Annotated in this window: 54 protein-coding genes and 1 pseudogene (2 of these 55 running past the window's edge); 25 read left to right on the top strand and 30 right to left on the bottom strand. The window is 59.0% G+C overall.

Features of this window, described 5'->3' with window-relative positions:
* The 4 genes in view from gnd to V476_RS26170 are tightly spaced (at most 48 nt apart) and all read left to right on the top strand, a layout consistent with a single transcriptional unit that may run on beyond the window.
* On the top strand, positions 1–144 hold the final stretch of the coding sequence (gene gnd, locus V476_RS26185) for a phosphogluconate dehydrogenase (NAD(+)-dependent, decarboxylating) (RefSeq protein ID WP_146050736.1). It extends 882 nt beyond the left edge of the window; 144 of the gene's 1026 nt are visible here — the last part of the coding sequence; its start codon lies beyond the left edge, outside the window; it ends in the stop codon at positions 142–144.
* Positions 144–1676, top strand: coding sequence for a glucose-6-phosphate dehydrogenase (gene zwf / locus V476_RS26180; protein WP_024959919.1), 1533 nt, complete (start codon positions 144–146; stop codon positions 1674–1676). Before gnd ends, zwf begins: the two co-directional genes overlap by 1 nt.
* Positions 1669–2478 carry a Cof-type HAD-IIB family hydrolase gene (locus V476_RS26175; RefSeq protein ID WP_024959920.1) on the top strand — a complete coding sequence of 270 codons (810 nt, stop codon included), beginning with the start codon at positions 1669–1671 and terminating at the stop codon, positions 2476–2478. Before zwf ends, V476_RS26175 begins: the two co-directional genes overlap by 8 nt.
* 48 nt (positions 2479–2526) lie before the next feature.
* Positions 2527–4344 (top strand): glycoside hydrolase family 15 protein, encoded by a 1818-nt coding sequence (locus V476_RS26170; RefSeq protein WP_024959921.1) that lies wholly within the window; start codon positions 2527–2529, stop codon positions 4342–4344.
* Here the strand turns inward: V476_RS26170 and alkB are convergent, their stop codons facing one another.
* Genes alkB through V476_RS26155 form a run of 3 tightly spaced genes read right to left on the bottom strand, consistent with a single transcriptional unit; the run spans position 4345 to position 5558 of the window.
* Complete coding sequence (gene alkB / locus V476_RS26165) at positions 4345–5031, bottom strand: DNA oxidative demethylase AlkB (protein WP_024959922.1); 687 nt, start codon at positions 5029–5031, stop codon at positions 4345–4347.
* A gap of 24 nt (positions 5032–5055) precedes the next feature.
* Positions 5056–5238 carry a hypothetical protein gene (locus V476_RS26160; protein ID WP_024959923.1) on the bottom strand — a complete coding sequence of 61 codons (183 nt, stop codon included), beginning with the start codon at positions 5236–5238 and terminating at the stop codon, positions 5056–5058.
* A gap of 14 nt (positions 5239–5252) precedes the next feature.
* Positions 5253–5558 carry a DUF1883 domain-containing protein gene (locus V476_RS26155; protein WP_003315318.1) on the bottom strand — a complete coding sequence of 102 codons (306 nt, stop codon included), beginning with the start codon at positions 5556–5558 and terminating at the stop codon, positions 5253–5255.
* 167 nt (positions 5559–5725) lie between these two features.
* On the opposite strand from V476_RS26155, the gene V476_RS26150 reads away from it, so the two are divergent.
* On the top strand, positions 5726–6079 hold the full coding sequence (locus tag V476_RS26150) for a hypothetical protein (protein WP_003315317.1): 354 nt from the start codon (positions 5726–5728) through the stop codon (positions 6077–6079).
* A gap of 55 nt (positions 6080–6134) precedes the next feature.
* On the opposite strand, the gene V476_RS26145 is transcribed toward V476_RS26150, so the two are convergent.
* A complete protein-coding gene (locus V476_RS26145) occupies positions 6135–6416 on the bottom strand; it encodes a hypothetical protein (RefSeq protein ID WP_003400694.1) in 282 nt (93 codons plus the stop codon).
* A gap of 373 nt (positions 6417–6789) precedes the next feature.
* Between V476_RS26145 and galU the strand changes: the two genes are divergently transcribed.
* From galU to V476_RS26130, 3 genes are all read left to right on the top strand, one after another.
* Positions 6790–7629 carry a UTP--glucose-1-phosphate uridylyltransferase GalU gene (gene galU, locus V476_RS26140; protein ID WP_024959924.1) on the top strand — a complete coding sequence of 280 codons (840 nt, stop codon included), beginning with the start codon at positions 6790–6792 and terminating at the stop codon, positions 7627–7629.
* A 102-nt stretch (positions 7630–7731) separates the two neighbouring features.
* The gene (gene gorA, locus V476_RS26135) at positions 7732–9090 is read left to right on the top strand and encodes a glutathione-disulfide reductase (protein WP_024959925.1); all 1359 of its coding nucleotides are present in this window, start codon (positions 7732–7734) and stop codon (positions 9088–9090) included.
* 92 nt (positions 9091–9182) lie between these two features.
* The gene (locus tag V476_RS26130; protein ID WP_050428324.1) at positions 9183–10457 is read left to right on the top strand and encodes a hybrid sensor histidine kinase/response regulator; all 1275 of its coding nucleotides are present in this window, start codon (positions 9183–9185) and stop codon (positions 10455–10457) included.
* Between the two features lie 9 nt (positions 10458–10466).
* Here the strand turns inward: V476_RS26130 and V476_RS26125 are convergent, their stop codons facing one another.
* On the bottom strand, positions 10467–11477 hold the full coding sequence (locus V476_RS26125) for a DNA-binding protein (protein WP_024959927.1): 1011 nt from the start codon (positions 11475–11477) through the stop codon (positions 10467–10469).
* A gap of 176 nt (positions 11478–11653) precedes the next feature.
* Between V476_RS26125 and V476_RS26120 the strand changes: the two genes are divergently transcribed.
* The 3 genes from V476_RS26120 to ahpF all read left to right on the top strand — a co-directional run bounded on the left by V476_RS26120 (position 11654) and on the right by ahpF (position 14974).
* On the top strand, positions 11654–12613 hold the full coding sequence (locus tag V476_RS26120; RefSeq protein WP_003394810.1) for a site-specific integrase: 960 nt from the start codon (positions 11654–11656) through the stop codon (positions 12611–12613).
* A 110-nt stretch (positions 12614–12723) separates the two neighbouring features.
* On the top strand, positions 12724–13287 hold the full coding sequence (gene ahpC / locus V476_RS26115; protein ID WP_002553298.1) for an alkyl hydroperoxide reductase subunit C: 564 nt from the start codon (positions 12724–12726) through the stop codon (positions 13285–13287).
* A gap of 124 nt (positions 13288–13411) precedes the next feature.
* Positions 13412–14974, top strand: a complete 1563-nt coding sequence (gene ahpF, locus V476_RS26110) for an alkyl hydroperoxide reductase subunit F (protein WP_003315309.1) — start codon at positions 13412–13414, stop codon at positions 14972–14974.
* Between the two features lie 92 nt (positions 14975–15066).
* Here the strand turns inward: ahpF and gloA are convergent, their stop codons facing one another.
* Positions 15067–15588: a lactoylglutathione lyase gene (gloA, locus tag V476_RS26105; protein WP_003315308.1), complete on the bottom strand. Its 522-nt coding sequence runs from the start codon at positions 15586–15588 to the stop codon at positions 15067–15069.
* 100 nt (positions 15589–15688) lie between these two features.
* Here gloA and V476_RS26100 point away from each other — a divergent pair, with 100 nt between their 5' ends.
* A complete protein-coding gene (locus V476_RS26100; protein ID WP_024959928.1) occupies positions 15689–16297 on the top strand; it encodes a DUF4946 domain-containing protein in 609 nt (202 codons plus the stop codon).
* A gap of 473 nt (positions 16298–16770) precedes the next feature.
* Here V476_RS26100 and V476_RS26095 read toward each other — a convergent pair whose 3' ends face one another.
* The 5 genes from V476_RS26095 to mexE form a co-directional block, all read right to left on the bottom strand.
* Positions 16771–17133 carry a histone-like nucleoid-structuring protein, MvaT/MvaU family gene (locus tag V476_RS26095; protein WP_002553302.1) on the bottom strand — a complete coding sequence of 121 codons (363 nt, stop codon included), beginning with the start codon at positions 17131–17133 and terminating at the stop codon, positions 16771–16773.
* A 486-nt stretch (positions 17134–17619) separates the two neighbouring features.
* On the bottom strand, positions 17620–18714 hold the full coding sequence (locus V476_RS26090) for a tetratricopeptide repeat protein (RefSeq protein ID WP_003411233.1): 1095 nt from the start codon (positions 18712–18714) through the stop codon (positions 17620–17622).
* A gap of 142 nt (positions 18715–18856) precedes the next feature.
* Positions 18857–20254, bottom strand: coding sequence for an efflux transporter outer membrane subunit (locus V476_RS26085; protein WP_003315303.1), 1398 nt, complete (start codon positions 20252–20254; stop codon positions 18857–18859).
* Complete coding sequence (locus V476_RS26080) at positions 20254–23445, bottom strand: efflux RND transporter permease subunit (RefSeq protein WP_024959929.1); 3192 nt, start codon at positions 23443–23445, stop codon at positions 20254–20256. Before V476_RS26080 ends, V476_RS26085 begins: the two co-directional genes overlap by 1 nt.
* A 12-nt stretch (positions 23446–23457) precedes the next feature.
* A complete protein-coding gene (gene mexE, locus V476_RS26075; RefSeq protein ID WP_003411228.1) occupies positions 23458–24699 on the bottom strand; it encodes a multidrug efflux RND transporter periplasmic adaptor subunit MexE in 1242 nt (413 codons plus the stop codon).
* A 317-nt stretch (positions 24700–25016) separates the two neighbouring features.
* On the opposite strand from mexE, the pseudogene V476_RS29540 reads away from it, so the two are divergent.
* Positions 25017–26039 (top strand): annotated as a pseudogene (locus V476_RS29540) (methyl-accepting chemotaxis protein); the annotation flags it as partial.
* Positions 26040–26072: 33 nt separating this feature from the next.
* A complete protein-coding gene (locus V476_RS29535) occupies positions 26073–26945 on the top strand; it encodes a methyl-accepting chemotaxis protein (protein WP_370683546.1) in 873 nt (290 codons plus the stop codon).
* A gap of 67 nt (positions 26946–27012) precedes the next feature.
* Here the strand turns inward: V476_RS29535 and V476_RS26065 are convergent, their stop codons facing one another.
* From V476_RS26065 to V476_RS26030, 8 genes are all read right to left on the bottom strand, one after another.
* Entirely contained in the window at positions 27013–27810 is a 798-nt protein-coding gene (locus tag V476_RS26065; RefSeq protein ID WP_024959931.1) for an amino acid ABC transporter ATP-binding protein, read from the bottom strand.
* Positions 27803–28453 carry an ectoine/hydroxyectoine ABC transporter permease subunit EhuD gene (ehuD, locus tag V476_RS26060; protein ID WP_024959932.1) on the bottom strand — a complete coding sequence of 217 codons (651 nt, stop codon included), beginning with the start codon at positions 28451–28453 and terminating at the stop codon, positions 27803–27805. The genes V476_RS26065 and ehuD overlap by 8 nt, the downstream gene beginning before the upstream one ends.
* 3 nt (positions 28454–28456) lie before the next feature.
* Complete coding sequence (gene ehuC / locus V476_RS26055) at positions 28457–29134, bottom strand: ectoine/hydroxyectoine ABC transporter permease subunit EhuC (RefSeq protein WP_024959933.1); 678 nt, start codon at positions 29132–29134, stop codon at positions 28457–28459.
* 57 nt (positions 29135–29191) lie between these two features.
* Positions 29192–30064, bottom strand: a complete 873-nt coding sequence (gene ehuB / locus V476_RS26050; RefSeq protein WP_024959934.1) for an ectoine/hydroxyectoine ABC transporter substrate-binding protein EhuB — start codon at positions 30062–30064, stop codon at positions 29192–29194.
* Between the two features lie 242 nt (positions 30065–30306).
* A complete protein-coding gene (locus V476_RS26045) occupies positions 30307–31950 on the bottom strand; it encodes a dipeptide ABC transporter ATP-binding protein (protein WP_024959935.1) in 1644 nt (547 codons plus the stop codon).
* Positions 31947–32879: an ABC transporter permease gene (locus V476_RS26040; RefSeq protein ID WP_024959936.1), complete on the bottom strand. Its 933-nt coding sequence runs from the start codon at positions 32877–32879 to the stop codon at positions 31947–31949. Before V476_RS26040 ends, V476_RS26045 begins: the two co-directional genes overlap by 4 nt.
* A gap of 4 nt (positions 32880–32883) precedes the next feature.
* Positions 32884–33834, bottom strand: a complete 951-nt coding sequence (locus V476_RS26035) for an ABC transporter permease (RefSeq protein WP_003396943.1) — start codon at positions 33832–33834, stop codon at positions 32884–32886.
* Positions 33831–35462: an ABC transporter substrate-binding protein gene (locus tag V476_RS26030; protein WP_024959937.1), complete on the bottom strand. Its 1632-nt coding sequence runs from the start codon at positions 35460–35462 to the stop codon at positions 33831–33833. Before V476_RS26030 ends, V476_RS26035 begins: the two co-directional genes overlap by 4 nt.
* Positions 35463–36003: 541 nt before the next feature.
* Between V476_RS26030 and V476_RS26025 the strand changes: the two genes are divergently transcribed.
* From V476_RS26025 to V476_RS26010, 4 genes are read left to right on the top strand one after another with little or no spacing between them, the layout of a single operon-like run.
* Positions 36004–36669 carry an amino acid ABC transporter permease gene (locus tag V476_RS26025; RefSeq protein WP_024959938.1) on the top strand — a complete coding sequence of 222 codons (666 nt, stop codon included), beginning with the start codon at positions 36004–36006 and terminating at the stop codon, positions 36667–36669.
* Positions 36650–37309 carry an amino acid ABC transporter permease gene (locus V476_RS26020; protein WP_003318929.1) on the top strand — a complete coding sequence of 220 codons (660 nt, stop codon included), beginning with the start codon at positions 36650–36652 and terminating at the stop codon, positions 37307–37309. The genes V476_RS26025 and V476_RS26020 overlap by 20 nt, the downstream gene beginning before the upstream one ends.
* Positions 37306–38067: an amino acid ABC transporter ATP-binding protein gene (locus V476_RS26015; RefSeq protein WP_024959939.1), complete on the top strand. Its 762-nt coding sequence runs from the start codon at positions 37306–37308 to the stop codon at positions 38065–38067. Before V476_RS26020 ends, V476_RS26015 begins: the two co-directional genes overlap by 4 nt.
* A 44-nt stretch (positions 38068–38111) precedes the next feature.
* Complete coding sequence (locus V476_RS26010) at positions 38112–38936, top strand: transporter substrate-binding domain-containing protein (protein ID WP_050428327.1); 825 nt, start codon at positions 38112–38114, stop codon at positions 38934–38936.
* A 59-nt stretch (positions 38937–38995) separates the two neighbouring features.
* Here the strand turns inward: V476_RS26010 and V476_RS26005 are convergent, their stop codons facing one another.
* Positions 38996–39898, bottom strand: coding sequence for a LysR family transcriptional regulator (locus V476_RS26005; RefSeq protein ID WP_024959941.1), 903 nt, complete (start codon positions 39896–39898; stop codon positions 38996–38998).
* Positions 39899–40037: 139 nt separating this feature from the next.
* Between V476_RS26005 and V476_RS26000 the strand changes: the two genes are divergently transcribed.
* Entirely contained in the window at positions 40038–41135 is a 1098-nt protein-coding gene (locus V476_RS26000) for an NADH:flavin oxidoreductase (protein WP_024959942.1), read from the top strand.
* Positions 41136–41151: 16 nt separating this feature from the next.
* Here V476_RS26000 and V476_RS25995 read toward each other — a convergent pair whose 3' ends face one another.
* From V476_RS25995 to V476_RS25980, 4 genes are all read right to left on the bottom strand, one after another.
* Positions 41152–41808, bottom strand: coding sequence for an NAD(P)H-binding protein (locus tag V476_RS25995; protein ID WP_024959943.1), 657 nt, complete (start codon positions 41806–41808; stop codon positions 41152–41154).
* 60 nt (positions 41809–41868) lie between these two features.
* The gene (locus V476_RS25990; protein WP_004404979.1) at positions 41869–42255 is read right to left on the bottom strand and encodes a nuclear transport factor 2 family protein; all 387 of its coding nucleotides are present in this window, start codon (positions 42253–42255) and stop codon (positions 41869–41871) included.
* 200 nt (positions 42256–42455) lie between these two features.
* Positions 42456–43559, bottom strand: a complete 1104-nt coding sequence (locus V476_RS25985) for an alkene reductase (RefSeq protein WP_024959944.1) — start codon at positions 43557–43559, stop codon at positions 42456–42458.
* A gap of 56 nt (positions 43560–43615) precedes the next feature.
* On the bottom strand, positions 43616–44197 hold the full coding sequence (locus V476_RS25980) for a TetR/AcrR family transcriptional regulator (protein ID WP_004404984.1): 582 nt from the start codon (positions 44195–44197) through the stop codon (positions 43616–43618).
* Between the two features lie 166 nt (positions 44198–44363).
* On the opposite strand from V476_RS25980, the gene V476_RS25975 reads away from it, so the two are divergent.
* The 3 genes from V476_RS25975 (at position 44364) to V476_RS25965 (ending at position 46180) form a co-directional block, all read left to right on the top strand.
* A complete protein-coding gene (locus tag V476_RS25975; protein WP_003318923.1) occupies positions 44364–44657 on the top strand; it encodes a metal-sensing transcriptional repressor in 294 nt (97 codons plus the stop codon).
* A 7-nt stretch (positions 44658–44664) separates the two neighbouring features.
* Positions 44665–45576: a nickel/cobalt efflux protein RcnA gene (locus V476_RS25970; RefSeq protein ID WP_024959945.1), complete on the top strand. Its 912-nt coding sequence runs from the start codon at positions 44665–44667 to the stop codon at positions 45574–45576.
* 178 nt (positions 45577–45754) lie between these two features.
* Entirely contained in the window at positions 45755–46180 is a 426-nt protein-coding gene (locus V476_RS25965; RefSeq protein ID WP_003347668.1) for a VOC family protein, read from the top strand.
* 54 nt (positions 46181–46234) lie between these two features.
* Here V476_RS25965 and V476_RS25960 read toward each other — a convergent pair whose 3' ends face one another.
* From V476_RS25960 to V476_RS25950, 3 genes are all read right to left on the bottom strand, one after another.
* Positions 46235–47107 (bottom strand): LysR family transcriptional regulator, encoded by an 873-nt coding sequence (locus V476_RS25960; RefSeq protein ID WP_003347671.1) that lies wholly within the window; start codon positions 47105–47107, stop codon positions 46235–46237.
* Between the two features lie 58 nt (positions 47108–47165).
* A complete protein-coding gene (locus tag V476_RS25955) occupies positions 47166–49019 on the bottom strand; it encodes an ABC transporter ATP-binding protein (RefSeq protein WP_003417230.1) in 1854 nt (617 codons plus the stop codon).
* A 79-nt stretch (positions 49020–49098) separates the two neighbouring features.
* On the bottom strand, positions 49099–49725 hold the full coding sequence (locus tag V476_RS25950) for a TetR/AcrR family transcriptional regulator (RefSeq protein WP_024959946.1): 627 nt from the start codon (positions 49723–49725) through the stop codon (positions 49099–49101).
* A gap of 170 nt (positions 49726–49895) precedes the next feature.
* Here V476_RS25950 and V476_RS25945 point away from each other — a divergent pair, with 170 nt between their 5' ends.
* The 3 genes from V476_RS25945 (at position 49896) to V476_RS25935 (ending at position 52750) form a co-directional block, all read left to right on the top strand.
* Positions 49896–51041, top strand: coding sequence for an MFS transporter (locus tag V476_RS25945; protein ID WP_080278492.1), 1146 nt, complete (start codon positions 49896–49898; stop codon positions 51039–51041).
* A 103-nt stretch (positions 51042–51144) separates the two neighbouring features.
* Positions 51145–51462, top strand: a complete 318-nt coding sequence (locus V476_RS25940) for a helix-turn-helix domain-containing protein (protein ID WP_024959948.1) — start codon at positions 51145–51147, stop codon at positions 51460–51462.
* Positions 51455–52750 (top strand): type II toxin-antitoxin system HipA family toxin, encoded by a 1296-nt coding sequence (locus V476_RS25935; protein ID WP_024959949.1) that lies wholly within the window; start codon positions 51455–51457, stop codon positions 52748–52750. Before V476_RS25940 ends, V476_RS25935 begins: the two co-directional genes overlap by 8 nt.
* A 98-nt stretch (positions 52751–52848) precedes the next feature.
* Here V476_RS25935 and V476_RS25930 read toward each other — a convergent pair whose 3' ends face one another.
* From V476_RS25930 to V476_RS25920, 3 genes are all read right to left on the bottom strand, one after another.
* Positions 52849–53775 carry a PfkB family carbohydrate kinase gene (locus tag V476_RS25930; RefSeq protein WP_024959950.1) on the bottom strand — a complete coding sequence of 309 codons (927 nt, stop codon included), beginning with the start codon at positions 53773–53775 and terminating at the stop codon, positions 52849–52851.
* Positions 53765–55234 carry a purine-cytosine permease family protein gene (locus V476_RS25925; RefSeq protein WP_024959951.1) on the bottom strand — a complete coding sequence of 490 codons (1470 nt, stop codon included), beginning with the start codon at positions 55232–55234 and terminating at the stop codon, positions 53765–53767. The genes V476_RS25930 and V476_RS25925 overlap by 11 nt, the downstream gene beginning before the upstream one ends.
* A gap of 160 nt (positions 55235–55394) precedes the next feature.
* Positions 55395–56159: the 3' portion of an ADP-ribosylglycohydrolase family protein gene (locus V476_RS25920; protein WP_024959952.1), read on the bottom strand. Its footprint extends 249 nt past the window's final position; 765 of the gene's 1014 nt are visible here — the last part of the coding sequence; its start codon lies beyond the right edge, outside the window; its stop codon occupies positions 55395–55397.

The raw sequence follows: 56159 nt of genomic DNA, 5'->3' as shown, positions 1-56159 counted from the left end.
GCGGCCATTGAGCAGGCGGTTCCGGTTCCTGTGCTGTCCAGTGCTCTGTTTGCGCGATTCCGTTCCCGCCAGACAAGCTCGTACGCAGACAAGATGCTGTCCGCCATGCGCTTTGGATTTGGTGGCCACAAGGAACCCAAGTAATGGGCCTGTCGCGTGGCAGTGCCGAGCAAAAAACCGAGGTAGCCCCACCCACGACCCTGTTTCTGTTCGGTGCCCATGGAGACCTGGTCAAGCGCCTGTTGATGCCGGCGCTTTACAACCTGTCACGCGACGGTCTGGTGGATGAAGGGTTGCATATCGTCGGCGTCGATCACAATGCGATCAGCGATGCCGACTTTGCGAAAAAGCTCGAGAACTTCATTCGTGATGAGGCCGCCGGCAAGGTTGCTGGCGGCGGCAAGGATCCGCTCGATCCTGCGCTGTGGGGCAAGCTGGCCGAGCGCATCAGCTATGTGCAGGGCGACTTCCTCGACGATTCCACCTATCAGGACATCGCCAGCAAGATCGAGAGCACTGGTACCGCGAACGCGGTGTTCTATCTGGCCACCGCACCGCGATTTTTCAGTGAGGTTGCCCAGCGGCTGGGCTCGTCAGGTTTGCTGCAGGAAACCGAAAAAGGCTTCCGTCGCGTCGTGATCGAAAAGCCGTTCGGCTCCGATCTGGCCAGTGCGGTTGAGCTCAATGGGTGCCTTCTCAAGGTCATGAGCGAGAAGCAGATTTACCGGATCGACCATTACCTGGGCAAGGAGACGGTGCAGAACATTCTGGTCAGCCGTTTCTCCAATGGCCTGTTCGAGTCGTTCTGGAACAATCACTACATCGATCACGTACAGATCACGGCTGCGGAAACCGTAGGCGTGGAAACCCGTGGAAGCTTTTACGAGCATACCGGTGCCTTGCGCGACATGGTCCCCAACCACCTGTTCCAGCTGCTGGCAATGGTGGCGATGGAGCCGCCTGCCGCTTTCGGTGCCGATGCCGTTCGCGGTGAAAAGGCCAAGGTGGTCGGCGCGATCCGGCCGTGGAGCCAGGAGGAAGCCCTGGCCAATTCGGTGCGTGGTCAGTACGCCAAGGGCGTGATGGGCGACAAGGAGGTCGTCGGTTATCGCCAGGAAGATCGCGTGGAGCCGGACAGCAGCACCGAAACTTACGTTGCGCTCAAGGTCATGGTCGACAACTGGCGCTGGGTGGGTGTGCCTTTCTATCTGCGTACCGGCAAGCGCATGAGCGCTCGCAGCACGGAAATCGCCATCTGCTTCAAGCCTGCTCCTTATGCGCAGTTCCGCGATACCGAGGTCGACCGGCTCAAGCCCAACTACCTGCGGATCCAGATCCAGCCCAACGAAGGCATGTGGTTCGACCTGTTTGCCAAGCGTCCGGGCCCGGAATTGAAAATGGAGGATATTGCGCTGGGCTTCGCCTACAAGGACTTCTTCGAGATGCAGCCCTCCACAGGGTACGAAACCCTCATTTATGACTGCCTGACCGGTGATCAGACGCTCTTTCAGCGTGCCGACAACATCGAGAACGGCTGGCGTGCAGTGCAGCCGTTCCTCGATGCCTGGGCCGCACAGCCGCAAGTGCAGCTTTACGAAGCTGGCAAGGATGGCCCGCAAGCGGGTGAAGAGTTGCTGAGTCGTGATGGTCGGGAATGGAGAGAATTGAATGTCTGAACTGCCTGTACAGTTCCTGTTGTCTGACATCGACGGCACGTTACTGCGCCGTGATCACAGCCTTAGCCAAGCCAATATCGACGCCATCAAGCGCCTGCGTATTGCCGGCGTTCACTTTACGCTGGCCAGCAGTCGGCCGCCGAGGGCCATGCGTCAGGTGATCGAGGCGCTGGATGTCGACCTGCCCACCGTGGCATTCAATGGCGGCACCATCACCCATCCCGATGGCAGCCTGCTGGTGGCTCATCGCATTGACCCGCGCGCCGTTCGCATCTGTCTGGATCTGTTTGCCGGGCAGAACGTTGCCATCTGGGTCTTCGCCGATGATCAGTGGCTGCTGATCGATCCCGACGCCGCTTACGTCGATCATGAGCTTGATGCACTGGGCTATGACTATGTTCAGGTCGAGAGTTTCGAGCCGTATCTGGATCGCGTCGACAAGATCGTCGCGGCCAGCGGTGATTTCGAGTTGCTCAAGACCCTTGAGGCGCGCCTCAACCCGCAGATCAAAGGGCTTGCGCTGGCGGCCCGTTCGCAAAAATACTATCTGGATGTGACTGCGCTGGAGGCCAACAAGGGTTCCGCTCTGGTCGCGCTGGCGGACTATCTGGGCGTCGACCTGTCGCGTACGGCGGCCATAGGCGACGGCGGTAACGACGTGGCAATGTTCCACAAGGCCGGCTTGTCGATCGCCATGGGGCAGGGCGAGCAGACAGTCAAGGGACAGGCTGATCATGTTACTGATAGCAATGAGCAGGACGGAGTGGCCAACGCCATCGAGCGTTACATCCTGAACGTCTGATCGAGCTGCATACCCACGTTAACGAATCATCATGACGGGCATTTCTGAATGGCTGCACTGATCGAAGACTACGCATTGCTGGGCAACTGCGAGACGGCGGCGCTGGTCGCCCGTGATGGTTCGCTGGACTGGTTGTGTTTCCCCCGCTTCGACTCGACGGCCTGTTTCGCCGCACTGCTGGGCGGTGATGAGCATGGCCGCTGGAAGATCGCGCCAACCGCCGAGGTTACCGCTGTCGAGCGCCGTTATCGCGACGGCACCCTGATTCTCGAAACGGTTTTCGAAACCCGTGACGGCCGCGCGATGCTGATCGATTTCATGCCCATGAAGACCTCCGGCCACGTGGTGCGCATGGTGGTCGGGCTATCCGGTCGGGTCGAGTTCGCTGTGGACCTCGCCATCCGTTTCGATTACGGCAGCAGCGTCCCTTGGGTCGAGCGAAAGGATGCTCATACACTGACGGCAGTCGCCGGGCCGGAAATGCTGGTTTTGCGCAGCCCTGTGGCCCTGCACCCACAGGATCATCACACCGCCAGCCTTTTTCACGTGGATGAAGGCGAGCGCAAGGTCTTCACACTGGCCTATCAGGCATCCTTTGCACCCTTGCTCGATCAGATCGATGCCGATCGGGCCTTGGAGATCACCGCAGCCTATTGGCGCGAGTTTTCTGATCGCTGCCCTGACGTCGGGCCGTGGACGGCGCAGGTAAAGCGCTCGCTGATTACGCTCAAAGCCATGACTTATGCGCCCACCGGTGGCATCGTTGCCGCCGTGACCACCTCATTGCCCGAGCAGTTGGGCGGCGAGCGCAATTGGGATTATCGCTATTGCTGGTTGCGTGACGCCACCATGACCCTTCTGGCATTCATGAATCTGGGTTACTTCGAGGAAGCCCAGGCCTGGCGGGACTGGCTGTTGCGCTCGGTTGCCGGTAATCCGGAGCAGATCCAGATCATGTACGGCGTAGGCGGCGAGCGACGTTTGCAGGAGTACGAGCTGCCCTGGCTGAGTGGCTATGAGAACTCGCTGCCGGTGCGTGTAGGCAACGGTGCGGCAACGCAGGTTCAGCTGGACGTCTACGGCGAAGTGGCCGATGCGATGATTCAGGCACTGCGCGGCGGTATGACGCAGCATCCGCGCAGTCTGGCGATTTCCAAGGTGGTCATGCCTTATCTGGAGAAGATCTGGCACCTGCCGGATGCGGGCATCTGGGAGATACGCTCCGAGCCGCGCCACTTTACGCATTCGAAAGTCATGGCCTGGGTGGCCTTTGACCGTAACGCCACGCAGATTGCCCAGGCTGCCGAGAGCGATGAGGATCGTGCGCTGGCAGTGCATTATCGGAAGGTGGCGGACGAGATCCATGTCGATGTCTGTCGCCACGGTTTCGATGCCGAGCTTGGCAGCTTCGTGCAGACTTATGGCTCGACAGAGGTGGACGCCAGCCTGCTGCAGATTGTGCTGACCGGTTTTCTTGCGCCGGAAGATCCGCGTGTTATCGGTACTGTCGCGCAGATCGAGCGCACGCTGATGCAGGATGGTCTGCTGCTGCGCTACGACAACGAGCGCAGTGTCGATGGCGTCGCCGGCCGTGAAGGTACGTTTCTGGTCTGTTCGTTCTGGCTGGCCGATGCCTATGTCTTGCTGGGCCGGGCTGATGATGCCGCGCGCCTGTTCGAACGGTTGGTGGGTCTGTGCAACGACGTTGGCCTGCTGGCCGAGCAGTACGATCCGAAGGGCGGGCGCATGCTGGGCAATTTCCCTCAGGCGTTCAGCCACATCGGCATCATCAATACGGCACTCAACCTGCACCGGGCGGTATGTCCGGCGCTGGCCAGGACTTCCGGCGCGCTTGAAGAGGCCTGATCAGCTGTCGCGGCCAGCCTTGCGAAAGGTCAGGTTGATTCGTTGCTCACCCAGTTGCGGATGCTCGGCCTGCTTGATTGGCAAAATGCCGTGGAAGCGCAACCTGTCCTCGTCACCCCAAACCACAACGTCCCCATGAAACAGGGAGATGCGTTGGGTCTTGTCGCTGCGCAGCAGGCCTCCGAACTGGAAGATGGCCGGTATGCCCAGTGACACCGACACCACTGGCCAGCGATGGTCGTGTTCGTTTCGGTCCTGATGCAGGGACATCCTGGCGCCCGGAATATAGCGATTGATCAGGCAGGCGTCAGGGACGAACCCGGCATAGCCTGCTACCAGTGCGGCATCCTGCGCCAGCTGCATGAAGACGTCCGGCATCGCCGGCCAGGCCTGTCCTGTTTGTGGGTCGGTTGCGCTGTATCGGTAACCGTGACGGTCGGTTATCCAGCCCAGTTGTCCGCAACTGCTCAGCGCTGCCGACATGCTCAGACCGCTGGGGGTCTGCATGTGCCGGAACGGGGAGAGTCCCAGTGTTTCCTCAAGGGCGGACAGCAGCTGCGGCATGGCGCTCAGCGCAAAGCCTCTGAACAGCCATGACCCAGGCCCGATCCGCTCATCGCTTCGAGGCTGGGCCGTCTGGTCCGCGAACAGGTCCAGAGTGGCGGGAGTGTCACCTTTGCGTTGCATGATCGGATCGAGCTCCGGTGAGTATCAGAGAGCCTTGCTGACCTTGACGTCGGTAATAAGGTCGTCGCTCTGGCCGTGCATTTTTTTCAAGGCGGCCTCGGCTTCCTCGGTGGATGCCGATTGCAATTGGGCGAATTCAAAGCGGCGTTCGCCATTGAGCTTGTAGCTGACAGCGAATTTGGTCGTGCGCGGGACTGGATTGTTCACGGTGACTCCTTGCATCATCCCAGGCGAGTGGTCGAGCGCCGGACGATCTTGATCTTGTGAGTGAAGGGCAGTTTGCGTCCGGCGTTGGTATCTGCCTTGCGGCCTGCGGTATCGATGGTGATGTTCCAGAAACCGGTACTTGGTGCGGCGATCTTGGCCGGAAATCTGTCAAACGCGCCGCCATGATAGGTGTGCCGACCACCATTTTTGAAGCTGCGAAAATTCGCATCGTTCATCAGGCGAATATTGCAGGTCTGAGAGCACTCGATGACGACAAGGTCGTCCTCGTTGAGATGCTCACGCTGGTGTACGAATTTCATGACGGGCTCCGAAATGGGGGTTTTTCTGAAAAATCAAAACGATAGCATGCGACGCCCGCAATTTGACGTCGATGAGCATTAATTTGCCGTGTTTCCGGGAAAAAATGCCTCAGCCGGGATTTAATTGCCCTAGGGCTTGTCGTAGGACCTTTATTTGGAGGCTTTGTATGAAACTGGCTGCTGTAGTAGTCCTGGCTCTGGCAATGACTGGCTGTGCCACAGTAAATGACATTGAGCATACACCCCCCACCATGAACGTGATGTCGGGCAAGAATCCTCAGGAATACGCTGATTGCTTCGCTGGCAAGATCAGCAGCAGTCGCAAGCCGCCTTTGATCGAGCCTCGCCATGACGGCCTGCGTGTCATCGTCGCGCAGAAACTCAGCAAGGCACCTGCGGCATTGGTCGATATCGAGAGCCGCTCGGGCGGTAGCACGATCAAGGTCTACGAGCGACTTTCCAACGTGCCTATCCGTTTCAGGGATGTGCAGAACGCTGCCGAAGCGTGCATTTCAGGCTAATCGGTCAGGCTCGGCCAGCTGGCCCTGCCCGCGGTGGGCAGGGCGGCAGACCTGATTATTTGCAGACCACCAGCACGCTGCGACTTTTGTAGTTGCCAACGTCCACGCCCAGCGTCTTGTCGCTTTCGGCAGGCTGCGGGGTGCCATCTGTGCCGACAATTTCATAGCCTGTGCCTGCACAGGACGCATCCGCCTTTTCGTAGCAGCTTGCCCAGGACATCGCCTCGCCGGAGCAGTCGATGCTCAAGCCCTGCTTGCCGTTTTTCAGGTAAGTGTTGGAGGCGGTTGCGCAGCCGGTAAGGCCCAGCACAGCAATAATGGACAAAATTCTGATCATGTTTTTCGCTTCGAGATAAGGCCAGTGAATTAACAAATGCGAGCGTTGGACTGGTAACAGGTGCCATCGTTCCGCCATGTTTTGCATCATAAACTGCCGGCTTCTCGTTTGTCGCGGCCTGGCCATTCCCGAACCCTGATGTAAAGGCTGCAGCCGTCGGCAAAGGCCATTCCAGGCGGGCTGCGCTGGGTCTAACGGTAGTTTGAGGGTGTACTGCGCGGCATTTGTGTACAGGCAATATCCAGAAACTGCGGAACTATCTGTACGAGTATTCCTCTATGATGGCATCGGACGGCCAAAGGCAGCATTGTAAGGTGACTGCCCCATCATTAGACTGCGCCGTTAACACCAACAGCCCTTACCAAGGACTTTTATGATCAAGAAATGCTTGTTCCCAGCAGCCGGTTACGGCACTCGCTTCCTGCCAGCGACCAAGGCCATGCCCAAGGAAATGCTGCCGGTGGTCAACAAGCCACTGATCCAATACGGTGTTGAAGAAGCACTCGCGGCTGGCTTGACTGAAATTTCCATCGTGACCGGCCGCGGCAAGCGCTCGCTCGAAGATCACTTTGACATCAGCTACGAGCTGGAGCACCAGATCAAGGGCACCGACAAAGAGAAATACCTGGTCGGCATCCGCAAGCTGATCGATGAGTGCAGCTTTTCCTACACCCGTCAGACCGAAATGAAAGGCTTGGGTCACGCCATTCTCAGCGGTCGCCCGCTGATCGGCAACGAAGCGTTCGCCGTGGTTCTGGCGGATGACTTGTGCGTCAACCTCGAAGGCGACGGCGTGCTGGCGCAGATGGTCAAGCTGCATAAGCACTACGGCTGCTCGATCATCGCCATTCAGGAAGTTGATCCGTCGGAAACCAACAAGTATGGCGTGATCGCGGGTGAAGAGATCAAGGCTGGTCTGTTCCGCGTGACCGACATGGTTGAAAAACCAAAGCCTGAAGATGCACCGTCGAACCTGGCGATTATCGGCCGCTACATTCTGACACCGGACATTTTCGAGAAAATCGAACAGACCGAGCCAGGCAAGGGTGGTGAGATCCAGATTACCGACGCCCTGATGAAGCAGGCTGCAGAAGGTAACGTGCTTGCCTATAAATTCAATGGCACGCGTTTCGACTGCGGCGGCGCTGAAGGCTATATTGAGGCGACCAACTTCTGCTTCGAGCATTTCTACAAAAAAGGTAAAGCGCATTGATTTCTGATTGATGCCGCTTGGGACAAAGCCACCTTCGGGTGGCTTTGTCATTTCTGACTGGCCGCCAAGCGGCTATGCTGTGCCTCTGTCTAGGAGATATCGATGACCTTTGATTTTGATCTGTTTGTAATTGGCGCCGGCTCGGGCGGCGTCAGGGCGGCGCGTTTTGCTGCTGGTTTCGGCGCGAAGGTCGCTGTGGCCGAAAGCCGCTATTTGGGTGGAACCTGCGTCAATGTCGGGTGCGTACCCAAGAAGCTGTTGGTATACGGGGCGCATTTTTCCGAGGATTTCGACCACGCCAAAGGATTTGGCTGGTCATTGGGCGAGGCCAGTTTTGACTGGTCCACGCTGATTGCCAACAAGGACAGTGAGATCACCCGCCTCAACGGCATCTATCGTAAATTGCTGGTCGACAGCGGCGTTACTCTGCTTGAAGGCCACGCAAAGATCGTCGGGCCGCAGCAGGTCGAAATCAACGGTCAGACCTACAGCGTCGAGCGCATTCTGATCGCCACCGGTGGCTGGCCGCAGGTGCCTGATGTGCCAGGACGCGAGCATGCCATTACGTCCAACGAGGCGTTTTACCTCAAGACGCTGCCAAAGCGCGTAGTGGTTGTGGGCGGTGGCTATATTGCCGTGGAGTTCGCTTCGATCTTCAATGGCCTAGGCGCCGATACCACGCTGGTCTACCGCCGCGAACTGTTTCTGCGTGGTTTTGATGGCAGTGTTCGTACCCATCTCCACGAAGAGCTGCTCAAGCGCGACATGACGATTCGCTTCAACAGCGATATCGAGCGCATCGATAAGCAGGCCGACGGCAGTTTGCTGTTGTCCATGAAAGGCGGCGGTACACTCGAGACCGATTGCGTGTTCTACGCGACGGGGCGTCGGCCGATGCTCGACAATCTTGGTCTGGACAGTGTCGACGTCAAGCTGGATGAGCACGGTTACATCAAAGTCGATGAGCATTACCAGAGCAGCGAGCCTTCCATCCTGGCCATCGGCGATGTCATTGGGGGGGTGCAACTGACCCCTGTCGCGCTGGCTGAAGGCATGGCGGTCGCGCGTCGACTTTTCAAGCCCGAGCAGTATCGCCCGGTAGACTACAATCACATCCCGACGGCAGTTTTCAGTCTGCCTAACATTGGTACGGTCGGCCTGACCGAAGAAGATGCAATCAAGGCCGGTCACGATGTACAGATTTTCGAAAGCCGTTTCAGGCCGATGAAGCTGACCCTGACCGATGATCAGGAGCGCACATTGATGAAGCTGGTCGTCGATGCTAAAACCGACCGCGTGCTGGGCTGCCATATGGTGGGGCCGGATGCTGGCGAAATCGTCCAGAGCCTGGCCATTGCCATCAAGGCTGGCGCGACCAAGCAGGTATTTGACGATACTATTGGGGTGCACCCGACTGCGGCAGAAGAGTTCGTCACCATGCGTACGCCTGTCAAACGTTAAGTCGCGCAGCACCCGGAGTTCAGGAAGAGCTCCGGGGTAAAGGCTTGAAGAGGATGGATCCCGACGTGAATAGAGAGCAACCACCGGCCAGAATGCCATTGCATTCGGCTGAGCAGGACCGCGAAGTCGCGCAGTACATCGATGCCTTGCGTGAAAGCGAGCGTCAGTTCAGGACATTGGCTGACAACATGAGTCAACTGGCCTGGACTGCCAGCCCCCGAGGGCAGGTCCACTGGTACAACGAGCGTTGGTATGCGTACACCGGCGCCTCGCTCGAGGCCATGACTGCCTTGGGTTGGCGCTCGGTTCTGCATCCCGAACATCGCGAGCGCGTGATGGCGCGTTTGCAATACTGCTTTTCCACCGGCTCGATCTGGGAAGATACCTTCCCGATACGTGGCAAGGACGGCGCATTCAACTGGTTCCTGTCACGCGCGCTACCCCTGCGCGATGCACGGGGCCACATCACTCACTGGCTGGGTACTCACACCGATATCACCGCCCAGGTCAATGCAGAAGAAGCGTTACGCGAACTCAACGAGAGTCTTGAGTTGCGCGTTGCCGAGCGCACGCGCGAGCTGAAAGCCACCAATGAGTTGTTGCAGGCCGAAATTGCCGAGCGAGCGATGGCTGAAGAGGTCTTGCGTCACGCGCAAAAAATGGATGCGATTGGTCAGTTGACCGGGGGCATCGCCCATGACTTCAACAATGTACTTTCCGGCGTGATTGGCGCACTGGACATGATCAGGCTGCGTGTGGAAGCCGGGCGGATCGGTGAGGTCGAGCGCTACCTGGATGCCGCAGCAAGCTCGGCAAATCGGGCTGCTGCACTGACCCGCAGGCTGCTGACATTTGCCCGCCGGCAGTCGCTCAATGTCACCGTGGTGGATGTCAATTGCATGGTCCGCTCGATGGAAGAGTTGTTGCGAGGTACGGTCGGCGCTCATGCGCATCTGCAGATCGAACTGGAGGAGGGGCTGAGTGCGATACGCACTGATGAGCATCAACTGGAAAATGCCCTGTTGAATCTGGTCATCAACGCTCGCGACGCTGTGTCTGTCGGAGGGAAGCTGTGCGTGCGCAGTCGCTCGCTAACGCTTGCGACGCAAAAAGATGGTCTGCTGCCTGGCGACTATGTACTGCTGAGTGTCGAAGATAACGGCTGCGGCATTGCTCAGGATGTCATCGATCAGGTGTTCGATCCGTTTTTCACCACCAAGCCGGTAGGTCAGGGGACCGGGCTGGGTTTGTCGATGGTCTATGGCTTTACCCGGCAGACTGGTGGGCACGTGCATATAGACAGCACTGAGGGTCAGGGGACGCGGGTTGATTTGCATCTGCCGTGCGGCGAGGTCGCGCTTGCCTGAATCGTCTGGTCATGTCTGGTCTGATGGCTTCTTCTTGGCGGCTTTGGGTTTGTCCGGCTGATCGAGCCTGATCTGCAGGTTTTCCAGTGCCGCTTCCTTCTTGGTCAGCAACAGTTCCAGCATGCGGCTCTGTTGCTGCGCATCGGTCATGCCTTGTTTGAGCGCGGCGTTTTCGTCCTGCGCGCTGCGTAACCTTTCTTCCAGTAGTGCGCATTGGGTGTGGGCGTGCTGCTGTTGTTCTGCGAAGGCGACATTCTGCGTGTTGGCTTGCTTCAACTGGTCGGTTTGGCTGTGCAGTTCGCGCAGGGTGGTGCGATTTTCAGCCAGCAGTCTTTCGTTGTCTCGATTGAGCTGTGTGATGTTTTCCTGGTGCATGGCCATGCCTTGCTGCGCCTGTCGCAGTTCCATTTGCAACTGCTGAACCTGGCTTTCGTGGCGTCGTTGCTCATGTTCGCGTTGTTCTCTGATCGAGTTGCGATAGTGCTCCAGCGCCTCGCGGGCATGCTGGTGCTTTTCTTCCAGAGAGTGGATCTGCCCGTCCTTGTCGTGCAGACGGGCCTCCAGATCCTGATTGGCCTGAAGCAACCGGGCGTGTTCTGTCTGCACATCCTGCAGTGTGCCTTGCGTGTGGCGCAGGGCGGCAGCTTGTTGTTCCAGTGTCTCTTCGCGCTGCTGTGCGTGTTTTTCCAGTTGGCTGATCTGCTCCTGAGTCGCCGCAAGTCGCCGCTGGAGGATGTCGCGCTCGGCCTGATGCTGATCGTGCGCCTGATCAATACGTTCCTGTGCCTGCTCCTGAAGCCTCTGGGCGAGATGAGCCACCAGATCGCTCAACTCCTCGTTGATATCCGGTGCCGGGGCTTGCGTGGATTCGAGCTCCTTCAGATAGCGGTGAATGGTGGTTTTCGATCCCGTATTACCCATTTCGATACGTACCGCATCGATGCTGGGGTTTTCGCCTCTGGACAGCAGGGATGCCCTTGCTTTCTGTACTAAAGCCTTGTTTACACCGCCGCGGGCCATGCTGTCTCCTACGATTTCGTACTGTGGTATGTACTCTGTAATTACATACTATACGTTTTGAAATAATTAGCTATTTTTTGAATTAATTAACAAGGGATATTGGCGTATTATCCCGCGTCAGGCGCTGTCAGCTACCTTTACGGCACCTTTACCGGTACACCCAGCAGGTTTTAGCCATGAACGACGTTGATCGCTATATCGAGGCGGCGACCCGCGACAACACGCGCCGCAGCTATCGGGCTGCAATCGAGCATTTCGAGGTGACATGGGGCGGGTTTCTGCCGGCGACCAGCGAAAGCGTGGCGCGCTACCTGGCGAGCCATGCAGGGACGCTGTCGGTGAATACCCTGAAGTTGCGCTTGTCAGCGCTGGCCCAGTGGCATATCAGCCAGGGCTTTGTCGATCCCACCAAGGCACCCATGGTGCGCAAGGTCATCAAGGGCATTCGCGCGCTGCACCCGGCGCAGGAAAAGCAGGCCGAGCCTTTGCAGTTGCAGGATCTGGAAAAAGTCATCGCCTGGCTGGAGATTGAAATACGTGAAGCGAGCGCACAACACGATCAGCCGCGTCTGTTGCGCGGTCGACGTGATTCGGCGCTGATCCTGCTGGGATTCTGGCGCGGGTTTCGCAGCGACGAGCTTTGCCGCCTGCAAGTACAGGATGTCAAGGCTATCGCCGACTCGGGAATCAGCCTTTATCTGCCGCGCAGCAAAGGCGATCGCGACAACCTCGGCAGGACCTACCAGACCCCGGCCTTGCAGCGGCTGTGCCCGGTGCAAGCCTATATAGAGTGGATCAACTGTGCCGCGCTGGTACGCGGTCCGGTCTTTCGGGCAGTAGATCGTTGGGGTAACCTTAAAGAGGAGGGGCTGCACGCCAACAGCGTCATCCCGTTGCTGCGTCAGGCGCTCCAGCGTGCAGGCATCGCCGCAGAGCACTACACCAGCCACTCGCTGCGCCGGGGCTTCGCCAGTTGGGCGCACAGTAACGGCTGGGACCTCAAGTCACTGATGTCCTACGTAGGCTGGAGGGACATCAAGTCGGCGATGCGCTACATTGATGCCGCTCCGTTCCTGAGTCCACCGGAGGCGGGGAGCGGTCCGAAGGTTTCTTCTATCAATAAGCTGCCTTCATAGTGAAAAGCAATCAGTGACATCAGGTTTGCCAATGAGCGATTGTCATCGATCATGCGTAAGCTTCACTCCATCGAATTCACAACCCATCCAACCCATCAGGAGATATACCGATGCCTATCATCAACAGCCAGGTAAAACCGTTCAAGGCTACCGCATTCAAGAACGGCGCTTTCGTTGACGTCTCGGACGCTGACTTCAAAGGCAAGTGGTCTGTCGTATTCTTCTATCCGGCCGACTTCACCTTCGTATGCCCGACCGAGCTGGAAGACTTGGCTGACAACTACGAAGAGTTCAAGAAGCTGGGCGTTGAAATCTACAGCGTTTCGACTGACACCCACTTCGCCCACGCTGCATGGCACAACACCTCGCCAGCGATCGGCAAGATCCAGTACACCATGATCGGTGACCCGACCCTGACCATCTCCCGCAACTTCGACGTGCTGATCGAAGAAGCCGGGCTGGCAGATCGCGGTACTTTCGTGATCAACCCTGAAGGTCAGATCAAAATCGTCGAGCTGAACGACGGCGGTGTTGGCCGTGACGCTTCCGAGCTGCTGCGCAAGATCAAGGCTGCTCAGTACGTTGCCGCTCACCCGGGCGAAGTCTGCCCAGCCAAGTGGAAAGAAGGCGAAGCTACTCTGGCTCCGTCCCTGGACCTGGTTGGCAAGATCTGAGTCGCATGAATCGGCTAGGGGCGTTGAGCTCTTGAGCAAGTAAACCGCATCGCCCCAAAAAACGCCCGGGCGGTAATCGCCTGGGCGTTGTTATTTCTACCCTTTGTAAACAGGAAGCCGCCACATGTTGGACGCCAATCTTAAAGCCCAGTTGAAATCCTATCTGGAGCGGGTTACTCGCCCCATCGAGATCGTCGCGTCCCTTGATGACGGCGCGAAGTCTCAGGAAATGCTCGCACTGCTCAATGATGTGATCAGCGTTTCCAAGGACGTCACCCTGAATGACAGCGGTACCGACGCACGTACTCCGTCGTTCTCGCTGAGCAGCCCTGGCCACGATATCAGCCTGCGTTTTGCCGGTATCCCCATGGGTCACGAATTCACCTCGCTGGTCCTGGCGCTGCTGCAAGTCGGCGGCTATCCACCCAAGGTCAGTGCGGAAACCATCGAACAGGTTCGCGCGCTTGAGGGCGAATTCCATTTCGAAACCTATTTCTCGCAGTCCTGCCAGAACTGCCCGGACGTCGTCCAGGCATTGAACCTGATGGCAGTGTTGAACCCTGGTATCAAGCACGTCGCTATCGACGGTGCGCTGTTCCAGGACGAAGTGACCGATCGCAAGATCATGTCGGTGCCGAGCATCTATCTGAACGGTGAGTTGTTCGGTCAGGGCCGCATGGGGCTGGAAGAGATTCTGGCCAAGATCGACACTGGCGCCGGTGCGCGTCAGGCGGAAAAACTCAACGCCAAGCAGGCCTTCGATGTGCTGGTCGTGGGCGGTGGCCCGGCTGGTTCTGCGGCGGCCGTCTACGCTGCCCGCAAAGGCATCCGCACCGGTGTTGCCGCCGAGCGTTTCGGCGGTCAGGTGCTGGACACCATGGCCATCGAGAACTTCATCTCGGTACAGCATACCGAGGGGCCGAAGCTGGCTGTGGCGCTTGAAGAGCACGTCAAGCAGTACGAAGTCGACATCATGAACCTGCAGCGTGCCGACAAGCTGATTCCTGGCGCAGCTGGCGAGTTGCACGAAGTGAAGTTTGCCAGCGGTGCCAGCCTCAAGGCCAAGACACTGATCCTTGCCACTGGCGCACGCTGGAGGGAGATGAACGTGCCGGGTGAGCAGCAGTACCGTAACAAGGGTGTGGCTTATTGCCCGCATTGCGACGGTCCTCTGTTCAAAGGCAAGCGCGTCGCTGTCATCGGTGGTGGTAACTCGGGCGTCGAGGCTGCAATCGACCTGGCGGGTATCGTGTCTCACGTGACACTGCTGGAGTTCGACGTGCAGTTGCGTGCCGACGCGGTGCTGCAGCGCAAGTTGCACAGCCTGCCGAACGTGACTGTGATCACCAGTGCGCAAACCACTGAAGTGACCGGTGATGAGCAGAAGGTCAACGGACTGCGCTACAAGAACCGCACTACAGGCGAAGAGATCACCGTGCCGCTCGAAGGTATCTTCGTGCAGATCGGCCTGCTGCCTAACAGTGAATGGCTCAAAGGTGCCATTGAGCTGTCGCCGCGTGGCGAGATCGTGGTCGATTCCCGTGGTGAAACCTCGGTGCCGGGTATCTTCGCTGCTGGTGACGTAACGGTCGCACCGTACAAGCAGATCATCATTGCCCTGGGCGAAGGTGCCAAGGCCTCCCTGAGCGCCTTTGACCATCTGATCCGTACCTCCGCACCGGCCTGATCGGACAGCAGTAAACAAAAAGCCCCGTGAGCGATCACGGGGCTTTTTGCTTTCTATGCGGGTCGCTCCTTGCCGGAGCGATCACCGCGGTCTCAGAGCGGCGTTGGCTGGATGATCTCCACCCAGTAGCCGTCCGGGTCCTTGATAAAGGCCAGGCTGTTCATGCGGCCATCGGACAGGCGCTTCTGAAAGTCGACGCCCAGGCTTTCGAATCGCTCGCAGGCGACCTTCACGTCCGGCACCGACACGCAGATATGGCCAAAGCCGCGCGGGTCGCTGTTACCGTTGTGGTACGACGCGGTGGCATCGCTTTCGGTACCGTGGTTGTGGGTCAACTCCAGAATGCCGGGGATCGACTTCATCCATTCGTTGCGGGCAGCGTCGTCTTCCGGGATCTGTGCCTTGTCGACCAGCGCCAGAAAGTACAGGCTGAATTCGGCTTCCGGGAAGTCACGTTTCTCTACCAGGCTGAAGCCCAGTACGCGGGTATAGAAATCCAGCGATTTGGTGATGTCCTTGACGCGCAGCATGGTGTGGTTGAACACAAACTGCCGGGTGGCCGCTTCAGGATTGGCTGTGACGCCCGGTAGTGTGTTGAGTTCGTGCAAGCTCATCAATGTGTCTCCAACAGAATGTACAAATAATGCCAAATGATACGGGGCAGGGCAGGCAGTGCCAAACCCGGCGCGTATAACGTCGCGTCGGCCTTGCTCGATGCCGACAACAGGCTCAGAATTTCCGGTCAACCGTTTTGGCGACCCGATCATGATCCTTTCGCACTACCGACGCTCCGTGCCAAGCCTGTGCCTGTTCCTACTGCTGAGCACTGCTCAGGTCCATGCCGCCGATGCAATGATCGTCTGGCCCGCAGGCTGGGAGGTCGAGTCGATACCGACCGAGTCGGGCGAGCCCGTTCAACCGTCCGTGCAGGTCAGACAGCGCGCGGTGAAAAACGATCAAAGTGGAAATCCGCTGATGGTCATGGAGCTCACCCAAACGCGGCTGGCGCCGGGACATGACGTCAATGTCCAGGGCGTTCTGCTGGAAATGCGTAAGTCGGTTCAGGTCAATTTTGCCCGCAGTGGGTTGCAGAGCGTCTGCACGCATGTCCGTGAAAGTCGGCTTAGCGTGGTGCCCGCGCTCGAAACCACCTGCACCATTACTCAGAATGGTGTGCACGTGTTGACCCAGACACTGGTCGCGGCCGCCAGCAAGGATCTGGCCTGGTCATTGTCCTACGCGGGATCGGCAGACGGCTATGCGAGCAACAAGGATGAGGCACTGCGTATTCGTGAGAGTCTGCGTCTGGACGTTACGCAGTGACATCTGCCTTTTCGCAGACAAAAAGAAGCCCGCCGAGGCGGGCATGGGGCGCTATTCCTTTAGCGGTCTTCATCATCCGAGAGTCCATGTGAAAAAAGTGTGAAGCTGCGCTGTGTTGCGCAATCGATGCGTTTCAGCGCGACGAATCATTGAGAAACAAATAGTGATGTATCTCATCACGCGGTCAAACTGAATAATTACTCTACGCACTTCAGGAACTGTTCAGGTTTGTAACTGTGTGCTGAATCGCATAATCCGGATTTATTGACGTCATTATTCTCGCGGCATTTACACGCTGCATTGAAGTATACGAACCGGGCAGTCCACCTAATCATGTATATGAATTTCCGCTGCGGATCGACAGGTACTGTGTGATGACGCCTGAGCACAGCCCTGCAGTACGCAGGTGAAGAGCTGCAGTGACGAAGATAAAAAAGCCCTGCAAGTGCAGGGCTTCAAGTGACAACTTGCAATCAGGCACGCAGCCATGAATCAACAGTGTCTACACCGTATTGCTCTTTCCATGCCTTGAGGCCGCGATGGTTGCCGCCCTTGGTTTCAATCAGCTCGCCGGTATGCGGGTTCTGGTAAACCTTGACCACGCGTGCACGGCGACGCTTTGGCCCTGCGGGTGCAACCAGCGAGGTTGCACTCGAAGGGTCAAGGATTGCGATGATGTCACGCAGGCTTTTACCGTAGGTGCCCATCAGGTCCTGGAGCTTTTGCTCGAATTCGATCTCCTTCTTCAATCCGGCGTCATTCTTCAACGATTCCAGCTGTGCAAGCTGTTCCTGAAGGGCTTTCTCTGCTGCTCGAAACTCGGCAAGTCTGGACAATTAATATACTCCAACAATGTAATGGCTGTTGTCAGCCCTATAAAGCGATGAGACAAAACTGATAGGTCGATTCGCTCACTCGAGGGTGCCCGATACCTGCGGTTTCTATGCTGAAACTTGGCCTTTGCGGCTTGTCGTTGTGCAGATAGAGGGTATTTATAACTCAGTCGCCCGCAAATGATGCACTTTTTTTTCCAGTTAGAAAATAGCCTTTCACAAATTCGTTAAATGGCGCAGGGAGACGATGTTGGATATAGGGGATGATGTCCGTGTTGTAGGCAGAGGGGCGTTGTAAGTTATTTCCGATATTAGCCACGGATGGAAAACGTGCCATGAGAGAGTGAATGGCTTGGAAAAAGAAATATCCGACAGGCAAAAGGAGTGTCGGATGAGGAAATGGAGGGAATGTCTGAAGGCCACGTGCTGAAAGGCGCGTGGACCACTCAAAGATGGCCTTTCGCCCGTATCCACGTTGCGTTTTTGACCCTACAACCCCTGTTGCAGCACAGGGTCATCCGGGTTCTGCTGCTCGAGCTCGGCCAGCAGAATCTGCACGTTCTGCAACTGACCGTTCTCTTTCCAGTACTGGATCAGCAGCACCCTGGCCTTGCGATTTGCGGGCTGGTTCTGAACGATCTGGGTCAACTGGCGCTGTGCCGCTTCGAGCTCGTTCAACGAGTGCAGTGCAACCGCCAGGTCATAGCGATAGTCGTTGTTATCGGGTGCCAGTTCCGTGGCCTTGGCCAGGCTGAGCACGGCGAATTCCGCCTGGCCGTGGTTCAGCAGCCACATGCCCAGTGCGTGCTGGAGCATGGACGAGCCAGGGTTGTGCTCCAGCAACTGTGCGAAAAGGCCGCGTGCCTGCTCGGCCTGGCCCTTGCGGTCCAGTAATTCAATGTGCGCCAGCGCTGCTTCGATATTGCCCGGGTCCAGCGCGGTTGCCCGCTGCAGTGCCGTGAGCGCGGGCTCCAGATCGCCAGTCTGCAGATACAGCCTGGCCAGTTGCAGCTGGTTTTGTGCGCTTTGCGGCTGGCTCTTGAGTGATTCCTGAAACGCCTCGGCACTTTGCTGCAGAACGGCAAAGTACAGGCCCAGCTCATCAGGTGATAGGCCGAGCAGGGCGCTGGTGGCGCGAAACCTGACGGATTGTTCGGCGTCATCCAGCAACGGGCCGAGCAACAGACTGCGCTGGCTGTTGGAGACTAGCCTGACGCTGACATCGATCGCCGCTTCGCGCACTTGAGCGGACGGGTTACTCAGCGCAGCGTCGAGCAACTTGAGGGCCTGGGGGCTTGGATAATCGCTCAGTTCGGCGAGCAGGCTGATGCGTTGCGTGTCAGACAGGTCAGTACGAGCCAGTTGTTGATACAGCACGCGCGCGGCACCCGGTTTGCCGTCATGTGCCTGTTCCAACGCCTGCGCATAGGTATGACTCAGCTTCACGGGAGCGGTCTGGATGGGCATGCGCCACCACCAGAAAACCAGCGAAAGCACCAAAAGCGCTGCAGCCGCTGCGCCGATCAGCCAGCGACGTCGAGAAGTGGGTTGAGGCGATAACCCCGTGGTAGAAAGTCTGGGCATATCGATTTCCAATGCTTGACGGGTTGCAGCTTCGGGGAGTGGCTGGCAGCTGTCAAACGGCAATCATGATGCAGCCGGGTTTCAGGCAAAAAAAGCCCCGCGGCCTGATCGGACGCGGGGCGGGTTTACCGGCTTTTCAGGTTCAGGCCTGAGGTTGCCAGCCACCACCCAGTGCCTTGTAGATAGCCACAATGCCATGGTACAGCTCGATTTCTGCCTGCGCCTGAGCGTCCTCGGCCGCCAGACGCTCGCGCTCGGCATCCAGCAGGACCAGAAAGTCCGCCGTGCCTTCACGATATTGCACCGAGGCCAGTCTGGCCGCCGAGCGACTCGCATCGCTCTGGCGCATCAGCGAGACTAACCGCTGCTGGCGTTTGTCGTAATCGCTGAACGCGTTCTCCGACTCTTCCAGCGCGAGCAGCACTTGCTGCTCATAGTTGGCCAGTGCGCCCTCGGCATCGGCGTCGGCACTGCGAATCTGCGCCCGGACGCTGCCCAGATCGAAGGCTGCCCAGGTGATGCTCGGGCCCAGCGACCAGGCTCTGGCCGCTGACGAACCGATCTGCGAGCCGCGTCCGGCGGTAAAGCCCAGAAAACCGCTCAGGCTGACCCTTGGGAACAGATCGGCAGTCGCAACGCCGATACGTGCGGTCGATGCAGCGAGTTGTCGCTCGGCTGCACGGATGTCCGGCCGATTGCGCAACACTTGCGTAGGGTCGCCAATCGGCAAGGCCTTGGCGATGGCCGGCAGTTTGCTAGGGCTCAAGTCGACGCTGAGGTTTTCCGGACGCTCACCCAATAACGTGGCGATGCGGTTGCGTTGGCGAGCCTGCTCGGCCTGCAACTGCGGAACGGTCGCTTCGACAGCGGCCAGTCGTGCCTCTGCACGCACCACATCCAGCTCATTGCCCACACCCGCATCCCGCAGTTGCGTGGTCACGTCCTGAGAACTCTGCTGATTTTTCAGGTTGTCGCGGGCAATGGCTTCTCGTAGCTGTGCGCCGCGCAGTTGGCCGTAGGCGTCGACCACCTCGGCAATCAGGGTGACCTGAAGCTGATAGAGGTTGGCCTCTGCAGCTTCCTGATCGGCGTCGCTGGCTTCCAGCTGGCGCTGGATGCGCCCGAACAAGTCCACTTCCCAGGCCATGTCCAGGCCCAGGTCGTAGCGCTCGCTGTTGACTCGGCGCTCGGTGATGCCGGGTTGCTGACCCTTGCCGATGTCACTGCTGGCGCGGCTGGTCACCACTGGCATCACATCGTTGGCGACGTCATCGCGAATGGCTCGCGCCGACTTGAGCCGGGCGAAGGCGACGCGCAGATCGCGGTTGCCGTCCAGTGACCTGGCTACCAGTTTATTGAGGGTCGGGTCCTCGAACTGCTGCCACCAGGCTCTGTCCACTTTGCTGCGGTCATAGCTGCCCTGGGCGGCGGACGCCAGTTTCGCTGGCGCCGTAACCGGTGCCCGGTAGTCGGGGCCCACGGCGCAGGCCGCCAGTGCCATGACCAGCAGGCTCGGGATGAAGACTTTGTACGCGCTCATCAATGCATCTCCGCAGGCAGGTTTTGCTGGCTGTTTACCCTGGCGGCCTTGCGGGCCTCCTGGCGTTCGACGTAATTACGGATAAGTACGTAGAACACCGGCGTCAGCAGCAGGCCGAAGAACGTGACACCCAGCATCCCGGAGAACACTGCGACACCCATCGCATGGCGCATCTCGGCACCCGCACCGCTGGACAGCACCAGAGGCACGACCCCCATGATGAAGGCGAACGAGGTCATCAGGATCGGCCGTAGACGCAGGCGGCATGCCTCCAGTACCGCATCCAGCGGGCTCATTCCTTCAGCCTGTTTGTCCTTGGCGAACTCGACGATCAGAATCGCGTTCTTGCACGCCAGGCCTACCAGTACGATCAGGCCGATCTGAGTGAAGATGTTGTTGTCGCTGCCCGCGATCATCACCCCGGCAATCGCCGAGAGCAGGGTCATCGGTACGATCAGGATCACCGCCAGCGGCAGGCTCCAGCTTTCGTATTGGGCTGCCAGTACCAGAAACGCCAGCAGCACACAGAGCGGGAACACGAACAGCGCGGTATTGCCCGAAAGGATCTGCTGATAGGTCAGGTCGGTCCATTCGTAGATCATGCCGGTCGGCAGTTCCTCGCGAAGCAGTTTCTCGACCGCTGCCTGAGCCTGGCCAGAGCTGTAACCCGGTGCCGCTGCACCGTTGATTTCAGCAGTGATGAAGCCGTTGTAGTGCATGACGCGGTCGGGGCCGGCGGTGTCGCTGACCTTAACGAAGGTTGCCAGCGGGATCATCTCGCCCAGGTTATTGCGTACCTTGAGCTGACCGATCTGGTCGGCATCCTGACGGAACTGCTGCTCAGCCTGGACATTGACTTGATAGGTGCGGCCAAACCGGTTGAAGTCGTTGGCATACAGCGAACCCAGATACACCTGCAGCGTGTCGAAAATATCACTGACTGCAACGCCGTGGGTCTTGGCTTTTTCGCGGTCAATCGCAGCATCGACTTGCGGCACGTTCACCGTGTAGCTGGTAAACAGCCCGGCCAGTTCCGGCACGCTGCGGCTTTTGGCGATGATGTTCTGGGTTTCCTTGTACAGCTCGTCATAGCCGAGGTTGCCACGGTCCTCGATTTGCAGGCGGAAGCCGCCGATGGTGCCCAGGCCTTGTACCGGTGGTGGCGGGAAGATCGCCATGTAGGCTTCCTGAATCGAGGCAAACTGACCGTTCAGCGCGCCGGCAATTGCATTGGCCGAGAGGCTCGGGTCCTTGCGCTCGTCGAACGGCTTGAGGGTCACGAACACCACGCCGTTATTCGGGCTGTTGGTGAAGCCGTTGATCGACAGACCCGGGAAGGCAATGGCGTCTTGCACGCCAGGCTGCTTGAGGGCCAGCTCCGACATGCGTTTGATGACATCTTCGGTACGGTCCAGGCTCGCGGCGTCCGGCAGTTGAGCAAATGCAACCAGGTATTGCTTGTCCTGGCTCGGGACGAAACCGGTCGGTGTGCTGGCGAAACCCATCCAGGTCAAAACCATCAGGCCCGCATAGACCAGCAAGGCAATGCCGCTGCTGCGAATAACCCTGGCAACCGTACCGACATAGCCATGGCTGGCTTTCTCGAAAAAGCGGTTGAACGGGCGGAACAGCCAACTGCCGAGCATTCTGTCGAGGAAGCGTGAGAAGCGATCCTTGGGCGCGTCATGACCTTTGAGCAATACCGCCGCCAGTGCAGGCGACAGGGTCAGCGAGTTGAAGGCGGAAATGACCGTCGAAATGGCAATGGTCAGCGCGAACTGCTTATAGAACTGCCCGCTGAGCCCGGAAATGAATGCCGCAGGCACGAACACGGCGCACAGCACCAGCGCCGTCGCAATGATCGGCCCCGTGACTTCGGCCATGGCCTTGTGCGTGGCGGCGACCGGCTCCAGGCCCAGCTCGATGTTACGCTCGACGTTCTCCACCACCACGATGGCATCGTCGACCACGATACCGATCGCCAGCACCAGGCCGAACAACGACAGCGCGTTCAGCGAGAAACCGAACATATGCATGACCGCAAAGGTGCCGATCAACGAGACCGGTACGGCCACCAACGGGATGATCGATGCGCGCCAGGTCTGCAGGAACAGGATCACCACCAGCACCACCAGGATCAGTGCTTCGAACAGCGTGTGAATCACTGCCTCGATGGAGCCGCGGACGAAGATCGTCGGGTCATAGACGATGCTGTAGTCCATGCCTTCCGGGAAGCTTTGCTTGAGCTCGGCCATCCGTGCGCGTACATCGTTGGAGATGTCGATGGCGTTAGAGCCGGGACGCTGGAAGATCGGGATGGCTACCGCAGGCTGATTATTGAGCAACGAGCGCAGCGCGTACTGGCTGGAGCCCAGTTCGATGCGGGCGATGTCCTTGAGGCGAGTGATTTCACCGTCGGCACCGGCTCGCACGACTACGTTTTCGAACTCTTCCTCACTGACCAGGCGGCCCTGAGTGTTGATCGACATCTGAAAGCTGGTGGCATTCGGCGATGGCGGAGAACCCAGCTGGCCAGCGGCGACCTGACGGTTCTGTTCGCGAATCGCATTGACCACATCAGTGGCGGTCAGGTTGCGTGAGGCGGTCTTGTTCGGATCGAGCCAGACCCGCAGCGAATAATCGCCCATGCCGAACAATTGCACGTCACCGACGCCGCCCAGTCGCGCCAGCTCATCCTTGATGTTGAGCACGGCGTAGTTGGACAGGTACAGCATGTCGTAGCGTTTGTCCGGTGAGGTCAAGTGCACGACCATGGTCAGGTCGGGGGAGGCCTTGTCCACAGTGATGCCGATGCGTGTCACTTCTTCAGGCAGCTTCGGCTCGCTGCGGGTCACGCGGTTCTGCACCTGCACCTGCGCGTTGTCCAGGTCGGTCCCCAGTGCGAAGGTGATGGTGAGGGTCAGCTTGCCATCGGCGGTGGCCTGCGATGACATGTAGAGCATACCTTCGACACCGGTAATCGCCTGCTCCAGTGGCGAGGCCACGGTTTCGCCGATCACCTTGGGGTTGGCGCCGGGGAAGTTGGCGCGTACCACCACGGTTGGCGGCACGACTTCCGGATATTCACTGATCGGTAGCTGGAACAGCGAGATGGCACCGGCGATCAGGATCAGCAGCGACAGCACTGCGGCGAAGATCGGCCGTGAAATAAAGAATTTGGAGAAGTTCATCGGACGAGTCCCTTAGCCGCGCGGCGCGGCAGCGCTGGCGATTTTGACGGCCGCTTTGGGCGCCACTTGTGGCAGGTTGCTGGCTTCGAGGGCCTGGCGTTGTTTGAGCAGTGCGGCGAGGGTGTCGGCGCTGGCCATCGGAGTGACTTCAGGGTCCACAGGCTGGCCGGGACGAACGCGCTGCAAGCCTTTGACGACGATGGTGTCATCCTTGGCCAGACCATTGCGCACAATGCGCAGGCCTTCGATTTTCGGCCCCAGCTCGACAGCCCGGTAGGCGGGCTTGTTGTCCTTGTCCATGACCAGCACGAACTTCTTGCCCAAGTCGGTGCCCACCGCTTCGTCGTTGATCAGCACGGCCGAGTAAGTGCCGCTGCCCACCAGTTTCAGGCGCGCATACAGGCCGGGGGTAAACGCACCGTCGGCGTTATCGAACACGGCGCGGCCACGAATGGTGCCGGTCCTCGGGTTGACCTGGTTGTCGACAAAGTTCATCTGGCCCAGGTGCGGGTTGCCAGGTTCGTTGGACAGCCCCAGGTACACCGGCGTGGTCTGACCGCGCTGGCCTTTGCGGGCCAGCTCGGTGTACTTGAGGAACACGCGTTCGTCCGCGTCGAAGTAGGCGTAGACCTTGTCGGTGGAGACCACGCTGGTCAGGGCGGTGACATCGGCGGTAACAATGTTGCCGGCGGTGATTTCGGCACGGCTCACGCGACCTGAAATCGGTGCGGTGACACGGGTGAAACTGAGGTTCAGTCGAGCCAGGTCCAGTTGCGCCTGAATGGCCGCGACACCAGCCTTGGCTTCCTGCGCCGAGGTGGTCCGCGATTCGGCCAGCTCGGCGGAAATCGCATTGTTGCTGCGCAGACGCTCACCACGCTGGGCTTCGCTGTCACTGCGCGAAGCGACTGCGCGGGCCTGTTGCAACTGGGCTTCGAGACGGCGGACTTCCGACTGGAACGGGCGCGGATCGATCTGGAACAGCAGGTCGCCTTTCTTGACCAGCGCGCCGTCGGTGAAGGCTACCTGATCGATCTGACCGGAGACCCTCGGGCGCACTTCGACGGTTTCAGGTGCTTCGAGACGACCGGTGAATTCATCCCACTCGTTGACTGGCTGCTCCAGTACCTTGGCCACACTGACCTTGGCTGCGCCAGGCGCACTGGTGGCTTCCGGCGCACGGCCGCAAGCACTGATGACGATCAAGGCGAGGGCGGTGAGAGGGTAGCGCAGATGGCTGATTGTCTGGTGCATGGGAAGTTCCGCCAATAGTGAAGAATGGGGCGGATTCTGTTGCGCACGGGGTGTTATTAACGAATCGAATAAACCGAAGGTTACTATCACCGACAATGATGAGTACCTATAGGTCTGTGAAACTCCGTGAGCGTGTGACCCTGAAGGCGGACTTTGGCCAGGTATTCGGGGCTTCAAGTGCTGGCCTGACAGAGTGCCAAAAAAGCTCATGTCATATTGCTATCTCTTCGATCAATCTTTGCAATCGCCGCGGCTATTAAGTTGTTCCGCGAACAGTCGATCCTTGGGTATCACGATAAATCCCGAGGAAAGATTTGATGAAGTCGACATGGCTGGACAATTTGAAGGTCAGCAAAAAGCTGAGTGTAGGCTTCGGTCTGATACTGCTGGGCGTGCTGACGGTCACCGCGATCGGTTACCTCAGCACCAACCTGCTAATCGAACGGCTGGGTAAGGCAGCCAAGGTTTCAGAGGTGAAGGCCGATGCGCTGAGCCTCAGGATCGCTGCGCAGACCTACACCGCCAAGCCTGACGCGAGCAATTCGCAGGGCTATACGTCGGCTATGGACAACCTGGGCAAGACCATCGAGGACGGCCTGAAGATTCTGACCGTTCCGGTCAACGCCGATATGCTCAGAGGGATTCGCGACCAGGCGGGTGTCTTGAAGCAAACGTTCAGCCAGTTGGTCGATAACAATCGGCAAATTGATCAGGCCATGCAGCCGCTGATCACCATTTCCGAACAGGTCAGCGGAAGTTTCGAGACACTGCTGCAAAAGACCTTTGACGACGTTTCCCGCTCGCTGGACCAGAGCGGTATCGATCAAGTGAAGATTGCCGGCGACCTGCGCAATGGCATGACCAACTTTCGCCTGGTGTTTCGCCGTTATATCAGTATCCCGACTGCTGAAAACAGGCAGATTACTTTCGACGCTGCCGATTCGCTGATCGCTCAGGTGGGCAGCGCGCGCAATCAACTGCCTAACAAGGCCGGCCCGGCGGTGGATGAGGCGCTCGCGGCGCTGCAACAGTACAAGTCGTTGATGGTCTCCATCTCGCAACTGATGCAACAGAACGATCAGATTCGCGACAGCCTTCGCCAGCAGTCAATGGACATCGTCACCAGTGCGGAAAAGCTGATGGCGGGTCAGGTTGTCAGTGCCAATAAAGAAAAAGACAGTGCAGTAACCCAGCTGCTCACCGTGGCGGTGATCGTATTGCTGCTGGGCATCTTCGCGGCGATCCTGATTACCCGTCAGATCACCCGTCCGCTCGATTCGACAGTGATCGCGGCGCGTCGGATTGCCGACGGCGATCTGACCAACGACCTCAGTACCACTCGCCAGGATGAACTGGGCCTGCTGCAAAACACCATGCAACACATGACCGTATCGCTGCGGACCCTGATTGGCGGTATCAGCAATGGTGTGACACAAATTGCCACGGCGGCCGAGGAGCTTTCAGCCGTCAGCGAGCAGACCAGTGCGGGTGTCACTCAGCAGAAACTGGAAGTCGACCAGGTGGCGACCGCCATGAACCAGATGGCTTCCACCGTTCAGGAAGTGGCGCAGAACACTGAAGATGCATCGCAGGCCGCCAGACAGGCCAGTGATCGTGCAGCCCATGGCAGCAGCGTGGTGCAACACGCCACGCGTGAAATCAGCCAGCTTGCCGGTGAAGTGGGGCAACTGGGCGAGGCCATGCAGCGCCTGATTCAGGACAGTGACAAGATTGGCGGCGTCATCGATGTGATCAAGGCGGTGGCAGAACAAACCAACCTGCTGGCCCTCAATGCCGCGATCGAAGCTGCACGTGCCGGTGAGCAGGGCCGTGGCTTTGCCGTGGTGGCCGATGAGGTGCGTTCGCTGGCTCAGCGTACACAGTCATCCACGACTGAAATCGAGGCGCTGATAAAGTCCTTGCAGGATGGCACTGGCGCGGCATCGGAGCTGATGAATGCCAGCCGTCAACGTACTGAAGGCACCGTGGCGCTGGCGCGCCAGGCCGAAGAATCGCTGCTTGAAATCACTCATTCGATCGTGACCATCGAACAGATGAGTCAACAGATCTCTGCTGCCGCTGAAGAGCAGAGCGCCGTTACCGACGAAATCAATCGCAGTGTCATCAGCGTACGCGATATTGCCGACCAGTCTGCCACGGCTACCGAGCAAAGCGCGGCGTCTACCGTGGAACTGGCGCGCCTGGGCAGCAACCTGCAGGACATGGTTGCGCGCTTCCGGATCTGATGGTCGCCACTTTCAAAAAGTCGCGACGTTCAAACGTCTCACAATGCAAGAAGAGCGGCGCTGGCAATCAGCGCTGCTCCACCCGCTGCAGAAATCTTCGAGTCCGTTCGTTTTGCGGATTCAGCAGAATTTCGCTCGGGGTGCCGTCCGCCACGATGCGGCCTCCCTCCATGAACAGCACCCGGTCAGCGATGTCCTGAGCGAATTTCATCTCGTGGGTCACCAGTAGCATGGTCATCTGAAATTCGTGGGCAATCGAGCGAATCACCGCCAGTACCTCGCCGACCAGCTCGGGGTCGAGCGCCGACGTGACTTCATCGAACAACATGACCTGCGGACGCATGGCCAGCGCTCTGGCAATCGCTACGCGTTGTTGCTGACCACCGGAAAGCTGGCTCGGATAGGCATCGGCCTTGTGAGCAAGCCCGACCAGCCCGAGGTATTGATGCGCGCGCGCAAGGGCCTCTTCGCGAGTCAGTCTGAGCACCCGTAACGGCGCTTCGGTGACATTTTCCTGCACGGTGAGGTGCGGGAACAGGTTGAACTGCTGGAACACCATGCCTACCCGATGCTCCACCGGAGCCTTGCGTGCGCCAGGCCAGCGCCATCCGGATGCGCGCGCGGGCACTGTTTCGCCTGCGACTTCTATGCTGCCTTGCTGGTAGTTTTCCAGGCCCTTGATAAGGCGCAATACCGTTGATTTGCCCGAGCCACTGGGGCCGATCAAGGCGACTTTCTGACCTTGAGGAATGCTCAGGTCCAGATGGTCGATGATCCGGTTGCGGCCGAAGTCCTTGACCACGTGTTTCATCTGTATCTGCGCAGTGGTGACGGACGGAATTGCGGTGTGTGCGAGATCAGACATGGCTGCGCCTTTCCAGGTATTTGAACAGCAACGAGGTCGGCACACTGATCGCCAGAAACATCAGCGCCATCACTGTGTACGGTTCGTTGTAACGATAGGTCATGCCGGCGATCTGTTTGGCAGCCTGAAACAGTTCAGGGATGGTAATCACCGCCAGAAGCGGCGTTTCCTTGAACATGCCGATCAGGTAATTGCCGAGCACCGGCAGCATGGGTTTCAACGCCTGCGGCAGGATGATGCGCCGCCAGGTGTCGCCACGATTGAAATCCAGGGCGCGTGCGGCTTCCCACTGTCCGGCCGGGATGTCGTCAATGGCACCGCGATACGCTTCGGCAATGTAGGCCGCGTAGTAGCTGCCAAGGCCGATTACACCGGTGGTGATCGCCGGGAAGGTGATGCCCGCCAGCGGCAGCGCGAAGAACAGCACATACAACTGGACCATCAACGGCGTATTACGAAAAAAGCTCAGGTAGCCTTTGCTCAGGCGATGCACGATGGTTATCTGCGAGCGCAGTGTCAGGGCCAGGATCAGACCGAGCAACACCGCGAGCAGGAACCCCAGCACCACGACCTGCACGGTCACCAGCAAGCCCTGAAACAGCTCCGGCAGAATCGACCAGGCGAATGCGATATCAAACTCCATCGTTCATCCCCTGGCCGTGCGCCACGCGGTGGCATGCTGCTCATAACGCTTGACCAGCCAGCTCAGTGGCCAGGCCATCACGAAATAGCAGACCAGCACGATGCTCCAGATCAGCGTTTGCTGGCCCAGCGTGGTGATCAATTGACTGCCGGTAAAGGTCAGGTCGGTGAGGGTGATGAGCGAGACCAGCGACGTGGTTTTCAGCAGCTCGACCAACTGATTGCCCATCGGCGGGATCATGAACGGCAGGGCCTGCGGCAGAATGATTCGCCGAAACGCGCTTATCGGCCCGAAGTCCAGCGCACGCACAGCGTCACGTTGACCCTGGCTGACGTTGATCAGTGCCGAGCGAATGATTTCCGCGCCATACGCCGAAAACGTCAGGCCCAACCCCAGCACGCCGGTGGTCATGGGGGACAGGCGGATGCCGAACAGCGGCAGAATGAAGAACAGGTAAAACAGCAGCACCAATGCCGAGATACCACGCAGCACCTCGACATACACAGTGGCGAACCAGCGTAACGCCCGGAACGGCGACAGGCGCATCAGGGCGATTACAAACGAAAGCACCAGCACCAGCAGTTCGGCAAGCACAGTGATCTGCAGGGTAATCCAGGCGCCGTGGGCCAGTTGTCTGGCAATGAAACCTGCGGTTTCCAGTGTTGCAGTATCAACAGGCATGGCCGTACTCGTGTGGGTCAGGGCCGTTTACTGCGCGCCCTTGCGGGGCGAGGCAGGTCATGGGTTGCAGCGTTGGGCTGCGGTGATGGTCGGGTCAGCCAGTTCGTTTTCGGTGTAGCCGTACTTCTGCAGGATTTTCAGCAGCTCGCCCGACGCCCGGAGTTTGGCCAGTTGTTCGTTGAAAGCCTGTTCAAACGCCGGATCATTTTTTGGCAGGCCATAGGCATGGTAATTCCAGCCCGGTTTGCCACTGGCGTCCGGGATCTGCTCGAAAGGCAAGGCGCGCTCGATGTCCGCGCTGTTGGCTTTCTTGATCAGACTGATGACTTCGGCGTCCGGGAAATAAACCACGTCCACGCGACCTGCCTGCAAGGCGGCCAACGCCTCGGTGTCCTTGTCGAACAACACCACATTGCTGTTGGCGATACCGCTGTCTTTGGCTTCCTGGACCTGATTGCTGCCAGGTTGCGTGGCCAGGCGCACCTTGGTGTTGCCGGCGACGTCCTTGAGGCTGTGCAGGTTCAGCGGGTTACCGGTTTTGACAATGAACGCACCGCCGGATCGTGTCACAGGGTTGGAGAACGCGATGACCTTGCAGCGATTCGGATTGATGAACAGGCCCGCACCGATCAAGTCGAAACGACCGGCTGCCAGACCCGGCACCAGCGAACCGAAGTCAGTGATAGGCGTCTCGATCTGCTTGATGCCCAGCGGTTCTAGAATCGCCCGCAATATCTCGACATTGGCCCCGGTGGCTTTGCCGTCGGTGCCGATGTAGGCATAGGGCTGTTCATTGGCGATACCAGCGGTCAGGCCGTCAGCGCGACCTTTTTCCAGCAGTCCGGCCAGGGCAGGGAATGAAATGACGGCATTCAGCAGCAGCGCTGAACCCATCAGGGCTGGGAACGACAGGGGGGTGATGCCTTTCATTGCGGGTGCTCGAAGTAGGGGAATAGGGCTTCTTGCTGATGCGGTCTGAACATGCGGGTCAGGTGCGCAAGTTAGCTTGGTCTTGCCTGCGTCCTGCTTCGGCAACATTTGCTGCATAAGATGCAACTCTATAGCTATTAAAAAAATAATTTAAATATCGATAAGGAATATGCATATACGCAGTCGCCGACGTCATGGATGCCAAGCATCGTGCGACCTATTGATGCAAGACCAGGTATTTCTCAGTGCGTCCCTGTTTGCAACTCCAGACGCCGGCCAGGTATCGCGGCAATCAACTCCTGGGTGTAGGCCGCTTCAGGTCTGGCAAAAACATCCTCGGCCAGACCCTGCTCGACGGTCTCGCCATGCTTGAGCACCAGCACCTGATGAGCAACGCTGGCGACCACCGCAAGGTCATGGGAGACCAGCACGTAGGCGATGCCTGACTCGGCTTGCAGCTCGACCAGCAGGTCGAGAATCTGCGCCTGTACTGACACGTCCAGTGCCGAGACCGGCTCATCGAGCAGCAGCAGATCGGGCTGCAGGGCCAGCGCTCTGGCAATGGCAACCCGCTGACGCTGGCCACCGGAAAGCTCGCGCGGCAGGCGGTCCAGATAGGCCACGGGCAACTGCACTCGCTCTATCAACCGGCGTGCGGCCTGCTCCAGTTCGCGGCCTTTGAGCAGGCCGAACGAGACCAGGGGTTCGACGATGCTTTCGAATAACGTGAAGCGTGGGTCAAGGGCCGCGAACGGGTTTTGCTGCACCAGTTGGATACGCCGTCGCAGTGGTCTGAATTCGCGCCAGCCCAGGTCGGTGACATCCTGGTCGTCCAGTAAAACTCGTCCGTGGGTGGGCTTCTCCAGGCCCAGCGCAATGCGCAGCGCAGTACTTTTGCCAGAACCGGACTCGCCGACGATGGCCAGTGTCTGGCCGGGAAAGACCTTGAAACTGACATCCTGCAACGCCTGAAACTCTGCCTCTTCGCCTTTTACGTAGGGCAAACGGTAGGTCTTGCTGATGTTGCTCAGGTTCAGCAATGGTGTGTCATTGGCCAGGGCCCGGCGTGGAGCGACCGGGCTTTTGCGCTGGCCGAATGCTGGAGCGGCGGCGACCAGTGCTCGGGTGTAGGCATGGCCTGGGTTGACGAGAATCTGCTCGGGTGTGCCATGTTCGACCAGCTCGCCGTTGTTCATGACCAGCACCCGGTCAGCGCGGTCGGCCGCCACGCCAAGGTCATGCGTGATGATCAGCAGGGAAATACCACGCTCGGCCACCAGACGTTGCAGATGATCGAGGATTTTGCGTTGTACCGTCACGTCCAGAGCGCTGGTGGGCTCGTCGGCGATGATCAGGCGCGGATTGCCGGCCAATGCGATGGCGATCAGTACTCGCTGGCGCATGCCGCCGGACAGCTCATGTGGGTACTGACGAGCGCGTAACAAGGGCTTGTCCAGGCCGACTTGCTGCAGCAGTTCCAGCACATCGGCATCGACTGTCGGATAACGCCCGCCATGCGCCTGCAGCAGTGCTTCGGCAATTTGCCGACCGATGCGCAGAGTCGGGTTCAGGCTGACCATCGGGTCCTGCGGCACCAAGCCGATCACGCTGCCGCGAATCCGACGTTTCTCGCGCTCGGACGCATGGCTCAGATCGTGACCATCAATCTGCAGTTCGCCACTGGTGATGGTTGCGTTATCCGGTAGCAGGCCGAGGATTGCGTTGGCCATCGTCGACTTGCCGGAACCCGACTCGCCGACAATCGCCACGGTTTCGCCCTTGGCGACCTGAAACGAAACGTTGCGCACGGCCTGATTGACCTGCCCGTCGAAACGATAGGCAACGCCCAGGTGTCGGATGTCGATCAGTTGCGGGGTGTCGGTCATCGTTGAATCTCTTCCAGAGTGCGTGCGATGTGGTTAAAGCTGAACACGATAGCGACCACGAACAAGCCAGGCAGTAGCGAAACCCAAGGCGCAGTCATCAGAAAGTGCCGACCGTTGGCGATCAGCGTGCCCCATTCGGCTGCTGGTGGTTCAGCACCAAAGCCGAGGAAGCTCAGCCCGGCCGTCGCCAGAATCGCCGCGCCGAAGTCCAGTGTGGCTAGCACCGCCACCGGGCCCCAGGCGTTGGGCAGAATGTGTCGCAGCAGGGTACGGGTCCAGCTCGCGCCGCCCAGACGTGCTGCTTCCACGTAGGGCAACGTCTTGACCCGCAGCACTTCTGCGCGGGTGGTGCGAGCGAAACCGGGAATTATCCCTACGCCTACTGCTATGGCTACCGGAAGGGTGCCGAACCCGATGGCTGTGACAATCGCCAGCGCCAGTAGCAAGCCGGGCAGGGCCAGCAATACATCGATCAGGCGCATGATCACCGCATCGATGCGCCCGCCTGCGAAACCGGAAATCACCCCCAGACTCAAGCCGCCGGCCATGGCGATGCCAACCGCCAGCAGTGCGGCCTGTACCGAGAGGCTGGAGCCATGCACCACGCGGGTATAAAGATCACGGCCCAGCTCGTCGGTGCCAAACCAGTGCGCAGCATTGGGGGCGGTGAGCTTGTCGGCAGGCGAGGTGGCATAAGGTGCGTAGCTGCTCAGGAGATGGGGTGCCAGCGCGGCCAGCAGCGCAAAGGCGACGATTGCCACGGCCAGCAGAAAACCCGGGCGCCGCAACAGGGGGCGCGCGGCTTCCACGATCCGGCTCAGGCTGCTGCGCCGTCGCCACAGCGCTGCAGGTGCGGTTTTACCTGGAATGGTTTCACCGGAAGCAACCAGGCGAGCCAGGCGCGCAAGGCGGTTGTCGAAGATAGTCATGTCTTCAGGAGACCTTTGGCATATGGGCGATGCGCGGATCCAGCGCGGGATACAGCAGGTCAACGATCAGATTGACCACGACGAACGCAGCTGCGGAGACCGCAACGATGGCCAGTACCACCGGGATGTCCTGACGCAGTACGGCTTCCTGGGCAAGTCGACCGACCCCGGAGCGGGCAAAAATGGTCTCCACCAGCACCGCGCCGGACACTGTGTTGCCAACCTGCAGGCCGATCAGTGTCAGCAGCGGCAGGGCAGCGTTCTTGAACGCATGGCGGGCTTGAACCTGCGCGCGGGTCAGGCCCTTGGCATAAGCGGTGATGATGTAGGGCTCTTTCCAGACGCCCTGAAAGCCGCGTTGCAGGACCTGGGCGTACACCGCGGCGCTAGGGATCGCCAGCGTGACGGCTGGCAATATCAGGCTTGAGAAACCCTGATTGCCGGTCGCCGGGAACCAGCCAAGAGTGAACGCGAACAGTTGAATGAACAGCAGGCCCATCCAGAAGACCGGCACCGAGAAGCCCAGCGACGGCAGTCGTGACAAGGCGACCTTCAAGGGCTGCCAGCGTACGTAGGCTGTGAGATACGCCAGACCGATCCCGCCGATCAGTGACAGAACAATGGCAAGCCCCGCGAGGCTCAGGGTTTGAGGCAGACGTTCGATCAGCAACTCCGACACCGGGCGATTGAGCGTCAGCGAGTTGCCGAAGTCACCGTGCATGGCTCCCCATAGCAAATCGACGTATTGCTCGAAGAGTCCTCGGTCCAGCCCGTAATAGAGCTTGGCCTGAGCGAGGTCCTGCGCTGAAAGTGAGTCGATTTCGACACCCGAGGCGCTGAGCATGATCGACAGGGTGTCGCCGGGCAGCAGGTACAGAATGAAATAGGTGACGCTGTAGGCACCCCAAAGTACCAGCAGCGCTTGCGCGATGCGACTGAGGATATAGCGGCTCATGGCGTTGCCAGCTCGATGTCGTTGAACAGCGCAAAGCCTTCCGCCGTCCAGTGGAAATTGCGTACGTTTTTCGCTGTGGCGGCTTGCCAGACCCGCTCGTAGACCGGGAACGCCGAGCCTTCGTCGACCAGCAGGTCCTGCAACTCGCCATAAGCCCGGGCGCGCTGTTCGCTTTGCGTGGCGGTCAGCCCGGCGTCGAACAGCGCAAGGGCTTTGGGCAATGTTTCCGGCGCGTAAAGGTTGGTCGCCAGTGTCGAACTGTTGGCGCTGCGCGGGTCGATGATGGTCTGCAGGATGATCGGGTCGGCGCGGGTCATGTAGGTGGACGTCAGATCATAGTTGCCTGCCGCGTTGGCCGCAGCCCATTCGGCGGTGGTCACCACGTTGAGCTTGAGCTCGATACCCACCTTGCGCAGTTGATCCTGAATCAGCACATCACCAGCGGTTTCAGCGGGGGAAAGGTTGTAGGCCAGCTTCAGTCGCTTGCCTTCTTTATAACGATAGCCGTCGGCGTTTTTCTGCCAGCCCGCAGCGTCGAGCAGGCGCTCTGCACCTTGAGGGGCGTAGGCCAGTTTGTCGGCCTGGCTTTTATAAAACGGCGTGGTGACGTCGTAGATGCCGGAGACCACCGGGAATTGCGGGTTATAAACGGTGGCTGCGTAGGTCTTGCGGTCGATTGCCTTTTGCAACGCCAGACGCACGCTTCGATCGGCGAGGATGCGATTGCCGCGGGTATTGGGATACAGGTTCAGGGCCGGTCCTGGCAGCGACCGGCTCTGAATGGTCGCGCCCCTGGACTTGAACAGGCTGAGGTCCACCTCGGAGAACGGATTGCGCGGCCAGAGGATATCGACCTGCCCCTGAACGAACTGGCCGTTACGTACGCTTTCTTCCGGCACGTAGCTGACCTCGACCGCGTCCAGATGCGCCTCGCCCTTGTTCTGCGCATTGGCCGATGGCCAGGCATAGCCCTTGCGTTTGGTCAGGCGCAAACCACTTTCAGGGGTGTAGCGCTCCAGCACGAATGGCCCGGTGCCGATGATTGCACCCAGCGAGCGCTGCTTGACGCTGAGCGCGTAGGACTCTGGAGCAAGAATGGCGAGATTGGTGGTGGAGGTGGCTTGCAGAAAGCCTGCATTGGGTTGGGCCAGCACCAGTTTGACGGTGAAGTCGTCCAGCACCTCTGCGTGGTCGTAACCTTTGAGGTAAGTGGCGCCGAAGGTGGCTGGCAATTGTGCGGCGAACGACTTGTCCGCGTCGTAGGCCGTCTTCACCGCTTGAGCGTCGAAACGTGTGCCGTTGCTGAAGGTCACGTCCTTGCGCAAGTGAAAGGTGTACTCCAGCGCGTTGTCACTGATTTCCCAGCGCTCCGCCAGCCAGGGAATGATCTTGCCGGTCTGCGGGTCCTGATCGGTCAGGGACTCTGCAATATTGCGCAGCACCACCCGATGCTCCAGCCAGTAAACCTGAAAGGGGTCAAGGCTGACCAGCGTGGTGTTGTCTCTGAAGAACGCCACCTTGAGGGTTTTGGCTGCCTGGCCGTCCTGGCCGGAAGGTGAGCAGCCGAGCAGGGTAATGGCTGTGACGGCGGCGAACAGCAGGCGCGAGAGGAAAGGGCGCCCAGTCATCGCACTGTGCTCCGGGTCGCGAATCCATTTGAGAAAGTCGAAGGCGGTGTACGGCGCATGGAAGGTCCTCTTCAAGTCGAGCACAGTGCTTCAGCACTGATTTCTTAAGACCGTATTCTTATGAGGGGACGCTGTAAAAGTCTTTTTTCTTCTAAGCTAATATAGGATTTTATGATTTATAAGATGATTTATTATGCTTAATTAGTATTTTTGCAAATGCTTGCTGTTTCGGGCATCGAACAGCGTTGGCGAAAACGAAAAAGCCCTCGATTTGAGGGGCTTTCTGTCTTTGCCACTGTGCAGCCCATCCGCTCTGGATAGGTCATTGCATAGGGAGCAGGAAGTGCTTCCAGCTGTATTCAGACTTTTCTGACGCAGTCAGATGACAATTCAGACGTGTGTGATTTTTCGCGCTCTATGCTTATGCTAAAAAGATATTAAATTTATAAAAAACAGAAGTTTAAGCTATATATCAATACATAAGTTCAAGGCCCCGCCTGATGTGTTTTCTGTACATGTACCTCGATGTGGATGGCCAGCAATGACCTTCGATTACGCATTTGCCATTTCCACCTTGCCTGCCTTCCTCAAAGCCGTTGGTGTCACCCTTCAGGTGGGGCTGATTGCAATCCTGACCTCGCTTACTGTAGCGGTCGTTAACGCTGCGATTGCCACGTTCAAGGTGCCGGTCCTGCACCGTCTGGTGCCGATTTATGTTGAGCTGGCACGCAACACGCCATTGCTGATTCAACTGTTCTTCATCTATTTTGCCTTGCCGACGCTGGGGATTCGCGTGTCGGGTTTCGCGTCGGCAGTGATTGCGATGACCTTTCTCGGCGGTGCTTACCTGACCGAGATTCTGCGCGCTGGCATAGAGGCCGTGCCCAAGGCTCAGATCGAGTCGGGGTTGTCCATCGGACTGTCCCGCTGGCAGTTACTGCGCCACGTGATTCTGCCGCAGGCGGGCATCCTCAGCCTGCCGGCACTGTTCGCCAATTTCGTCTTTCTGCTCAAGGAAACCACCGTGGTCTCGGCTGTCGCGGTGCCGGAAATTCTCTACACCACCAAAAGCTACATTGCCCTGTATTACAAAACCTACGAGATGCTCGCGGTGATGACCGGCCTGTGCGTGTTGCTGTTCCTGCCGCTGTCTTTGTTACTCAGTCTTCTGGAAAGGAGGCTCCAGCATGGCCAGTTCGGGTCTTGAGTTGTTGTGGGTGTCTGCGCCGCAGTTGATCACGGGGGCAGGGCGCACATTAGGGATTTCACTGTTGGCAATCGTCTTCAGCAGTCTTGGCGGCCTGTGTTACGGCGTGCTGCGCAGCCTTGGCAAACGCTGGCTGGAGGTGCCGTTGCGGATCTATCTGGAGCTGTTCCGGGCGATTCCGGTACTGGTCTGGCTGTACTTGTTCTTCTTTGGGTTACCGATTTTCCTTGGCCTGAGCATTCCGGCGTTCTGGTGCGCGGTCCTGGTGCTTTCTTTGTGGGGGGCCAGCGAGGTCGGTGAGGTAGTGCGCGGCGGGCTGCGTTCGATTCCACGCGGGCAACGCGAAGCAGGCTTGGCAATCGGTCTTGGTCTGGGCCAGTTGTATGGTCGCGTGCTGCTGCCACAGGCACTCAAGCGGCTGACGCCGCCGGTGATCAATGTCTATACGCGGCTCATCAAGACCAGCTCGCTAGCCGTCCTGATCGGAGTCGTGGACGTGACCAAGGTCGGCCAGCAGATCATCGAGCGCACGTACGAATCGGTGCTGATCTACGGCTTCCTGTTTCTATTCTTTTTTATCGTTTGTTATCCGCTGTCGGCCGCCTCGCGTGTGCTTGAACGGCGCTGGAATCACGCATGAGCACATTGATCGAACTGTCCGGTTTCAGCAAAAACTTCGGTGACACTCCGGTGCTCCGAGACATCGACCTGAGCGTGAAAGAGGGCGAAGTCGTGGTGATTCTTGGCCCCAGCGGGTGCGGCAAGAGCACATTGCTGCGCTGCCTCAACGGCCTCGAACTCGGTCATGCCGGCAGCCTGCGCTTTGCCGGCAAGGCGCTGCCCGCCAACGCCGACTGGCGGCTGGTCATGCAGCAAATCGGCATGGTCTTTCAGAGCTATCACCTGTTTCCGCACATGACCGTACTCGACAATATTCTGCTCGGCCCGTTGCGCGTGCAAAAACGTAGTGCAGCCGAGGCTCGTCAGCAGGCCGAGGCATTACTGCAGCGGGTGGGCCTGACGGAAAAACGTGATGCCTATCCGCGCGAGCTGTCCGGCGGCCAGCAGCAGCGTATCGCTATCGTGCGTGCGCTGTGCATGAACCCCAAAGTCATGCTGTTCGATGAGGTGACCGCAGCCCTTGATCCGGAAATGGTCAAGGAAGTACTGGAAGTGATCCTCGACCTCGCCCAGGGCGGGATGACCATGCTCATCGTCACCCACGAAATGGCCTTCGCGCGCGCGGTGGCCGACCGAATCCTGTTCATGGACCGCGGCCGAATCGCGGAACAGAACGACCCCGAAACTTTCTTCAGCGCCCCGCAGACCGCACGCGCGCAGCAGTTCCTGGAGAGGTTCTCCTACGTGGAAAACATGCCAAAAAGGAAAGCATCGTGAGCTTCAAAACTGCCCTCGTATTACCGTTGATTGCCTTCACCCTGATGGCGGGTTGCGACAAGCCTGCCGAGCAGAAGCCCGTGGCCAAGGCTGCCCCTTCACCGTCCAGCAGTTACCTGGAAACCATCAAGGCTCGCGACAAGCTGATTGTCGGCGTGTTCAGCGATAAACCGCCTTTTGGCTTCGTCAACGAGCAGGGCCAGTACGTCGGTTTCGACACTGACCTGGGCAAGCGTTTCGCCAAGGACCTGTTGGGCGACGAGAAGAAGATCGAGTTCGTAGTAGTCGAACCTGCCAGCCGCATACCGTTTCTGCAGAGCGACAAGGTAGATTTGATTCTGGCCAACATGACGGTTACGCCGGAACGTCGAGAGGCAGTGGATTTCACCAACCCGAATCTGCGTGTTGCAGTTCAGGCGCTGGTGCCGCAAGCCAGTCCGGTCAAGACGCTGGACGATCTGGCGAGCAAGACCACCATCGTCACCATCGGCACCACGGCTGATCTCTGGCTGACGAAAAATCATCCTGACTGGAAAGTGCTGAAGTTCGAGAAAAACTCCGAGTCGCTGCAAGCGCTGGCCAATGGTCGCGGTGATGCCTATGCGCAGGACAATCTGGTGCTGTTCAGCTGGGCGAAGAAAAACCCCGGCTATCGCGTGCTGGAGCAGAAACTCGGTGACGAAGCGCCAATCGCTCCTGCCGTCAAAAAAGGCAATATCGAACTGCGCGACTGGGTGAACACCGAACTGGCCAGGCTGGGCGAAGAGAAATACCTGCTCAAGCTCTATGATCAGTATGTACGCCCAGAGCTGGCCGAGGGCACAGACCCCAATGCGGTCATCGTCGAAGGCGGAAGCTGGAAGCCTTGATGGCTATGATCTGATTGCCGCGGATGGAGCGCGAACCGGCGAGAGGCCGGTTCGTTTGTCTACAGCGTGGCACCGCCTGCAACTGCCTTGCTCTCAAGCTCTGCTTCGAGGCGATCGACGAACAAGCGTACCCGGTGAGGGACGCGCTGTCGGGTTGGCAATACCGCCGTGACAGACAACTGCTCGGGGATAACGTCCTCGAAGGTTATCTGCAGAAGGCTGCCTTCACGGATTTCCTGCTGAACATCCCAATAGGTCAGCATCGCCAGCCCCAGGCCCTGTTTGCACGCCGTGCGCACCGCTTCGACGCTGTTGGCCGAGAACGCCCCCTGAGCGCGAATGGCCACCGGCTCGCCTTCTCTGATGAACGGCCAGTAAGGCATCGCATGCAAGGTTATGCACGGGTGTTGACGAAGTTCGTCAAGGATTGATGGCTGGCCGTGCCGTGCCAGGTAGTCGGGGCTTGCACACACGACTCGGGGGTTGGGCGCCAGCGATCTGGCCACCAGCGCGGAGTCACGTATCGTGGCGATCCGAATGGCGACATCGATGCCCAGCCCGGCGATGTCCACGATGCTGTCCGACAGCGTCAGGTCGATACTCAGTGCCGGATTTTCCTGCATCAACGCAGGCAGCAGCGGCATGATGACGGTCTGACCAAACACGCTGGGGGCAGTGACCCGCAATACGCCACTGGCCGTACCCGCATCGGCTTTCAGCGTTGCACGGGCGGTTTCGCTGGCGTGGAGCATGGTTTTGGCATGCGGCAGAAACACTTCGCCTTCCGGCGTCAGTGATACCGAGCGGGTGGTGCGGTGAACCAGCCTGACGCCCAGGTCGTTTTCCAGCGCAGCCAGACGTCTGGAGATTGCCATCGGCGACAACCCGAGTCGACGCGCCGCTTCCGACAGGCTCCTGCTGGAGGCAATGGCGGCGAACACCTCTATATCAGATATTTGCACGGATTCTATCCATTTTCGTTAAAGCGCCTTATCTGCACGGCCGGGTTCCAATGGGCTGCGCCAGCCCTTAACGTTGCTGCAGGTTCTGTCAATGACTGCGGGCAATTCGCAGCCGGTCTGCACAGTGAGGATTTGAAGTATGAGCGAGACAAACAAACACGTTACAGCTCCGTTCGATAGAGGTCATCTGAAACTGAAGAACAGGTTTGCGGTGGCGCCCATGACACGTGTGAGCGCGGACGAGCAGGGCAGTGCAACGCAGACCATGGCGCGCTACTACGAGCGGTTCGCCAAGGGCGGTTTTGGCCTGATCATCACCGAGGGCAACTACACCGATCGCAGTTCTTCCCAAGGCTACCGCTTCCAGCCCGGGCTCACCGATGACGAGCAAGCTCAGGCCTGGCGTGCCACGACCGATGCTGTGCACCGCCATGGCAGTATCATGATTGCGCAGCTCATGCACGCCGGTGCGCTCAGTCAGGCTAATCGCTTCGTCAGCGAGTCGGTGGGTCCTTCGGCCATTCGTCCCAAGGGCGAACAGATGGCGTTCTATTACGGCGCGGGCAGCTACCGGATTCCGCGGGCGATGAGTGACAAGGATATTGCCGAGGCCATTGAAGGGTTCGCCCACGCGGCGCAACTGGCTATCGGCACTGCAGGCTTTGACGGTGTCGAGATACATGGTGCGAACGGCTACCTGCTGGATCAGTTTTTGACCGATTACAGCAATCAACGCACCGATCAATGGGGCGGTGAGGTCGGACAGCGTCTGCGACTGACGCTCGAGGTCATCGCCGCAGTGAAAAAAGTCGCCGGGCAGGCACCGGTGGGCGTGCGTCTCTCACAAGGCAAGGTCAACGACTTTCAGCACAAATGGGCGGGGGGCGAACGCGATGCCGAAATCATTTTCGCTGCGCTGGCCGATGCCGGAGTCGATTACATCCATGTGACCGAACACGAAGCATGGCAGCCGGCGTTTGCCCAGGGTCAAGCCAGCCTGGTCGAACTGGCCCGTCGCTACGCGCCGGATGTCACGCTGATCGCCAATGGTGGCCTGCACGATCCGCAAAAAGCCGAACAGGTGCTTCGCGACGGTGCCGACATCATCGCGGTGGGCAAGGGGGCACTGGCCAACCCGGACCTGCCAGAGTTGTTGCGTCAGGGCGCGGCACTCCGCGACTTCGATCCAGCCATTCTCGGGCCGATTGCCAATATCAAGGACAGTGAGTTGGTGTAGGCGTTGCTGACAAGCATCAGCGCCGGCTGAGCGTGCGTAACGCCACGTCGACAGGCGTTGCGCCCTGGGTCAGTTCGATGATCTGCCGGGATATCTCGATTCGGTCGACCAGTGCAGCCAGGAAAGCGGCTACGTCATCGCGCGGTATTTCGCCATACGCGACAGCCGGACCTGCGCTGACCTCACCGGTACCCGCGCTGTCGACCAGGGTGCCTGGCCTTAGAATCACCCAGTCCAGTGCGGAAGAGGCCAGATACACATCGGCTTGTTTTTTCACCCGCATGTAATTCTCGAATCCAGCGGAGGTGTCTGTACCGCGTGCAGCTTCAGGAAATGCCGACACCAGCAGGAAGCGACTGACTCCGGCAAGCACGGCGGCCTCAACAGCGGTTTCCAGGCCCTTGCCATCAATGGCGTTGGTCAGCTCAATGCCTGCGCCGCCAGCCCCAGCGGTGAAAACCACGACATCGCTGCCTGTCATCACAGCGGACAAACGAGAAGCGTCCAGCTCGGTGAGGTTGCCGAGCAATGGTATGGCGCCAGTCGCTTTGATTGCCGCCGACTGTTCTTCTTTTCGGTGCAGTGCGATCACTTCATGACCGCCGCCGCCAAGGTTTTTCAGAAGGCGCTGGCCGACCTTTCCGGCTGCACCGATGACAAAAACTTTTGACATGAAATCTTCCTCTGGTGGGTCGTGCGCCGACGCTCAGCACTATCGGCGCATTCAGCCGTGTTAGCCTTCAAATTGATGGTAGACCTTGGCAATCACTTTCCAGCTGTCGTCGATTTTGATCAGCGTCAGGTAGTCGTTGTAGTCCGCACCAATGGCATCCTTTTCCATATCGACCCGGACCACTGCCGTGGTGGGCGTAATGGCAAGAACGTCCAGACGCGTCGTTATGTCTGGAGCGGTACCATTGGTTTCGACGAAGGTGTACAGGTTGCTGATCGGTCCACCCAGCAGTTGACCATTGGTGAACCCATACATCACTGCATCTTTGTGGAATGCTTCCTCGATAGTGGCAACGCTGCCTGTACGCAAGCCTTCTACGTACTTGCTGGCCGTTGCGATAACTGCGTTGTAGTCGTTGGTCGGGACGGCTTTGATGTTATTGCTCATGGGTTTTACTCCTGGATTAGGAACTGACCACTGCGCGGCTGATATCTTCAGGCTCAATGGCCATCTCGTTAAGCGCTTTGGCTGTTGCTGCGCCGGTGACGATTACTGTTTTTTTGTCGAGATAATTCATGTCGTGTTTTTCCTTTATCGCGGTATTTCCGGCATCCGGGAGTTGATGACGGGAGGAGGCCGGCTCTGGCTTAGTAATTACCCATTGGCCAGTCGATATAGCCTTTAGCACCGCCGCCGTAGTACGACTCTCGCGGTGCAATGGTCAGCTCGGCACCATGGCGCAGACGGGCGACGAGATCGGGGTTGGATATGAACAAGCGACCGAAAGCCACCGCGTCGATCTTGCCCTGCGCCCGGCGCTCGATCGCCATCTCCAGGTCATAGTTGTTATTGCCAATGAACGGACCGTTGAACTGTTTGCTCAGCGCATCCATGTCGACACCTTCCGGCACTTCACGGGAGGTGGCAGTGGCGCCTTCGACAAAGTGCAGATAGGCCAGATTGAATGTGTTCAGTTGCTGGATCAGGTAGCCATGAAGGCCCATGACGTTGCTGTCGGGCCGGGTATTCCCGGCATCGGGCGTTACCGGAGACAAGCGAATACCCACGCGGTCACTGCCCCAGATATCCACGATGGCCTGGGTGACTTCCAGCGTCAGGCGGGCGCGGTTTTCTATCGAGCCGCCATACTGGTCGGTGCGCTGATTGGTCGAGTCGCGCAGAAACTGGTCCAGCAGGTAGCTGTTGGCCGAATGGACTTCAACGCCATCAAAACCGGCCCTTTTGGCGTTCTCTGCGGCGTGTTTGTATTGCTCGATGATGTCGGGGATTTCGCCGGTTTCCAGTGCGCGCGGCATGGAGACTGGTACAAAACCGTCGACGGTGTAGGTATTGCCCTCGGCCTTGATGGCGGACGGGGCTACCGGTGCCTCGCCATTGGGTTGCAGGTCGACACTGGAGAATCGCCCCACATGCCATAGCTGGCTGACAATCTTGCCTCCTGCTGCATGCACAGCGTCGGTCACTGCCCGCCAGCCTGCGACTTGTTGATCACTCCAGATCCCCGGGGTTGCGGCATAGCCTCGACCCTGAGCGGAAATGTTTGTCGCCTCGGCGACGATCAGCCCTGCCGTAGCGCGTTGCGCGTAGTAGGTTGCGTGCAGTTCATTGGGAACACCATCCTCGCCATAGCGGCTGCGTGTTACCGGTGCCATCACGATACGGTTCGCCAGCTCCATAGAGCCCATGGTGACGGGTGAAAACAGGTCGGTAGTGTTATGGGTGTCATTCATCAAATACTCCACATAGTAGACCAGTCGTCTACTTAAAAGACTAAAAAAAATGCCTGCTACCGCAGCAGGCGCTTGGTCATGGTCAGTGCTTTCTCGAAAGGTTCGGTGGACCTGTTCACCTTCGCCAGAAGGGAAGCGCCAAGCCATAGCTGATACAGGGACTCTGCGAATCCTTCATGATCGCCCTCGGGATGAATACTGTCATCGGCGACGCCCATGTCTACACAGGCAGTCAGGCGTTTAATGATGTTTGCTGTGCCGACCTCGAGCACACCACGCATGTCTTCAGACAGATCGCAGACTTCCGCCCCCAGCTTGACGACCAGACACTTGCCTTCGGGAAGGTCGGTGCCCTGGGTTTCTATCCAATAGTTGAAGTAGGCCATTAACCGCTCGGCACCACTTCCCGGACGTGCCATGAGGGCGTCGACTCGGCCCAGGTACTCGGAAAAATACTCTTCCAGCAGCGCCTGACCGAATTCTTCCTTCGATTTGAAATAGTAATAGAACGAGCCTTTGGGTACCCCAGCCGTGCTTAATACCTCGGCGAGGCCAACGGCGGTATAGCCTTTGTTCGTCATGAGCGAGCGGGCCACATCAATGATGTGCTGTCGCATGTCCTGGGCTGGTTTCTTCATAATGCCAAGCATCCTAAACGTAAACCGACCAGTCGTCTAGTAAGTTTTCGGGGAATCTGCCTGCGCAAAAAAGAGCCTTAGTAAATGTATATCGCATAGGCTTTGACTGTATCCCCCCTGGGGGGATAGAGTGCCGGTCTGAATCACCCAGACTGGAGCTCGATCCATGAGTGAACACGACCATCCCCACGGCCATACGCACCAGTCCCACGAAGCTGTCATCAAGCGCCTGAAACGGGCCGACGGTCATTTGCGCGGCATCATCACCATGATCGAAGAAGGGCGCGAGTGCGTGGACATCGCCCAGCAGCTGCACGCAGTCGAAAAAGCGGTGTGCCAGGCCAAGCGCACGTTGATTCAGGATCATATCGATCACTGCCTCGAAGACACACTCGGTTCACTCGCCAGGGGCGAGCGGGCACCGCTGGAAGCCTTCAAGCAAATCACCAAATACCTTTAGGTCTCGCATGCCCAACTTCGTTGAGTTGTTGCAGCAAGGTGGTTCGCATGCCTGGCTGTATTTCCCCAGTGCCATTTTGCTGGGCGCGTTGCACGGGCTGGAACCCGGGCATTCGAAAACCATGATGGCGGCGTTCATTGTGGCCATTCGTGGCTCGGTGAAACAGGCTGTGATGCTTGGCGTCGCAGCTACCGTTTCGCACACCGCCGTTGTCTGGCTGGTGGCCATCGGCGGCATGTATCTGGGGCAGGGGCTGGACGCTGAAACCACGGAGCCTTACTTTCAGCTCGCGTCGTCTGCCGTGATCATCGCCATTGCATTGTGGATGCTGTGGCGCACCTGGCGTGGCGAGCAGCTGTATAAGTTCGAAAGTGCCCGGCTGAGTCACGGGCATGCAGGCCATGGCCATGAGCACGACGTGGACTCCCGTGAGCATGAGCATGAGCATGAGCATGAGCATGAGCATGAGCATGAGCATGAGCACGGTCACAGCCATGACCACAGCGATCTGGAAGGCTTGAACCTGAGCGCCGAGGGCTATCAGGATGCCCATGAAAAGGCCCATGCTGACGATATCCGCAAGCGCTTCACCCATCGCGAGGTCAGCAATGGCCAGATCCTGATGTTCGGCTTGACCGGAGGCCTTATCCCTTGCCCGGCGGCCATCACCGTGCTGCTGCTGTGTCTGCAGGTGCAGCAGGTCACCCTGGGCGCGATGATGGTGATCTGTTTCAGCCTGGGGCTCGCCATTACGCTGGTCACTGTTGGCGCTGCCGCCGCCATCGGTGCGCGAAAAGCCTCGAATCGTTTTCCCTGGCTCAGTGCAGCCGCTCGACGCGCACCTTACCTGTCCAGCGTCCTGATTATTTGTGTCGGGACCTATGTCGGGATCGACGGCTGGATTGGTCTGCACTCGTGAGATGGCCGGGTGTTTGAGACTGGCAGCTATCACAAAAATAATTTGTGCATTTTTAAAATATATATTGATTTTTATTGGCGTCGACCGGCTTTAGCATGAGTGGACCTTGAAGAAGTCGCCGGGCAGCGAGCGCGTCGTCCGGCTTCACCCGCCACCAAGAGCTGCAATCGGAGTCCTGATGAGTCTTTCTCCTTTCCACCTTGCAATCCCGGTTTATGACCTGGCCACGACACGTGCCTTCTACGGTGAAGTGTTCGGTCTTTCCGAAGGGCGCTCCAGCGATCAGTGGGTCGACTTCGATTTCTACGGGCACCAGTTGGTGATTCATGAACACCCGAAAACCGCCTCTCAAGAGAGCGTGCACAGCAACCCTGTAGACGGTCACGACGTGCCGGTTCCGCATTTCGGGATCATTCTGGAATGGGCCCAGTGGGAGGCCTTGGCCGAACGCTTGAAATCCTTCGGTACCGAGTTCGTCATCGAACCCTATATTCGTTTCAAGGGGCAGGTGGGTGAACAGGCCACCATGTTTCTTTTCGATCCCTGCGGTAATGCGCTTGAGTTCAAGGCCTTCAAGGACATGAGTCAGCTGTTCGCAAAATAGTAAAAGGCCTGGCGCGCACCACGTCGCGCCAGGCTTGCTTGAGTGGGCGTAACGCTAACCAGTCAGCACATGGTCATTAATCAGTTGCACCAGCGTGCTCACCGGTTCGGTCAGGCTGCGGCGAGCACGATGTACCAGGCCGATATCGCGATGGAACGTATGCGCTTTCAAGTCGATAGAGCGCACACCGGCGTGCCATGTCTGCAGGGTTGCCGTTTCCGGAACCAAGGCTACGCCGACGCCGTTGGCGACCAGTTTGATGATCGCATCCAGTTCATCGAGCTCGCAGACTTCGCGCAGCGAGACATGGGTCTGGCGCAGGAACCGGTCGACCTGACGGCCACCAAACGACGATCGATCGTAACGAATGAATGGATGAGCCGAAACCAGCTCGGCCCAGTCATCCCCTGGCATGTCGGCAGGCACGATAAGGCGATAGGGCTCACGGACCAGTGTCGTCCAGCGCAGGTCGCTTTGCAGTGAGAAGGGCGGGCGGATGATCGCTGCCATGTCAATTTCGCCAGCGTCCACCTGATTGACCAGGTCCATGGACAGGCCGGGGATGACACGCGTCCTGCACGCGGGGAATTGCTGATGAAACCGAGCGAGCGCTTCCGGCAGAAAGGAGCGTTGCACAGAGGCTATTGCGCCGATGGTCACCAGCACGCTGGCGGGCAACCCGACCGTAGTAGTGCCCAGGCTGCTGAACTGGCGCACCAGATCCTGACCTTGTAGCAACACTTGCTGCCCCATGCGGTTGAGCTGGGCTGAACGTCCTTTTCGGTCGAACAATTCGACGCCCAGTTCAGCTTCAAGGCGCTGCATCTGCGCACTGACAGCGGCCTGGGTCAGCCCGATCTTGCTGCCCGCCGCAGCGAAAGTGCCTTCTCTTGCCACGGCGATAAATGTTTTCAGTTCTTTGATCATGGGCAAAGAATAATTGTATTTTTACTGAAAGCACATTTGTTTATTTTGTTGTTGATGCCTATCCCATGTCCTCGGCCACACCCTGATCCTCACCGAGAAACCCGCCGCTCTGGTGCTGCCATAGCCGCGCATAGGTTCCGTTTTTGCCCAGCAGTTCGGCGTGGGTGCCTTGTTCGATGATGCGGCCGTCGTCCATGACAATCAGCCGGTCCATGGCGGCAATCGTGGACAGGCGGTGGGCGATGGCAATCACCGTCTTGCCTTGCATCATTTCATCGAGGCTCTCCTGAATCGCCACTTCGACTTCCGAGTCCAGCGCACTGGTGGCTTCGTCGAGCAGCAGGATCGGGGCGTTCTTGAGCATCACCCGGGCGATGGCGACGCGTTGACGCTGGCCGCCCGACAGCTTGATACCGCGCTCACCCACCAGCGTGTCGTAGCCACTGTGGCCTTGTTTGTCGCTCAGTTGGCTGATGAACCCGTCGGCTTGCGCACTCGCCGCAGCGCTGCGGATTTGCTCATCAGTCGCGTCGGGGCGTCCGTAGGCGATGTTGTCGCGAATGGAGCGGTGCAGCAGCGAGGTGTCCTGCGTGACCATGCCGATGGCACTGCGCAAGCTGTCCTGAGTGACGTGCGCAATGTCTTGCCCATCAATGCTGATCGACCCCTTGTCCACGTCATAGAAGCGCAGCAGCAGGTTGATGAGCGTGGATTTGCCGGCGCCGGAGCGACCCACCAGGCCGATTTTTTCACCTGGACGAATGCTCAGGCTCAGGGCATCGAGCACCTGGCGTTCGCCGTTGTAATTGAAGCTTACGTTATCGAAGGTGACCGCGCCGCCGCGGGTGACCAGAGCCTTCGCGTCTGGTGCATCCTCGACCTTGGGACCGCGGGTCAAGGTTTCCATGCCGTCCTGAACGGTGCCGATGTTCTCGAATAACGAGGTCATCTGCCACATGATCCAGTGCGACATACCGTTGATGCGCAACGCCATAGCGGTGATCGCCGCGACCGCACCGGTGCCGACCTGGCCCTGGTGCCACAGCCACAGGGCGTAACCGCCAGCGCCCATGATCAGTGCGACCACCAGTGCCTGATTGACGATCTCGAACTGGCTGACCAGACGCATCTGAGCCAGGCCGGTGAGCTTGAAGTCCTCCATCGCGGCCCGCGCGAAATGCGCTTCACGCTTGGAGTGCGAGAACAGCTTTACCGTGGTGATGTTGGTGTACGCGTCCGAGACACGTCCGGTCATCGATGAGCGTGCGTTGGCCTGCTCCTGGCCGACCTTGCCCAAGCGTGGCACGAAGTACAGCATGGCCAGACCGAACAGCATCAGCCAGCCAAGGAATGGCAGCATCAGTTTCAGGTCGAAGCCGCCGGCCAGGGCGATGATCGCGATGAAGTAGACGCCGATACCGAGGACGATTTCGACGATGGTGAACAGCACCTCGCGCACTGACAGCGCTGTCTGCATCACCTTGGTGGTGACGCGGCCGGAGAACTCATCGGAGAAAAAAGACAGGCTTTGCCGCAACATCAATCGATGGAAGTCCCAACGCAGCCGCAGGGGCAGGTTGATCGCCAATACCTGGTGCTGCACCATCGTGCGCAATGCCACCAGCACGATGCTGCTCAGCAATACCAGGCCGATGCCCCACAGCACGCTACTTTCCTGCGCGGCCGTATCGCCGCCAGCCTTCCAGGTGGACAGCAGATCCACGACCTGCCCGAGGAAGGAAAACAGCCAGGCTTCGTAAATCGACACACCGGCACACAGCAGAGCAAACGCAAGAATGTAACCGCGTGCCCCTCGCGTACAGGCCCAGAGAAACCGTGCCAGGCCGTCAGGTGGCGGCGGCACTTCGTCAGGCGGGAAGGGGTCAAGCCATTTTTCAAACGCGCGAAGCATGGTGTTCTCCAAAAAAATCAGTGCAAAGAGTCTGGCGTCCTCGACGCCTCCCGAACCTCTTCCAGATTGAGCTTCAGGGTCAATGTTTGTCGGCGCCATTGCCCAGGCTGTCCCACAGTCTCATCACCTGGGTCACTGCGGCGTCCAGTGTGTCATGTGGGACACCGTCGCGCGCCAGTGTAGACAAACCCAGAAGAAAACTGTCAAACACGGCCGCGAGGGTTTCCGGTATTACTGTTGCAGGCAACTCGCCTGCCGCTACGGCGCGCTGGATACAGGCCACGATACCTGTGCGGTTCAGATCCCTGGCGCGCGCAAGAGGTTCGGAAATGGCTTTGCTCTCGTCCGAGCAGGCGCTCATCAGCCCTAACGCCACCAGGCACCCCGTGGGATGCCCTGGCTCGCACTGCATTTTCGCGGAGCGGCGAAGGGTGAGTTCAATCGCGTCTCTGGGCGGCAGGGTCGTATCGAACAGGCTGTCGGTGACCCGGCCGTAGGTGTCGAGGTAACGCTCCATCACTTCATTGAACAGGGCCTGTTTAGAGCCAAACGCTGCGTAGAAGCTCGGTGCCGTGATGCCGCCACCGATGGTTGCCTTGAGCTGGCTGAGGGAGGTTGCGTCGTAGCCGTGCTCCCAAAACAGATGCAGCGCCTGAGTGATCGCTACATCACGGTCAAATGTACGCGGACGCCCCAGCTGTGCCATATCGAGTCTCCTTCGGAATTAATTAAATACTAATCGATACATAAGTCGTTGACCACCTGACTCCACCTGCTTATATTTGTACCGATCAGTATATTAGTGAGGGTATTTCAGTGACTACGGATGAGAAACAGGGCGAAACACTCCCGCTGGGGGCGTTACTGGCGCTGGCAATGACGGGGTTCATCTGCATCGTCACCGAGACCTTGCCGGCAGGTTTGTTGCCGCAGATCGCCGACGGGTTGGAGGTGTCCGCATCGTTTGCAGGGCAGATGGTGACTGTTTATGCGTTGGGTTCATTGCTGGCCGCCATTCCGCTGACGATCGCCACGCAAAGCTGGCGGCGCAGAACGGTATTGCTGGTGACGATTATCGGCTTTCTGGTGTTCAACAGCGTCACTGCATTGTCGTCCAATTATGGACTGACCCTGATCGCAAGGTTTTTCGCAGGCGTCTCGGCGGGTCTGGCGTGGAGCCTCATCGCCGGTTATGCACGGCGCATGGTGGTCCCGCAACTGCAAGGCCGCGCATTGGCCGTGGCGATGGTCGGTACGCCCGTTGCCTTGTCGCTGGGCGTGCCTCTGGGAACCTGGCTTGGCGGCTTCATGGGCTGGCGCATGGCGTTTGGCCTGATGTCCGGGATGACCGTGATGTTGATCATCTGGGCGCTGGTCAAAGTGCCGGACTATCCCGGCAAGTCCTCCTCACAGCGCATGGCGTTACGTCAGGTCTTTTTCACGCCCGGCGTACGCTCGGTGCTGGGCGTGGTTTTCACCTGGATGCTGGCTCATAACCTGCTTTACACCTACGTCGCTCCATTCGTTTCCGCGGCGGGGCTGGCGAATAATGTGGACCTGGTATTGCTGGCATTCGGGGTCGCCGCACTGGCGGGCATCTGGGTTACGGGACGGTTGGTTGATCGCCATCTGCGCAAGACAGTGCTTGCCAGCCTGGCAACCTTCGCAGCGGTGTCAGTGTTCTTCGGCGTGTTTTCCGGCTCTGCAACGGCCATTTACATCGGCGCTTTTATCTGGGGCCTGACCTTCGGCGGTGCCGCCACGCTGCTGCAAACCGCGCTCGCCGATTCGGCAGGCGAGGGTGCAGATGTGGCGCTTTCCATGAACGTCGTGGTCTGGAACAGCGCCATCGCAGGCGGAGGGTTACTGGGTGGCGTGTTGCTTGGCCACTGGGGAGCAGGTTCCTTTCCTTGGGTCTTGTTGATGCTTTTGCTGCTGAGCCTGTTGATCGCACTGCGCGCACGTGCTCATGGGTTTGCACGGGGTAGCCGGCTGGACCGGGAACATGTTTTGGCTGGGTGATCTGATCAAGACCCGTAATATGGACGTCAAGCTGCTTGCTGATGCAGGGGGTTAATTCTATAATTTTGTGAATTAAATGGCTAAATCGAGCTTTATACACATTATGTTGGATTTAAGCTTCAGCAAGCCCGGTGAGATCGTTAAGCGCCTTTGTGACCGCCTGCGCACAGAGCGTCTTGCGTTGAATATGACACAAGCCGACCTCGCCGGGCGTGCCGGCATCGGCACAAATACGGTCTCCAACCTCGAAGCCGGACGCAATGTCGGATTCGAGAACGTCGTGCGGGTGGCTATGGCTCTTGGCCGAACCAAGGAACTCGAAGGCCTGTTTCTGCCAAAGCTGGACAGCATCGAAGACATTCGACGCTACGAAAACAGCGCCAATCGTCTCCGTACAAAGAGGAAGTCCGGCGATGTTTGAGCAGGTTAACGTCTTCTACGAGGGCTGGGGTGAGCGATGGCAGTGGGGCACGCTGGTCTCGACGACCGCTTTGACCGGTCGCCCGCTGATCGTGTTCGAATACAGCAATGAAGCCAGACAAAGGGGCCTGGAACTGTCCTCCTATACGCTGCCCCTGGATGGGGGCAGGTTGCGCCGAGACTTCCCGGACCATCAGCTGTACTTGCCAGGGCCTGTTTACGACTCGTTGCCGGATGGATGGGGCATGTTGTTGATGGACCGTCTTTTCAGGCGCCGCGGGCTCACCACCGCGCGCATCGGCCCTCTGGAACGGCTGGCCTATATCGGTAGCAGCGCAATGGGCGCCATGACGTTTGAGCCCGTGGCGCCCGAAGGGCAGGAATCTGACGTCCACATCCCGCTGGAACAGCTCGCCGCCGATGTGAAGCAAGTACTGCGTGGAAACGGTGGCGATTTCCTGCAGGCATTACTGCTGGTGGGTGGCTCGCCTCAAGGGGCAAGGCCCAAGGCTCTCGTCTATCGCGATCCTGAAACTGGCGGGTTTACCACTGCGGCTAAGCCGGGCTTTGAAGCATGGTTGATCAAGTTTCCGGCCAAAGAAGAACACGCAGAAGTGTGCGCCATCGAAATGGTCTACGCCGAGTGCCTGCGCATGTGCGGTATCGAGACCCCTGACACCCGGTACTTCAATCTGCCTGATGGCCTGGCAGCGTTTGCCAGTAAGCGATTTGACCGTCGCGATGGTTTACGTATACCCATGCAAAGCCTGGCCGCCTTTACGGGGGCAAATTACCAGTCTCCGGGTGTGTTGGACTACGTCAACTTTTTGCGGGCAACACAGATGTGTACCAACGATGTGCGAGAGATGGCACGCGCGTTCGAACGTGCCGTTTTCAACGTTGCGTTCAACAACCGAGACGATCATCCCAAGAACTTCGCCTACATCCTGTCGCAGGACGGTCAGTGGAAACTGTCGCCGGCTTACGACGTAACCTTCTGCGAGGGGGCAGGCGGATACCATCAGATGGACGTGATGGGAGAGGCGCTGGAGATTTCCCGCGCGCAAATGCTTCGGCTTGCCGAGGAAGCCGAGATGTCCCCGGACGCTGCAACTGGAGTGATTGACGGCATGTGTGACGTCGCGAGCCGGTTTACAGCCATCGCCGAGAACCTGTGCCCACAGGTTATTACTCGAGACACCCTGCGCATGATCCAGAGCCGCATTGATCAGAACGTAGCCCGGTTACACCACAGTCAGGCCGACGGCGGTCACGGGCGATTCTCATAAACGACGCTGCCAGCGCTCAGGGCCGTGTGGAAGACTTTGAGCATCCGCAAACTTGCCTGTCATTATCTCCATCACGGTGCAGCGCGGCTCAAGCCAGCCTAAAAATCGGCCCCCACCAGCGCATCTACCTCCTCACGGCCAGGCGCCGTCGCCGGCCCCCGGCGTGTGACCGCAATCGCTGCTGCCGCATTGGCGCGCAGCGCCGCCCGGTCGACATTGCTGCCCCTGGCCAACTCGGCCAGCAGCACACCGGCATGGGCGTCGCCGGCACCATTGGTGTCGATTGCCGTGACGGCAAAGCCGGGTATGAGCCGCGTCTGTCCGGCATGGTGGAGCCAGCAACCTGCGGGGCCGTCACGAATCACTATGAGCGCATCTTCGCGCAGAATGGACGCCAGGCGGTGGAGCGCGTCGGCGGGCGTCCGGGTTTGCGTGAAGCGCAGGGCTTCTTCGCAGTTGCTGGACCATAAGCTGATCAGCGGAAGTACGGCGCGCATCTCGACGCCATGAAGCCCATCCACCAATGGGCCCGGGTCGAATACCACGGCAGTGCCGCTGGGTAATCCGCCCAGCCAGGCGAGCAGGGCCGTGACCTTGTTTTTGTGTGCCAGGCTGTAGCCGCTGACAAATACGTAATCTTCGGCGCTGACCTGCACGCCCTGCAGGTCATCGGCAGACAAACCACCTTCAGCGCCCACATAGGAGATGAACGAGCGCTCGGCCGAGGCTTCCACCAATGCAACGGCCAGGCCGGTGTCCTCACCGGGAACGGGCATCGTGGAAATCTCCACACCTTCGTCGCGCATGGCCTGACGAGCAATGTCGCCGAAGCGGCCTTGGCCATGGCGACCCAGATAAACGGTGCGCAAGCCATTGCGGCACGCAGCGGCCATGACATTGAAGCCGCCTCCGGCCTCGAACGTAGCGCTGGTAGCCAACACGTCTCCCCCCGACGGCGGCAGGCTGTCGATGGCCATGACCAGGTCAACCACGACCTGGCCGGTGTAGAACAATTTAGCGGGCATGGGCAGCCTCTTTGGGAGCGATACGGCGATCACGTGCCCCGCCGAGCAGCGCATACAGGCCACCGGCGACAATGAAGGTCACGATCCAGCCCAGGCCGTTATGACCCAGCCAGGAATCGGCAAGGAAGCCCTTGAACAGCACATGCTCCGGGGTGGTGGCCACGGTGGTGAAGCTGAAGCCAAGCACGATTGCCAATGCCCACGAGCCCAGCGCGCGCCATTCGACGCCGCCGCGGTACCAGTAGGCGCTGTTTGGGGTCTGGTCCAGCAGGTCTTTTGGGGAGTAGATGTGGCGGTGCAGCAGGTCGACGACAAAGATGCCGACCCACGCGGTAATGGGCACCGCCAACATCGAAATGAACGTAATGAAGGGGCCGTAGAAGCTGTCGGCGATCAGCATGAAATAGATCGAACCGGCAAAGATCGCGATGATATCGACGATGACTGCGTGTACTCGCTTGACCTTCAGCCCTAGGGTCAAAGTGGTCAGGCCGGCCGAGTAGACCGACAGGTTGTTGGACAGCAGCAGGCCGCCGAACGCAGTGATCAGATAGGGCACGGCCATCCAGGTGGGCAACATCTCGCGAATGGCGATGATCGGGTCGGTGGCTGACGCCAGATGATCGTTGCCCACCGACAACAGGCCGCCGAGAGTGATCAGCAAGACCAGTGGTATCCCCGCGCCAAACGCTGCCGAGGCCACCAGTCGAGTGGCCTTAACGCTGGCGTGCTGATAGCGCGACATGTCGGCGCCCGCGTTGGCCCAACCGATACCGGTGCCTGCGGCCATGGTGCCGACGCCGATTATCATCGCACTCAGTGGCGCTGCCGGCGCGTCGAAGACCAGGCTCCAGTCGATGTGGGTGAGTAGAAAGCCACCGACCACCAGGTTCAGAGCGCCAAACAGGTAAGTCGCCCATTTCTGGATGACCAGCAAGGTGGCATGGCCCAGGCCCGAGACGGTCAGGGTCAGCAGCACGAACAAGGCGATGAACACCAGGGTCAGGCCAGGCGAGTTTTTCGCTTCCACGGGGGTGCCGAAAAGGATCGCGAACAGTGACAGCAGGACAAACGCGGCGGTGGTGGTGTTGACCGTTTCCCAGCCCAGACGCGACATCAGCGAAACCAGCGTGGGCCCGATATTGCCTCGCACCCCGAAGATGGCCCGGGACAGCGTCAGGCTCGGTGCCCTCCCGCGGCGCCCGGCAATGGATATGACGCCCACCACGGCGAACGAGCCGGCGGCACCGAGGATGGCGACGATAATTGCCTGCCAGATGGCCAGCCCCTGGAACGCTACCAGGGTGGCGCCAAGCGGCAAGCCCAGGATGCTGATATTCGCGGCGAACCAGACCCAGAACAGTTGCAGCGGGTGGCCGTTGCACTCGTTTTCAGGAACCGGCTCGATGCCGCGGGTTTCCAGCTGACCCGCACTTTGAGAGGGGGACGATGTAGTCATTTGCGTTGCTCCTATTGCCTTTATTGTGGTTGTGGCAGTACGTCAGCAGGTGCAATCCAGTGCAAATTGGCTTTTCCGAAATCGGGTCAGCCTTATCGCCGCTCGGAAGGCTGAGGGCGAGGGTGATCTCGTTCACAGTGGGCGAGCACAGCCCGGTCCATCAACCGGTGCGCAGGGCCAGCAGCTGTTCGACCAAAGGCGCGAGATCGAGCGTGTTGACCGCATCAATTTGCTCAATCAACGCCGCCGGCCAGGCGTGCATGCCGTTGCAGGCGCCCAGCATGGCGCCGAGAATGGCGGCAATTGTGTCGGTGTCGCCGCCCAGGCTGGCCGCCATGCACACCGCATCGAACGGACTGAGCTGGCTGCTCGCCACGCGGTGGGCGAGGGTGAACGCAGCGACCACTGATTCCTGTGAGGCGACCGAGGTGCCAATCACATCGTGCACCCGGTCGGCCAGCTGTTCGTCTGTGCAGTCGGCGCACAGTGCCTTGGCCCATTGAATGCGCGCGGCGATACGCCCACCCGCAACCCAATGGCCATGGCGTTCGGCAGTCAGGGCCACCTCGGCGCCTGTCTCCAGAGCTTCGGCCAAGGGCGCGCCATTGATCCCGGCGGACACCACGGCCGCGACCGCCGCCGCGCTGGAGATGCCCAGCGTGGTGTTATGGGTCACCTGACAGGCTTGCACCACCAGCGCCATGAAGGCCTCGCGGTTGCTCACGTCGCCCGCGATGCCCACCGGGGTGATACGCATTGCCGCGCCATTGGTGGTGCCGAAGCGGCCGGCCTCTTCAGGGCTATGGCCGTCAAGGATCATTTCAATCGCGCGCTTGGTCGATGGCCCCAGCAGGTCGTAGGAGCCCTTGGCTTTCATCGCGGCTTCCCACTCGATCAGGCTGTGGGCCAGGGCTGTCGGGTCGAT

Origin of the sequence: Pseudomonas syringae KCTC 12500, assembly GCF_000507185.2 — a bacterium.
GTDB classification, from domain to species: Bacteria; Pseudomonadota; Gammaproteobacteria; order Pseudomonadales; family Pseudomonadaceae; genus Aquipseudomonas; species Aquipseudomonas syringae.
Note: the sequence above shows the minus strand (reverse complement) of the source record. Positions and strands in the feature narration are given on the sequence as shown.

Excerpts from the sequence above, each read along its gene's own strand:
- V476_RS25945 (WP_080278492.1), top strand. The coding sequence starts at position 49,896 with ATGACGGGGTTCATCTGCATCGTCACCGAGACCTTGCCGGCAGGTTTG.
- V476_RS25970 (WP_024959945.1), top strand. The coding sequence starts at position 44,665 with ATGCCCAACTTCGTTGAGTTGTTGCAGCAAGGTGGTTCGCATGCCTGG.
- V476_RS25980 (WP_004404984.1), bottom strand. The coding sequence starts at position 44,197 with ATGAAGAAACCAGCCCAGGACATGCGACAGCACATCATTGATGTGGCC.
- V476_RS26100 (WP_024959928.1), top strand. The coding sequence starts at position 15,689 with ATGCCGACAACAGGCTCAGAATTTCCGGTCAACCGTTTTGGCGACCCG.
- V476_RS25950 (WP_024959946.1), bottom strand. The coding sequence starts at position 49,725 with ATGGCACAGCTGGGGCGTCCGCGTACATTTGACCGTGATGTAGCGATC.
- gorA (WP_024959925.1), top strand. The coding sequence starts at position 7,732 with ATGACCTTTGATTTTGATCTGTTTGTAATTGGCGCCGGCTCGGGCGGC.
- V476_RS26035 (WP_003396943.1), bottom strand. The coding sequence starts at position 33,834 with ATGAGCCGCTATATCCTCAGTCGCATCGCGCAAGCGCTGCTGGTACTT.
- V476_RS25930 (WP_024959950.1), bottom strand. The coding sequence starts at position 53,775 with ATGCCCGCTAAATTGTTCTACACCGGCCAGGTCGTGGTTGACCTGGTC.
- V476_RS26010 (WP_050428327.1), top strand. The coding sequence starts at position 38,112 with ATGGCGGGTTGCGACAAGCCTGCCGAGCAGAAGCCCGTGGCCAAGGCT.
- V476_RS26030 (WP_024959937.1), bottom strand. The coding sequence starts at position 35,462 with ATGACTGGGCGCCCTTTCCTCTCGCGCCTGCTGTTCGCCGCCGTCACA.
- zwf (WP_024959919.1), top strand. The coding sequence starts at position 144 with ATGGGCCTGTCGCGTGGCAGTGCCGAGCAAAAAACCGAGGTAGCCCCA.
- ehuB (WP_024959934.1), bottom strand. The coding sequence starts at position 30,064 with ATGAAAGGCATCACCCCCCTGTCGTTCCCAGCCCTGATGGGTTCAGCG.
- ahpC (WP_002553298.1), top strand. The coding sequence starts at position 12,724 with ATGCCTATCATCAACAGCCAGGTAAAACCGTTCAAGGCTACCGCATTC.
- V476_RS26040 (WP_024959936.1), bottom strand. The coding sequence starts at position 32,879 with ATGACTATCTTCGACAACCGCCTTGCGCGCCTGGCTCGCCTGGTTGCT.
- V476_RS29535 (WP_370683546.1), top strand. The coding sequence starts at position 26,073 with ATGCAACACATGACCGTATCGCTGCGGACCCTGATTGGCGGTATCAGC.
- ahpF (WP_003315309.1), top strand. The coding sequence starts at position 13,412 with ATGTTGGACGCCAATCTTAAAGCCCAGTTGAAATCCTATCTGGAGCGG.
- V476_RS25955 (WP_003417230.1), bottom strand. The coding sequence starts at position 49,019 with ATGCTTCGCGCGTTTGAAAAATGGCTTGACCCCTTCCCGCCTGACGAA.
- V476_RS25935 (WP_024959949.1), top strand. The coding sequence starts at position 51,455 with ATGTTTGAGCAGGTTAACGTCTTCTACGAGGGCTGGGGTGAGCGATGG.
- ehuC (WP_024959933.1), bottom strand. The coding sequence starts at position 29,134 with ATGCCTGTTGATACTGCAACACTGGAAACCGCAGGTTTCATTGCCAGA.
- V476_RS25985 (WP_024959944.1), bottom strand. The coding sequence starts at position 43,559 with ATGAATGACACCCATAACACTACCGACCTGTTTTCACCCGTCACCATG.
- V476_RS25965 (WP_003347668.1), top strand. The coding sequence starts at position 45,755 with ATGAGTCTTTCTCCTTTCCACCTTGCAATCCCGGTTTATGACCTGGCC.
- V476_RS26000 (WP_024959942.1), top strand. The coding sequence starts at position 40,038 with ATGAGCGAGACAAACAAACACGTTACAGCTCCGTTCGATAGAGGTCAT.
- V476_RS26145 (WP_003400694.1), bottom strand. The coding sequence starts at position 6,416 with ATGATCAGAATTTTGTCCATTATTGCTGTGCTGGGCCTTACCGGCTGC.
- V476_RS25925 (WP_024959951.1), bottom strand. The coding sequence starts at position 55,234 with ATGACTACATCGTCCCCCTCTCAAAGTGCGGGTCAGCTGGAAACCCGC.
- V476_RS26085 (WP_003315303.1), bottom strand. The coding sequence starts at position 20,254 with ATGAGCGCGTACAAAGTCTTCATCCCGAGCCTGCTGGTCATGGCACTG.
- V476_RS25995 (WP_024959943.1), bottom strand. The coding sequence starts at position 41,808 with ATGTCAAAAGTTTTTGTCATCGGTGCAGCCGGAAAGGTCGGCCAGCGC.
- V476_RS26155 (WP_003315318.1), bottom strand. The coding sequence starts at position 5,558 with ATGAAATTCGTACACCAGCGTGAGCATCTCAACGAGGACGACCTTGTC.
- V476_RS26020 (WP_003318929.1), top strand. The coding sequence starts at position 36,650 with ATGGCCAGTTCGGGTCTTGAGTTGTTGTGGGTGTCTGCGCCGCAGTTG.
- V476_RS26080 (WP_024959929.1), bottom strand. The coding sequence starts at position 23,445 with ATGAACTTCTCCAAATTCTTTATTTCACGGCCGATCTTCGCCGCAGTG.
- gloA (WP_003315308.1), bottom strand. The coding sequence starts at position 15,588 with ATGAGCTTGCACGAACTCAACACACTACCGGGCGTCACAGCCAATCCT.
- V476_RS26125 (WP_024959927.1), bottom strand. The coding sequence starts at position 11,477 with ATGGCCCGCGGCGGTGTAAACAAGGCTTTAGTACAGAAAGCAAGGGCA.
- mexE (WP_003411228.1), bottom strand. The coding sequence starts at position 24,699 with ATGCACCAGACAATCAGCCATCTGCGCTACCCTCTCACCGCCCTCGCC.
- V476_RS26065 (WP_024959931.1), bottom strand. The coding sequence starts at position 27,810 with ATGTCTGATCTCGCACACACCGCAATTCCGTCCGTCACCACTGCGCAG.
- V476_RS26150 (WP_003315317.1), top strand. The coding sequence starts at position 5,726 with ATGAAACTGGCTGCTGTAGTAGTCCTGGCTCTGGCAATGACTGGCTGT.
- ehuD (WP_024959932.1), bottom strand. The coding sequence starts at position 28,453 with ATGGAGTTTGATATCGCATTCGCCTGGTCGATTCTGCCGGAGCTGTTT.
- V476_RS26120 (WP_003394810.1), top strand. The coding sequence starts at position 11,654 with ATGAACGACGTTGATCGCTATATCGAGGCGGCGACCCGCGACAACACG.
- alkB (WP_024959922.1), bottom strand. The coding sequence starts at position 5,031 with ATGCAACGCAAAGGTGACACTCCCGCCACTCTGGACCTGTTCGCGGAC.
- V476_RS25960 (WP_003347671.1), bottom strand. The coding sequence starts at position 47,107 with ATGATCAAAGAACTGAAAACATTTATCGCCGTGGCAAGAGAAGGCACT.
- V476_RS26130 (WP_050428324.1), top strand. The coding sequence starts at position 9,183 with ATGCCATTGCATTCGGCTGAGCAGGACCGCGAAGTCGCGCAGTACATC.
- V476_RS26045 (WP_024959935.1), bottom strand. The coding sequence starts at position 31,950 with ATGACCGACACCCCGCAACTGATCGACATCCGACACCTGGGCGTTGCC.
- V476_RS25975 (WP_003318923.1), top strand. The coding sequence starts at position 44,364 with ATGAGTGAACACGACCATCCCCACGGCCATACGCACCAGTCCCACGAA.
- V476_RS25940 (WP_024959948.1), top strand. The coding sequence starts at position 51,145 with ATGTTGGATTTAAGCTTCAGCAAGCCCGGTGAGATCGTTAAGCGCCTT.
- V476_RS26170 (WP_024959921.1), top strand. The coding sequence starts at position 2,527 with ATGGCTGCACTGATCGAAGACTACGCATTGCTGGGCAACTGCGAGACG.
- V476_RS26015 (WP_024959939.1), top strand. The coding sequence starts at position 37,306 with ATGAGCACATTGATCGAACTGTCCGGTTTCAGCAAAAACTTCGGTGAC.
- V476_RS26025 (WP_024959938.1), top strand. The coding sequence starts at position 36,004 with ATGACCTTCGATTACGCATTTGCCATTTCCACCTTGCCTGCCTTCCTC.
- galU (WP_024959924.1), top strand. The coding sequence starts at position 6,790 with ATGATCAAGAAATGCTTGTTCCCAGCAGCCGGTTACGGCACTCGCTTC.
- V476_RS25990 (WP_004404979.1), bottom strand. The coding sequence starts at position 42,255 with ATGAGCAATAACATCAAAGCCGTCCCGACCAACGACTACAACGCAGTT.
- V476_RS26175 (WP_024959920.1), top strand. The coding sequence starts at position 1,669 with ATGTCTGAACTGCCTGTACAGTTCCTGTTGTCTGACATCGACGGCACG.
- V476_RS26090 (WP_003411233.1), bottom strand. The coding sequence starts at position 18,714 with ATGCCCAGACTTTCTACCACGGGGTTATCGCCTCAACCCACTTCTCGA.